Annotated in this window: 46 protein-coding genes (2 of these 46 cut by a window edge); 22 read left to right on the forward strand and 24 right to left on the reverse strand. The window is 41.7% G+C overall.

The annotated features are described in order from the left end of the window. A protein-coding gene (locus V7K44_RS32715; protein ID WP_334938197.1) for a Rieske 2Fe-2S domain-containing protein crosses the window boundary here: on the forward strand, positions 1–409 show its end. It extends 545 nt beyond the left edge of the window; only the last 409 of its 954 coding nucleotides appear in the window; the start codon falls outside the window, past its left edge; its stop codon occupies positions 407–409. Positions 410–485: 76 nt separating this feature from the next. Beyond that, positions 486–1,850, forward strand: a complete 1,365-nt coding sequence (locus tag V7K44_RS32720; RefSeq protein ID WP_334938200.1) for a cytochrome P450 — start codon at positions 486–488, stop codon at positions 1,848–1,850. Here V7K44_RS32720 and V7K44_RS32725 read toward each other — a convergent pair. After that, a complete protein-coding gene (locus V7K44_RS32725; protein ID WP_334938201.1) occupies positions 1,841–2,989 on the reverse strand; it encodes a hypothetical protein in 1,149 nt (382 codons plus the stop codon). The two genes, V7K44_RS32720 and V7K44_RS32725, sit on opposite strands and share 10 nt — an antisense overlap. Positions 2,990–3,142: 153 nt before the next feature. On the opposite strand from V7K44_RS32725, the gene V7K44_RS32730 reads away from it, so the two are divergent. Further along, the gene (locus V7K44_RS32730; protein ID WP_334938203.1) at positions 3,143–3,718 is read left to right on the forward strand and encodes a Uma2 family endonuclease; all 576 of its coding nucleotides are present in this window, start codon (positions 3,143–3,145) and stop codon (positions 3,716–3,718) included. Between the two features lie 203 nt (positions 3,719–3,921). Here V7K44_RS32730 and V7K44_RS32735 read toward each other — a convergent pair whose 3' ends face one another. The 3 genes from V7K44_RS32735 to V7K44_RS32745 all read right to left on the reverse strand — a co-directional run bounded on the left by V7K44_RS32735 (position 3,922) and on the right by V7K44_RS32745 (position 7,016). Beyond that, positions 3,922–5,157: a DUF445 domain-containing protein gene (locus V7K44_RS32735; protein WP_334938205.1), complete on the reverse strand. Its 1,236-nt coding sequence runs from the start codon at positions 5,155–5,157 to the stop codon at positions 3,922–3,924. Positions 5,158–5,284: 127 nt separating this feature from the next. Continuing rightward, positions 5,285–5,989, reverse strand: coding sequence for a bifunctional demethylmenaquinone methyltransferase/2-methoxy-6-polyprenyl-1,4-benzoquinol methylase UbiE (gene ubiE / locus V7K44_RS32740; protein WP_334938207.1), 705 nt, complete (start codon positions 5,987–5,989; stop codon positions 5,285–5,287). Positions 5,990–6,071: 82 nt separating this feature from the next. Further along, complete coding sequence (locus V7K44_RS32745) at positions 6,072–7,016, reverse strand: response regulator (protein WP_334938209.1); 945 nt, start codon at positions 7,014–7,016, stop codon at positions 6,072–6,074. A 309-nt stretch (positions 7,017–7,325) separates the two neighbouring features. Here V7K44_RS32745 and V7K44_RS32750 point away from each other — a divergent pair, with 309 nt between their 5' ends. After that, positions 7,326–8,414, forward strand: a complete 1,089-nt coding sequence (locus V7K44_RS32750; protein WP_334938211.1) for a RuBisCO accumulation factor 1 — start codon at positions 7,326–7,328, stop codon at positions 8,412–8,414. A 17-nt stretch (positions 8,415–8,431) separates the two neighbouring features. On the opposite strand, the gene V7K44_RS32755 is transcribed toward V7K44_RS32750, so the two are convergent. Then, positions 8,432–8,566 (reverse strand): hypothetical protein, encoded by a 135-nt coding sequence (locus tag V7K44_RS32755; protein WP_334938213.1) that lies wholly within the window; start codon positions 8,564–8,566, stop codon positions 8,432–8,434. A 20-nt stretch (positions 8,567–8,586) separates the two neighbouring features. Here V7K44_RS32755 and V7K44_RS32760 point away from each other — a divergent pair, with 20 nt between their 5' ends. Both V7K44_RS32760 and V7K44_RS32765 read left to right on the forward strand, forming a co-directional pair. After that, positions 8,587–9,690, forward strand: a complete 1,104-nt coding sequence (locus V7K44_RS32760; RefSeq protein WP_334938215.1) for an SCP2 sterol-binding domain-containing protein — start codon at positions 8,587–8,589, stop codon at positions 9,688–9,690. Between the two features lie 228 nt (positions 9,691–9,918). Beyond that, entirely contained in the window at positions 9,919–12,339 is a 2,421-nt protein-coding gene (locus V7K44_RS32765) for an ATP-dependent helicase (protein WP_334938217.1), read from the forward strand. A gap of 19 nt (positions 12,340–12,358) precedes the next feature. Here V7K44_RS32765 and V7K44_RS32770 read toward each other — a convergent pair whose 3' ends face one another. From V7K44_RS32770 to V7K44_RS32780, 3 genes are all read right to left on the reverse strand, one after another. After that, positions 12,359–12,493: a hypothetical protein gene (locus tag V7K44_RS32770; RefSeq protein ID WP_334938219.1), complete on the reverse strand. Its 135-nt coding sequence runs from the start codon at positions 12,491–12,493 to the stop codon at positions 12,359–12,361. 49 nt (positions 12,494–12,542) lie between these two features. Further along, positions 12,543–13,568, reverse strand: a complete 1,026-nt coding sequence (locus tag V7K44_RS32775) for an ABC transporter permease (RefSeq protein ID WP_334938221.1) — start codon at positions 13,566–13,568, stop codon at positions 12,543–12,545. Positions 13,569–13,695: 127 nt separating this feature from the next. After that, positions 13,696–15,348, reverse strand: coding sequence for an ABC transporter substrate-binding protein (locus tag V7K44_RS32780; RefSeq protein ID WP_334938223.1), 1,653 nt, complete (start codon positions 15,346–15,348; stop codon positions 13,696–13,698). Between the two features lie 528 nt (positions 15,349–15,876). Here V7K44_RS32780 and V7K44_RS32785 point away from each other — a divergent pair. The 5 genes from V7K44_RS32785 to V7K44_RS32805 all read left to right on the forward strand — a co-directional run bounded on the left by V7K44_RS32785 (position 15,877) and on the right by V7K44_RS32805 (position 20,734). Continuing rightward, on the forward strand, positions 15,877–16,203 hold the full coding sequence (locus V7K44_RS32785) for a hypothetical protein (protein WP_289795423.1): 327 nt from the start codon (positions 15,877–15,879) through the stop codon (positions 16,201–16,203). Between the two features lie 454 nt (positions 16,204–16,657). Then, the gene (gene psbB / locus V7K44_RS32790; protein ID WP_334938224.1) at positions 16,658–18,187 is read left to right on the forward strand and encodes a photosystem II chlorophyll-binding protein CP47; all 1,530 of its coding nucleotides are present in this window, start codon (positions 16,658–16,660) and stop codon (positions 18,185–18,187) included. Positions 18,188–18,300: 113 nt separating this feature from the next. Continuing rightward, positions 18,301–18,408 carry a photosystem II reaction center protein T gene (locus V7K44_RS32795; protein ID WP_084227385.1) on the forward strand — a complete coding sequence of 36 codons (108 nt, stop codon included), beginning with the start codon at positions 18,301–18,303 and terminating at the stop codon, positions 18,406–18,408. Positions 18,409–18,702: 294 nt separating this feature from the next. After that, a complete protein-coding gene (locus tag V7K44_RS32800) occupies positions 18,703–19,866 on the forward strand; it encodes a 30S ribosomal protein S1 (protein ID WP_334938226.1) in 1,164 nt (387 codons plus the stop codon). 133 nt (positions 19,867–19,999) lie between these two features. Further along, positions 20,000–20,734: an HAD family hydrolase gene (locus V7K44_RS32805; RefSeq protein ID WP_334938228.1), complete on the forward strand. Its 735-nt coding sequence runs from the start codon at positions 20,000–20,002 to the stop codon at positions 20,732–20,734. Positions 20,735–20,773: 39 nt separating this feature from the next. Here V7K44_RS32805 and V7K44_RS32810 read toward each other — a convergent pair whose 3' ends face one another. The 5 genes from V7K44_RS32810 to V7K44_RS32830 form a co-directional block, all read right to left on the reverse strand. Continuing rightward, complete coding sequence (locus V7K44_RS32810; protein ID WP_334938230.1) at positions 20,774–20,998, reverse strand: DUF4231 domain-containing protein; 225 nt, start codon at positions 20,996–20,998, stop codon at positions 20,774–20,776. A gap of 216 nt (positions 20,999–21,214) precedes the next feature. Next, entirely contained in the window at positions 21,215–21,961 is a 747-nt protein-coding gene (locus V7K44_RS32815; RefSeq protein ID WP_334938232.1) for a hypothetical protein, read from the reverse strand. A 214-nt stretch (positions 21,962–22,175) separates the two neighbouring features. Then, complete coding sequence (locus V7K44_RS32820; protein WP_334938322.1) at positions 22,176–23,279, reverse strand: AI-2E family transporter; 1,104 nt, start codon at positions 23,277–23,279, stop codon at positions 22,176–22,178. 152 nt (positions 23,280–23,431) lie between these two features. Further along, positions 23,432–23,866 (reverse strand): NUDIX hydrolase, encoded by a 435-nt coding sequence (locus V7K44_RS32825; RefSeq protein ID WP_334938234.1) that lies wholly within the window; start codon positions 23,864–23,866, stop codon positions 23,432–23,434. Between the two features lie 21 nt (positions 23,867–23,887). Next, complete coding sequence (locus V7K44_RS32830) at positions 23,888–24,304, reverse strand: hypothetical protein (RefSeq protein WP_334938236.1); 417 nt, start codon at positions 24,302–24,304, stop codon at positions 23,888–23,890. Positions 24,305–24,672: 368 nt separating this feature from the next. On the opposite strand from V7K44_RS32830, the gene folD reads away from it, so the two are divergent. The 3 genes from folD to V7K44_RS32845 all read left to right on the forward strand — a co-directional run bounded on the left by folD (position 24,673) and on the right by V7K44_RS32845 (position 27,355). Next, entirely contained in the window at positions 24,673–25,569 is an 897-nt protein-coding gene (folD, locus tag V7K44_RS32835) for a bifunctional methylenetetrahydrofolate dehydrogenase/methenyltetrahydrofolate cyclohydrolase FolD (protein WP_334938238.1), read from the forward strand. A 149-nt stretch (positions 25,570–25,718) separates the two neighbouring features. Next, positions 25,719–26,651, forward strand: coding sequence for a geranylgeranyl diphosphate synthase CrtE (gene crtE / locus V7K44_RS32840; protein ID WP_334938240.1), 933 nt, complete (start codon positions 25,719–25,721; stop codon positions 26,649–26,651). Between the two features lie 248 nt (positions 26,652–26,899). Beyond that, on the forward strand, positions 26,900–27,355 hold the full coding sequence (locus V7K44_RS32845) for a divergent PAP2 family protein (RefSeq protein ID WP_094350479.1): 456 nt from the start codon (positions 26,900–26,902) through the stop codon (positions 27,353–27,355). A 270-nt stretch (positions 27,356–27,625) separates the two neighbouring features. Here the strand turns inward: V7K44_RS32845 and V7K44_RS32850 are convergent, their stop codons facing one another. The 4 genes from V7K44_RS32850 to V7K44_RS32865 all read right to left on the reverse strand — a co-directional run bounded on the left by V7K44_RS32850 (position 27,626) and on the right by V7K44_RS32865 (position 30,519). Then, a complete protein-coding gene (locus tag V7K44_RS32850) occupies positions 27,626–28,288 on the reverse strand; it encodes a hypothetical protein (RefSeq protein ID WP_334938242.1) in 663 nt (220 codons plus the stop codon). A 256-nt stretch (positions 28,289–28,544) separates the two neighbouring features. Next, positions 28,545–28,874, reverse strand: coding sequence for an MgPME-cyclase complex family protein (locus tag V7K44_RS32855; protein ID WP_334938244.1), 330 nt, complete (start codon positions 28,872–28,874; stop codon positions 28,545–28,547). 64 nt (positions 28,875–28,938) lie between these two features. Further along, entirely contained in the window at positions 28,939–29,658 is a 720-nt protein-coding gene (locus V7K44_RS32860; protein WP_334938246.1) for a SnoaL-like polyketide cyclase, read from the reverse strand. 135 nt (positions 29,659–29,793) lie between these two features. Continuing rightward, positions 29,794–30,519: a pyridoxine 5'-phosphate synthase gene (locus tag V7K44_RS32865; RefSeq protein ID WP_334938248.1), complete on the reverse strand. Its 726-nt coding sequence runs from the start codon at positions 30,517–30,519 to the stop codon at positions 29,794–29,796. Between the two features lie 191 nt (positions 30,520–30,710). Between V7K44_RS32865 and V7K44_RS32870 the strand changes: the two genes are divergently transcribed. The 4 genes from V7K44_RS32870 to V7K44_RS32885 all read left to right on the forward strand — a co-directional run bounded on the left by V7K44_RS32870 (position 30,711) and on the right by V7K44_RS32885 (position 40,217). Then, on the forward strand, positions 30,711–36,626 hold the full coding sequence (locus V7K44_RS32870; protein WP_334938250.1) for an AAA family ATPase: 5,916 nt from the start codon (positions 30,711–30,713) through the stop codon (positions 36,624–36,626). Positions 36,627–36,724: 98 nt separating this feature from the next. After that, on the forward strand, positions 36,725–38,620 hold the full coding sequence (locus V7K44_RS32875; protein ID WP_334938324.1) for a sensor histidine kinase: 1,896 nt from the start codon (positions 36,725–36,727) through the stop codon (positions 38,618–38,620). 157 nt (positions 38,621–38,777) lie between these two features. Further along, positions 38,778–39,416, forward strand: coding sequence for a Uma2 family endonuclease (locus V7K44_RS32880; protein WP_334938252.1), 639 nt, complete (start codon positions 38,778–38,780; stop codon positions 39,414–39,416). Positions 39,417–39,452: 36 nt separating this feature from the next. Further along, positions 39,453–40,217 carry a Uma2 family endonuclease gene (locus V7K44_RS32885; protein ID WP_334938254.1) on the forward strand — a complete coding sequence of 255 codons (765 nt, stop codon included), beginning with the start codon at positions 39,453–39,455 and terminating at the stop codon, positions 40,215–40,217. An 83-nt stretch (positions 40,218–40,300) separates the two neighbouring features. Here the strand turns inward: V7K44_RS32885 and V7K44_RS32890 are convergent, their stop codons facing one another. From V7K44_RS32890 to V7K44_RS32905, 4 genes are all read right to left on the reverse strand, one after another. Next, a complete protein-coding gene (locus V7K44_RS32890) occupies positions 40,301–42,862 on the reverse strand; it encodes a caspase, EACC1-associated type (RefSeq protein WP_334938256.1) in 2,562 nt (853 codons plus the stop codon). A 30-nt stretch (positions 42,863–42,892) separates the two neighbouring features. Continuing rightward, complete coding sequence (locus V7K44_RS32895; RefSeq protein ID WP_334938258.1) at positions 42,893–43,270, reverse strand: hypothetical protein; 378 nt, start codon at positions 43,268–43,270, stop codon at positions 42,893–42,895. 417 nt (positions 43,271–43,687) lie between these two features. After that, the gene (gene ilvD, locus V7K44_RS32900) at positions 43,688–45,373 is read right to left on the reverse strand and encodes a dihydroxy-acid dehydratase (protein ID WP_334938260.1); all 1,686 of its coding nucleotides are present in this window, start codon (positions 45,371–45,373) and stop codon (positions 43,688–43,690) included. 528 nt (positions 45,374–45,901) lie between these two features. Next, entirely contained in the window at positions 45,902–46,570 is a 669-nt protein-coding gene (locus V7K44_RS32905; protein WP_334938262.1) for a calcium-binding protein, read from the reverse strand. A 737-nt stretch (positions 46,571–47,307) separates the two neighbouring features. Here V7K44_RS32905 and V7K44_RS32910 point away from each other — a divergent pair. After that, a complete protein-coding gene (locus V7K44_RS32910) occupies positions 47,308–47,613 on the forward strand; it encodes a hypothetical protein (RefSeq protein ID WP_334938264.1) in 306 nt (101 codons plus the stop codon). A 223-nt stretch (positions 47,614–47,836) separates the two neighbouring features. Here the strand turns inward: V7K44_RS32910 and V7K44_RS32915 are convergent, their stop codons facing one another. The 3 genes from V7K44_RS32915 to V7K44_RS32925 all read right to left on the reverse strand — a co-directional run bounded on the left by V7K44_RS32915 (position 47,837) and on the right by V7K44_RS32925 (position 54,674). Further along, positions 47,837–48,535, reverse strand: coding sequence for a calcium-binding protein (locus V7K44_RS32915; protein ID WP_334938266.1), 699 nt, complete (start codon positions 48,533–48,535; stop codon positions 47,837–47,839). Positions 48,536–49,470: 935 nt separating this feature from the next. After that, positions 49,471–50,952, reverse strand: coding sequence for a calcium-binding protein (locus tag V7K44_RS32920; RefSeq protein WP_334938268.1), 1,482 nt, complete (start codon positions 50,950–50,952; stop codon positions 49,471–49,473). A 599-nt stretch (positions 50,953–51,551) separates the two neighbouring features. Continuing rightward, a complete protein-coding gene (locus V7K44_RS32925) occupies positions 51,552–54,674 on the reverse strand; it encodes an MFS transporter (RefSeq protein WP_334938270.1) in 3,123 nt (1,040 codons plus the stop codon). 537 nt (positions 54,675–55,211) lie between these two features. On the opposite strand from V7K44_RS32925, the gene V7K44_RS32930 reads away from it, so the two are divergent. The 3 genes from V7K44_RS32930 to V7K44_RS32940 all read left to right on the forward strand — a co-directional run. After that, a complete protein-coding gene (locus V7K44_RS32930; protein WP_334938272.1) occupies positions 55,212–56,492 on the forward strand; it encodes a histidine kinase in 1,281 nt (426 codons plus the stop codon). Between the two features lie 132 nt (positions 56,493–56,624). Beyond that, a complete protein-coding gene (locus V7K44_RS32935; protein WP_334938274.1) occupies positions 56,625–57,086 on the forward strand; it encodes a BON domain-containing protein in 462 nt (153 codons plus the stop codon). A 185-nt stretch (positions 57,087–57,271) separates the two neighbouring features. Further along, a protein-coding gene (locus V7K44_RS32940) for a CAAD domain-containing protein (RefSeq protein ID WP_334938276.1) crosses the window boundary here: on the forward strand, positions 57,272–57,671 show its 5' portion. 35 nt of this gene lie beyond the right edge of the window; only the first 400 of its 435 coding nucleotides appear in the window; it begins with the start codon at positions 57,272–57,274; its stop codon lies beyond the right edge, outside the window.

A 57,671-nucleotide genomic window follows, 5' to 3' on the forward strand; every position in this document is an offset into this window, starting at 1 on the left:
CTCTGCCATAGTCAAACAAGAACTGAAGAGAGCCAACAACACACTAGGAGAAATTCTCAAAAATCCTATTTTGGGAATCTTCCCTAAAACACTTTCTAACACACTCGAATACGCTTTTCCTTCAACTACAGCTTTGTTGGCTAAAACCCCTATTGGTGATATTGCTCAAATTCATATTCTCTACCCGGAGACAGAAAAAATTACCAAGACGTTTATTTTGATGTATGCCAAAGTCGTCAATCCTTTGATGAAATTTCTGTTTAAAAACTCAGTTTTACAAGCAGCAGCCACAGTCATTGAACAAGATACAGGTGCAGTTGAGAGTTTGTATCCTCGGCAAAAACCGAAAATAAGATTGCCAAATGAAGAGATTATGTTCTATGCAGAAAAACTCTACCGTGATTGGTAATTTGTATTTACAAAGCTTAACTGCGCTTTACAATTAAGTAAATACTGTAGCTAATTTCTGCTAGAGGTACTTAAATATGCAGCAGCTAAAATCCGCCGAAGAAATTCCTGGTAGCTATGGCTTACCCATTTTGGGGGAGACTTTGGAAATATTTCGGGATTCAGAGTTGTATTTATGGCGACGATTCCAGCAGCATGGTTCAGTTTTTAAGACGAGCGTTATGGGGCGTAAACGTGCTTATTTAATTGGTCCTAGTGCTAATCGGTTGGTACTGGTGGAACAGGCGGAACACATGTCGTCGCGGATAGGGTGGTATTTCCTAGAATCAACATTTGGCAACAATATTTTATTACAAGATGGGGAAGAACATTGGTTAACTCGTCGCTTGATGTATCCAGCATTTCACGGAAAAGCGATCGCTACATACTTCGATACCATTCAAAATATTGTGCAAGACTTCCTCAAAGATTGGGGAGAGCGAGGAACGATTTCCTTAAATTCTAGTTTCCGTCAGCTTACCCTAATGGTTGCGACTCGCCTGTTCTTGGGAAGTCAGAACAAGAGTGAAGTTGAGCAAACCAGTCAGTGGTTTACACAACTGCTAGATAGCAGTATGGCGATATTGAAATGGAATGTCCCTTTTACTTTATATGGTCGCGGTCAAAATGCTAGGGGTAAATTAGTGGCTTTCTTACGTGAAGCGATCGCCCAACGTATCGAGCAGGGTAACTTAGAAGAATCAAAAGATGTTTTGGGATTACTCTTAGCCGCTGTTGATGAAGACGGCAATAAATTGAGCGAAGCACAGATAATCAATGAGGCACTATTATTACTATTTGCTGGACACGAAACGACAGCCTCTTTGCTGACTTGGGTAATCTTTGAATTAGGTAATCATCCAGAGTGGCGAGAGCGACTGCGCCAAGAACAATTAGCAGTTGTGGGAAATAATCCCCTTAACCTGTCCCATCTCAAACAACTTCCACAGTTAACCAACGTCCTAAAAGAAGCAGAACGGCTCTATCCGCCAGTGTATGCCTATAATCGTGGCGTCCTCAAGGATATTGAGTATGGAGGTTATCGCATTCCTGCTGGTTGGTTTGTCACTATCTCGCCGATGCTGACTCACCGTTTACCAGAACTGTACACCGATCCCGATCGCTTCGACCCCGATCGCTTTGCACCACCTCGTGAAGAAGATAAGAAACATCCCTTGGCACTACTGGGTTTTGGTCATGGTTCGCACAGTTGTTTAGGCATGGAATTTGCCCAGATGGAAATGAAAATCGTGCTTTCTACACTGCTTCGCCATTACGACTGGACAGTAAAACCGGATTATTGTGCGATCGCTCCAGTTCGTCAACCTTCTAAACTTAAAGATACTCTACAAGCATATATTGAGCCTTTAGGGACAAAGCATCCCTTGAATAGTCAAATATAAATCTTTGATGAAACAATGGTATGTTGGCTATAAAGTTTTGCAATTGCTGGTGTTAGTCTGTTGCCTGCCAGACTATTTTGTAGTTCTTTCGCTAAAGCAATGACTTCGTTACTTGGTTGAGTCATCTCATTTTGCAGAACTTCACCCTCTACTATGACATCAGAGTTTGCTTTTACAATCTCTGCATCATCTGGTTGTTGAACTATTTGGGTAGGAATATCTATTGAAAGTGTAAACACTTTCTGCTGGATATAGACAGTTGTAACAATATTTTCAACTTCATTAAGATGAATTTCAACTGCTTCGAGTCTTCTTTCTGTTGTATATTTTTCGTGTACTTTATTAGGAGATATCCAAGTTAGCTTTTTGACAGGATGCTGACCACATATATAACTAATTAAATAACAACTCTCGTAATTTTTATCAATTTTATTTAGCTTTATCTTTAGCTGTAAAGCTTGTAGAGCGTTTTTCCAGTTAAAAGATAAATCATCATTATAATCTTGCAAAATATCAATAATTTGTGGAATGTCAACTGGATATCCACTTGATTTATTTGCTTTTATATGTGCTTCAGATATCATGTTTGTGTCATGATTGGCTGTGCATTTTGCTTCGCAAATTAAAGAAGCAATAATTACTCCTTCACTATTACGCCGAAAAGCAAGACAATCATCACCTGTACGTCCAGGTTGTGGCTTTGCAGTTTCTCCAGTTTGCTTTAGAAATTCTAAATGCTGAAACGCTACTGGGTGGAATCGAAAGAGAAAAGCGGGAACTTCCCAATTATCTTGCCCAAAAGGAGCAAAATTTTCAGCAATAATTCCTGCAAATATCTCTCCAAAATAACCTTTGAGTGTCTGAATATGAAGACGCTCAGGATAGCCTTCGCTTGGATCGCTTTCTGAAAAATCTCCAAATGGAGCGAGAGAATTTCCTGCTAATTTACGAAGACGATATCGAGCATCTTCATGGGCTTTTTGAACAATTAATATTAATTCATTGAGAATTATATCTCGTTGGCTTTTATCTTCTTTGAGCAGACGATGTGTATACCGCTTATCTTCAGATTCGCTAACTGAGTTAGATAACCACTTTGATATTCCGTTAAACCTAGTTATTTTTTGTTTTTCTTTCATTTAATATACTCTCTAATATTAATCAGATTTACAATATAAGCTTTTAACTCAGATAATTTTAAAGGATATGTAAAATTTAATACTAAAAGATTAATAACAACCTAGTATGTCAACCAAGTGCTACGCTACAGTTAGCAAGATTGAGAGGCAACTATGACTGCCCTGATTCTGAACCTTAGTCCCACCATTGAGTTAACAGATGAGCAGTTCTTCCAACTGTGCCAAAATAATCGAGATTTGCGACTTGAGCGCACGGCAGAGGGAAAATTAATTATCATGCCACCAACTGGATGGGAAAGCGGAAATCGAAATAGTAGACTGACACAGCGCTTAGGTAATTGGGCTGACGCTGATGGCACAGGTTTGGCTTTTGATTCCTCAACGGGTTTTAAACTTCCCAATGGTGCAAATCGCTCTCCAGATGCATCCTGGGTAAGCCGCAAGCGATTAGAAGCTCTGAATCCAGACCCCGACAAATTCCTATCACTCGCTCCAGATTTTGCGGTAGAATTACGCTCTGCTTCAGACAGCTTAAAAACTGTGCAACAAAAAATGCAGGAGTACATTGATAACGGTGTGCGTTTAGGATGGTTGATTGATCCGCAAAACCAACAGGTGGAAATTTATCGCCCAGGAGAGGATGTTGAGATTCTGCGATCGCCTACTAGCTTATCAGGAGAAGATGTATTACCAGGATTTGTGCTGAATTTAGCACAGATATTGAGTTAGGCGATCGCTTTTTACTCACATCCCTTTTCAAAAGGCGTAGGCGTAGCCCGCACTTCTCTACGAGACGCTCCGCGTAGCTTGCTTCCCCGGAGGGGTACGACAAGCTCAGTGACCATCGTAGACATCGCTCAATTCCCCTCATTTCATAATCTGGCCAAATTGCAACTATAATTTGACAAAAATTTACAGTTACAAAGAAAAAATTAATATTGACTTAATATTAAAAATACCGTCTGCAATAACCCGATAACAAAACCTAAAACACCACCTAAAGTCACAATTGCCTGCAATTCATTTTTGACAATTCCTTCAATGGCAGCTTCCAAATCAGCAGGTGAAGTTGATTTTACCCGGTCAACGATCACTTCATCTATCGATAAAATTGGAATCGCCTGTGCCACAATTGCTTCTAAATCTTTTTCCAAATACTTCTCTAAAATTAGAGCCAACTCTTGACTCATTACTTCTAAAGAAGTACTGACAACTGGTGAAGCACTAACACGATTCAGCAGCACGACAGCAATATTTTCCCAATCAACAGAATCAGTTAATCCTTGTAAAAAATCGCTGCCACTATTTTGCAGGTAATGACGGACACTTTCGCGGGTGGTTTTTCGGAGTTGACGAACCGTACCCATTGGCAAGTTTTGTAATGATAAATTTTGCAGTAATTTCCGAATGCGATCGCGGATCTGCAAATCTTGAGTCAATTCCTGCAAGCGATTATTAGCAGCCTCCTTTTCATCCAAACAAAAAGTTCGTAGGCGTGTAAGAGTATTACGTAAGCCAAACAAATTTGCTACTACCCAATAAGTCCCACTGGTTTTTTCGCGGAAGCCTTCATCGATAATTTGAATGGTGCGATCGGTCAAAAAATCAACTATCGTTTGGCGGAGCAGATCCGGCGGTAAAACTATTTGCAACAACCAATCAGCAAGCCGCGTAGCTTGTTCTTCACTCAGTTGAAATTCCAACAATATCTGGTCAAAAATTTGATTGATCTGCGCTTCCAAAAAATCTTCACGCCGCGCTAAAACCTTGAGCAATCGTGGCAAAGATTCCCCTAGTAAATCCCGCAAAATTCCAGCTACAATTTTGGCACTTTTCTCGTTTTTATCTGTTTTGATTTGTTCAATTGCCAACCGCAACAACCAGAGAATTGCTGATTGCACGCGTTCTGTTTGCAATAAACGCCGTGCCAGATTTTGCAATTCTTGTGGTGTCAATAGTGACCCCATGATTGTATTAGAAATATTCTTAGCCAGACGTTCCTGATTGCGGGGGATCAATCCAGGGGTAAAGGGTACTTTTCGTCCAGCGATATAAATTGCTCGGTAAGGACGGAACAACATTTTGATAGCTATATCATTTGTGAAATAGCCAATAATTCCACCCAGTACCGGGGGAGACACATAAAGCCAAAGATGAGACCAGTCCAAGGGAAGAATTTAAAAAGTTAGGAGGTTAGAGCTTAGAGTTAGGAGTTAGGAGTTAGGAGTTAGGAGTTAGGAGTTAGGAATGATAAATTTTAAATGAGAATTTATCACTACTCATAAGTCATAACTTTTAACTAATAACTCCTAACTTACTAAGCACTAGCACTCCCATCATACCGTTCGCAATGGGGTAGTGTGTGGCAACTGCAAAACCAACTTGATGAGCTAACTCTATTTGCTCTTTGCCAATGGGAAAGCGATCTAAGCTGGGACTGATGTAAGCATATTCTTCTTTTAAGCCTAAATAACTGGCAACTGGCACTACAAAACTGTCCAGATACAACTGTTGAAAAGCGCGTAGCTGAGGATTACTCGGTCGATGAAAGTCTAAAATTGCGGCTTTAGCTCCCGGCTTCAAAACCCGGTATAGCTCTTGGAGACTGCGGGGAATATCTTTAACATTTCTTAAACCATAGCCCATTGTTGCGGCATCAAATTGGTTATCGTCAAAGGGTAAATTGAGGACATCAGCTTCTACCCAGTTGATTGCAGGTTGGGGGTACTGCTTTTGGGAGCGTTCTTTAGCATTTTCTAGCAGGTTTTGGGAAAAATCCACTCCATACACCTGTCCTGTTGCCCCGATACGCCGTGCCAAACGTAAAGCTAAATCACCACTACCGCAACATAAATCTAATGTAGTATCTCCTGGTTTAGCTGCACTCCATTTTACTGCCATTTCTTTCCAGATTCGATGCTGTCCCAGACTCAACCAATCGTTTAATTGGTCATAAACTGGAGCAATACGGTTAAAAATGGACTGAATTTCGTTAGTCATTGGTCAATAAGTCATTGGTCATTAGTCATTCGTCATTTGCCAAAGATAAAGGACAAATGACTAATGACAACTACACAATACCTTAATGAGAGTGACTACTAGTCAGAGCGATCGCCACCAGTTGTGCTGATAAATTAATTAGCACCAATTCATCTTCTCGCAAGGTGCAAGGTTGTTTCCACTGGAGCGACAATACACCCAAAAGTTGATTGCGGTAGCTAATTGGGATCACTAAATGTGCCTGCACACCAGTATTTTGGTAGTGAATCGCATCAACTAATTTAGTGTCTTTAAGTACATTTAAGGAAAGTTGCAATTGTCCCGTGGCGATCGCTTCCCTGGTTAGTGGGTCTTGAGATAACCAATTTTCTATTGTACCTATATCGCTGTAAGTTCCTTGAGTTGCAACCAGAGTATTTCCATCTGTAAGTTGTAAAATACAGCCGTCTGCCCCAAAAGTTTCACTCACAGCCCTAGCAATGGGAGCAAGAGTTTCTTCTAAACTAGAAGCGGCTTGAGTTACCTGTACTAAAACACTCAGCAGCGCCATTTGAGCATGAGCACGGCGTAATTCTTCTGTACGTTGCTTAAGCAAGTCGTAGGTTTCTGCTGCTCTTTGCACCACTGCCTTCAGTTCCCCTGGGTCCCAAGGCTTGGTGATATATTTGTAGACTTGCCCAGCATTAATTGCTTCTACCAAGTCTTCTATATCAGTAAATCCAGTGAGAATTATTCTTACTGTATCGGGAAACTGAGGTACAGTCTTACTGAGAAACTCAGTCCCTTTCATTTCTGGCATCCGTTGATCGGAGATAATCACGGCTACCTCCCCTTCTGTTGCCAAAACTTGTAGAGCGTTCACCCCACTATCAGCTTTCAGAACATTAAAGTCGCGTCGAAATGTGCGATAAAGTAAATCTAGATTATCTGGCTCATCGTCAACTACTAAGATTTTCAGCTTTTTTGGTCGTTCGAGAGTCATAACTTGAGATTGGACTTTATCAATTTCGAGATTGGGTTTATCCATAAGATTTTCCTTTAAATATTCACTCTCTTGTTATATTCCATACCAAGTTTAGTTGAGAATAGCCGAAGAGCGCCAAGGGTTTATACGGAGTTATTTTGCATATTTTAGAACGCTAATAATGAGCGCTACACAGGAAATTTGCCTGCCCAAATATCTGAATTAAAAAATGTTGCGCTATAAAAACTAACTAAATAAGCAAAACTATGGCAGTTTTGATCGTGGATGAGGTGTAGGTCTGGGTATAGATTAGAATAATACTTGCTCATGAGGTGTTAATTAACCTCTCAAGTTGAAGCTTGCACTCCGATTATGACTGATTTACCACCCAACACTCAGAATCCCGAAGATAATCCTACAAACGATGTAGCACAAGAGTTACTGCGAAGACTGAGGCAAAAACAAGGCAACTGGGTGGAATGGGGAACCGCGATCGCCTCGTTGCTAAAAATCGGTTTCAACCCTCAAGAAATTTTTGAGGCGACTGGATTTGAGCCGATTCAACAAAATCAGGTGGTTGTTGGTTCTCAAGTTTACAATTCTTTGGAAAAGTTTGGAGTATCGGCAGAAACGCGATCGCACTATACTACACGTGGCAGCGATGTTTTATACGAGCTGCGTTTACTTACTCAAGAAGAACGTGCCGCCGCTGCCGAACTAATCTTCGTCCACAATGTTGATGCTGATGAGGCACGGGATATAGCCAAAGCCCTGAAAGAGTTCTCTTATTACCGCACTTTACCAGAAGGGTTTTCTGCCCATCCTGGGGATGCTGTTGCCCACCAAGTTTGGAAACTGGCACGCCAAAATGCAGATTTACAACAGCGATCGCGCCTAATCGCCAAAGGTTTGCGTTTTGCTCATACGCTAGGTGCAAGGCAAAAAATCGAACAGTTACTGACTGATTTTACTACTGTTCCGCAGCGTCCAGCGCCAATTTTACCGTTTTACCGCCTGGAATTTGAAGAACAGTTACCCCGAATCTTGCCCGTGGTAGGAGAGTTGCCATTATCACGCCAAGACTTGCAAGCTGTGCCCATACTGACAGAAATTGAACCATTTCGGTTGGTCAAGTTTTCTGGAGAACAAGCTTGGGTACCCTTACCAGGTTGGCAAGTACTATTGGCGGCAGAAGATCCAGTAGTGATTTTAGCGAATAGCGATCGCTTCCCCATTCAAACCCAAAGCCAAACAGGGCCAGTCGTAGTTGTCATAGATCGTGCCCAACGAGAATGGGATGCCTCCAGCTATTTTGTCGTTGAAAATGGTGGTGAATTAGATTTTCAATGGTTTGAAACTGAGCCAGAAATTCCTCTATTAGGACAAATTATTATCATCGTGCGTCCTAAGAAAATTCTGGATGAAGAATTAACTAAAGATTCATGGCAGATTGACGAATAAATTCAATTTTAGACGAGCTAACTGCGTAACACTCCCAAACCTTCTGGCGTGGGAGTGTTGGAGATTAAACTAGCTGGAGCAAAAATATCAACACAATTGGATTGCTGCTCAACGCCAGGATATTCTGGTAGCTTTTCCACCGACGAAGACATTAGTTAGTTTTGTGTGTCGCATGAATCGGGAGAATGTTCGTAGTTCAGAGCGATCGCTAGCTAACGTAGAGTTTCACACTACAGGCGATGAAGTCAACCAAATTGCTCATGAGATTGTTGCTACCCTTGAACAAAAAGGAATTCGAGCTTTAAATCCAGCAATGGGTTTTCCAATGGAAATGGATCGCTTTCCAGGGAAAATTTGGGTTGTTTCCCACAAACCTGTAGCTGTAGCCGCAGGTTTAGGTCACATGGGGATTCACCGCAACGTTATTCATCCCAAATTTGGCAACTTTATTTTACTAGGGACGATTTTGATCGAAGCTGAGGTAACTAAATATAACAGACCAATTGACTATAACCCCTGCCTGGAGTGCAAATTATGTGTAGTAGCTTGTCCAGTGGGAGCTATTGGTAGTGATGGACATTTCAACTTCTCAGCTTGTTACACTCACAATTATCGAGAGTTTTTGGGAGGATTCACCGATTGGGTAGAAGATATTGCCGAAAGTAAAAGTGCCCATGAATACCGTCAAAAAATGAATGATTCGGAATCAGCGTCGATGTGGCAAAGTCTTGCTTTCAAAGCAAACTATAAAGCAGCTTATTGTGTAGCTGCTTGTCCAGCAGGGGAAGATGTAATTGGTCAATTTTTGAGAAATAAGAAAGGCTTTGTTAAAGAAGTAGTCCGACCCTTACAAGATAAAGAAGAAACTATTTATGTTGTTCCAGGTTCCGATGCCCAAGACTACGTAGCGAGAAGATTTCCACACAAAAAAGTTAAGCAAGTTAGCAACAGCCTTCGCCCTAATTCTATTCAAGGGTTTCTTTCCGGGTTGCCTCTGTTATTTCAAAGGAATCAATCAGTAGGACTGGATGCTATTTATCACTTCACATTCACTGGAAAGGAAGAATGTCAGGCGACAGTCATAATTAAAGATAAGACAATTCAGGTGGAAAATAGTCATATTGGAACAGCCAATATTCACATTTCTGCCGACAGTCACACCTGGCTTCAGTTTCTAGCTAAGGAACAGAATATTGTTTGGGCGCTAATCAGGAGGAAGATCCGCGTTCGAGGATCGTTACGTTTACTTCAGACTTTTGGAAAATGTTTTCCCTGAGGAATTACTGTAATCGAATATTTACAAAGTTTTTTTCAGGGTTTGTAGTAAGCACTTTAGTAGTTAAAAAATAATCACGGAACTTCTAACTACGAAATTACTTACTAATCCAATAAAACTAGACAGACTACTATCAGCAATTTAGTAATTTGAGATTAATAATCACCTAAAATTATTTATGTATGTGATTTTTGAATTAAATCCAAAATCTCAAATCTCAAATTTTATATGTCCGACTCTAAATTTACTATTCCTGTTGTTCAAGAATTATTTGACTCAGAATTGTCTGAGCGATCGCCTGTTCCTTCTCTGCGGGAGAAAATTCTCGCAATTCGCAACAGTCTACGCCCTGGACAACAGCAAATGGCTGACTGGCAATCTGGCCCTTTGGCTATTTCTGCCGTTCCTGGTGCAGGAAAATCTACGGGTATGGCGGCGGCGGCGGCGATCGCCATCGCACGTCAGTACGAACGTTCATCTTCCCGCCGTCAGTTGGTAGTCGTTACTTTTACTCGTTCTGCTGCTGCTAATATTAAAGCGAAGATTCGCAAATTCTTACGAGATGATTTATCTTTACCTCAGACGGGCTTTTTTGTCTATACCCTACATGGTCTAGCGTTGAACATTGCCAACCGCCATTCTGATTTGTCGGGTTTGCAGTTAGAAAATGTCATATTAATTACACCAACCCAAAGTCACCGTTTTATCAGAACTGCTGTAGAACAATGGATTGCAAATAATCCAGATGTATATTTGCGGTTATTGGAAGGTCATCAATTTGATGGAGAAGAGACAGAAAGGTTGCGTCGTCAATCGGTGCTGCGAACAGAAGTATTACCAGAGTTAGCTAATACAGTAATTCATGAAGCAAAAAGTTCTGGGATATCGCCAGAATTGTTACGGGGGTGGAGTAAGCAAACCACAGACGAATATGCAATTTTGAGCGTAGCGGCAGGATTATACGAGCAATATCAAAACTTGATGCGATCGCGTGACTTTATAGATTATGACGATATGATTTTAGCCGCACTGCGCGTTTTAGAAAACGACAGTGCCCGTCACATTGAGCAAAACCAAATATTCGCCGTCTTTGAAGACGAAGCCCAAGATTCTAGCCCTCTTCAGACGCAGCTATTAGAAATTTTGGCAAGTAATGGGGAATATGAGGGGATGAATACAGACGCGATGAATCGCGTCTCTACGCACTCAGCACTCAATTTAGTCCGAGTTGGCGACCCTAACCAGGCGATTAACTCTACCTTTACTCCAGCCGATCCGATTTATTTCCGACAATTTTGCGAAGAGTGCGATCGCATCGAACGATTGGCAACGATGGATCGAGCTGGTCGCAGTACTAGAATTATCATTAAAGCCGCTAACTTTGCTCTCAAATGGATCAATAATCAATGGTTAGCAACAACCAAAACTAACAACAAACAACAAATTCCTGACAACCGACAAGTACCATTTCGCTTACAGACAATTCGCCCTGTGGAAGTTGGCGATCCGCAAGCTAATGCCAACCCCGCACCCGTAGGACAAGGATTAGAGCTTTATACACCGCGCGATATTCATCACACTGTTGAATTGTTATCTCAAAGGGTGATTGAGTTATTTGGTGAAGATCCAACAAAAAATAGTGCAGCGATTTTAGTCCGAGAAAATCGCCAAGGACGATGGTTAGCAGAAGCTCTGACACCTGTGTGCAAAGAGCATAAAATTACACTTTACGATGTGGGAGAACGCGATCGCCGTTCCCATGTCCCTCAAGAAATTTTGGCATTATTGCAATTTTGCGATCGTCCCCACTCCCCCGATTACCTCAAAGCCGCCCTAGAAGCATTAGTCCAGCGCCAATTAATTCCTACCCAAGACCTCAACGCCCTAGCTAGTCTACCAGAAGAGTTTTTGTATCCTGGCCCCCTAGCAGCACCTCAGCCAGAAACAGTACAAAAAGCTGCCCGCTTGTGTCGCAATTTACTTCGCGCTCGTTTGGAATTGCCTCTTTACCAGCTAATTTCCTTTCTTGCCTTGACCTTAAATTATGACCAGGCAGAATTAGCAACAGCTGATAAACTTGCAGAACGGGTAAACCAGCAGATAGCTGGCAATAGTTCGATGGGGGGAATGCTTTCAGCTTTAAGTGAAATAGTTAGTTCCGAACGGTTTGAACCAGTGGAAACCGAGGATTCGGAAGAACGTTATACCCGTCGTGGTCAACTGACGATTATCACCATGCACAAAGCTAAAGGGCTAGATTGGGACTATGTGTTTCTTCCTTTTCTCCACGAAAACTTGATTCCTGGCAGATTTTGGGTTCCTCCCCAAAGCCAATTTTTAGGCGACTTTACCTTATCAGAAGTAGCCCGCGCCCAAATTCGCGCGACTCTTCACGAAGAATCTATCATACCGGATGTTAGTCAGGCATGGGAGGTGGCAAAGAATTTGAAAACATCTGAAGAGTATCGTTTACTCTATGTTGCCATGACACGAGCAAAGCTTCTGCTGTGGATGTCTGCGGCGCAGAAAGCCCCCTTTACTTGGAGTAAACCGGACAATTTACAAGAACAAGCGCCTTGCCCGGTGTTTCCAGCATTAAAACGCCAATTTCCTGAATGTGTGGTGAATTTAGCGGCAATGAGTAAATAAGGAAACTCCAAGAAATAAATTATCCAATATTGTGGGGTGGGCAGGATGCCATTGGTGTCAAGTTAAGAAAAGCTGATGCCAAAATTAATGAGACTCGTTGGTGGCAAGCTCTGTTAGAACGTTTACCTAATGGTGGCTTACTGATAGTAGACATGGGATTTTATGGTTTTGAGTGGTTCGATTCTCTCAAAATGTCCAACAGCTTAATACCGAATTCGCGGATCTACATAAGCATTTAAAATATCAATTAAAATGCTGGCACTCACAACGATCGCACCAAAAAAGACTAGCACTCCCTGGACTGTGGGATAATCGCGATCTGCGATCGCTTGATACAATCGATTAGCTAACCCAGGCCAAGAAAATGTTACTTCTGTCAAAATCGCTCCACCCAACAGAGACGCGAAGGTTAATCCTAAGACTGTAATTACTGGGATTAGGGCATTCTTTAAGGCGTGAGAGGCTAAAATCTTATTTTCAGCAATACCTCTAGCTCTAGCGGCTTCTACATAATCTGCTTGCAAGGTTTGCTTTAAATTCACTCGCACAATTCGCTCAAAAATTCCACTGAGCAAAATTCCTAGTGTGAGACTCGGTAGGGCAAGATGGTGTAAAGATGTGAAAAACTGGGTGAAATTTCCACCGAGTAAGCTATCAATTGTGTACAATCCAGTGACAGTAGCAGGAGCCGGCAGATTGGGCGGAAAGCGATTGGAATTAGGAAACCAACCCAATTGCACTGAGAAAATCAACTGTAAAAGCATTCCCGCCCAGAACATGGGGAGTGCGTAGGTGATGATCCCAAATAAGCGCCCACCGACATCAAAATATGTCCCAGGACGAGAAGCCGAAAGAGTCCCAACCGCGATTCCGACGATGAGTGCAACCGCCATACTACATACTGCTAACTCCACCGTGGCCGGGAAATATTGCCCAATTATGTCCCAAACATTTTGTCCGCGACTCATTAAAGAGGTTCCCAAGTCAAAGCGCAGTATGCTTCCCAAATAATTTAGGTACTGTAGCCACAGGGGAAAGTTTAAACCAAGTTGTTTTCGCAATTCTTCTTTAGCTGCTTCTGGCGCACGTCCACCAAGAATTGCATCTGCTGGATCTCCTGGTGTGGCTCTTAGTAAGAGAAACACAATGGTAATGATAGTTAATAGCTGAAGTGGTGCGAGAAGCAAACGGGAGACTATGTAATATTGTAAAGCTTTAGAACGAGACATAAGCAATTCAAAATTTCAAATTCACTTTTGGGAAATGTCTTAACTATTAACTAGATATATATTGAACAAGAACTTTTTATTAATAGTCATTGGTCATAATTGTTGACCAATGACCAATGACTAATGACTACTTTTTAAGTGTCTGGTAAACCAAAATTTGGGTAGGGTTAAGTTTTACACTACTAACACCTTTTTGGGCAAATACATAGTCTTTGTTTTGCCATAAGGGAACGTAAGGTACATCAGTCGTTACTTGCGTTTGAATTTCTGTAAAAATTTTCTGACGGGCTTCGGGGTTTTGTTCTTTGCGTTGCTGATCGATCAGTTTATTGATGGCTTCGTTATAGTAGAACGAACCCTGAGTTTGACTGCCTCCATCTTCGCATCCTTTAGCCACAGAACCTTTGTCACAAGCCAAAAATGGCTGGACGTAATTATCTGGATCTAAAAAATCTGGATACCAATCTAGTAAAGCTGCTGGATACAAACCCTTAGCAATGTCTTTGAAGAAGGCTGGCCCTTCGGCGGGGGTGACTTCAAATTGCAGTATTCCATCCATTTTGACATCGACAAGAGATTTGAGTGTCTGTGCTGCCAAACTACGAGTAGGTGAACTAGAAGGATACCAAACTTGCACTTTTGCAGGATTTTCTTTGGAGAAGCCAGCAGTAGTTAATAATTTTTTAGCTTGATCGAAGTTAGCATCGCCATATTTATCTTTGAATAATGGCACAGAAACTTTAAACGTCGTGGGAATCATGCTATAAAGCGGATCTGCTTGACCAAGTAAGACTCGCTCATTTAAAAGTGGACGGTCAATTATGGATGCGATGGCTTGTCTTACCTCTAATTTATCTAAAGGCTTTTGATTCCGGTTTAATACCAGATAACTTACTACACTACCTTCAGCTGCGATCGCTTGCCAATCCCCTTTTTTACCACCTTCTTCTAAACTGCGATTTTGATCTGGTTGCAGCGACAGATAAGCTACATCCACCGCGCCTGTACGGAAAGCATTAAACAAATTCACTGGACTAGTTTGAATTTGGAGATTAACACCCTTGTTACCTGGTTTTTCTCCCCAATATTTATCAAACACATCAAATCGGATAGAATCAGTACCATACTGTCCTAATTTGTAAGGGCCAGTTCCCACAAAAATATTTGGCTTGAATTTACCAGCACCGAGTTCGTAAGCTTTTGGTGAAACTGCACAAATTCCAGGAAATGCCAACAGTGAGGGAAAAGCTGCAAAGGGCTTTTTCAACTTGATGGTTAACTCATACTCATTTGTAGATTTTATAGAATCTACTATATCAGCTAGTAAGAATGAGGGTTTTCCTTTATTTTGAATAAAGCGGTTGATGGTAAAGGCCATTGCTTGAGCGTTAAAGGGAGTCCCATCATGAAAAACGACTCCCTGACGTAAGGAGATGGTATAAGTTAAGCCGTCTGGACTGACTTTGGGTAATGCTGTAGCTAATTGGGGTTTAATTTCAGTGCTTCCTGGTTCGTAATTATAGAGGCGATCGCTCATATTAAACACCAAACCTAAAGATGCTAACTCATAAGCATCAGCCGGATCGAGGGTTCTTGGCTTGGCTGTTGTACCGATAGTAATCCGACCATCACCTGTAGGGGTATTTACAGAACCAGATGGCGGCGTAGTTGGCTGTGGACGAGGAGCGCAACTAACAACCAAAAATAAACATAAACAGAACAAAGATAGGAATTGTGTAATCCGATCCCACTGTTTCACGAACAAGGAAAACCAGGTCATAGCAATAATATATTTGATATCAGCGGTCAGCAATTTTACTACATTTGTGACTCTTATGCTGAATCTTCACAATTTATAGTGGCTCTTGTTTCGATGGAACACTCCGTAGACATCTAAATCAAAAATTTGTGGCAGATACTCAACTTCATAATTAAGTTTATTGCTACCGTGTGATGCCTACGCACTTACACTATTTGGTTACAAAAAATCATTGATAAAATACAGAATTTTAAGATTAAGATTTGTTAAATATTAAAAAGTTTTTATTTAATTAAAATTTTCAACATTGGTTAAATTTGTCTTAAATTCATAGTTACTAGGAAAATAAGTCTTGTTAAAGTTTGACCTTAGCTCAAGTAGTGTAAGTTGAGATTTTACCTGTTGCTGCTTGGGAACAGACACCGATAGAGCGGTTTATCATCAAGATTGGCTGTATTGTCAAAAAGAAGAGTGTTTGAACATCAGCGACTAAAGCGATCGCGATATTGTTAACAGCAGATTGAAAGTCGAAATAGTGAGACTAAGACCGTGAAGTATTTCTTTCTATCTGAGGGATGGGCAGTTGCAAGAGTTTGGGCATCTGATGGACTCTGGCAAATAACTGCATGGCGACGCCAACCAGATATTCAGCGAATGAATATTTGTTTAGTCGAAGAAAATGAATTGCTCTGGCTTTATCGAGTTGAAGAAGCCGTTTTAACCGTGGAAGTGAAGCCAACAACACCAGTAATTGGTAGTCAGACCATCGGTCAAGTAGTACTCAAGCGTCTGATGAGCGCCGAACAGGTAATCGAACGCCTGGGTACAGCCGAGGCGAAGTGTCAACTGCAAAATATCCACTTGGTGGTTCAGTAGATAGTGGGCATGGGGAGCAGAGGGGATAAAACTTATTACAACTTCTCTTCTGCCCTGCTCCCCTGCTCCCCTGCCTCCCCTTCTCCCCAATCCTCGTAAAGAAAAGATAAGCAAATTTAATCCCCGACGAGTATTGGTAGCGAAAAAACTTGGAGATGCTACGCGATCGCATCAATTTACACGCTTGCAAACAATTCCATCAATAGTTACACTTTTTAAAACATTCTCATTTTTGCTTGGCGATGGCTACCCTACATAGGTAAACCTCCCGAAGCGAGTAAGCATTGCCAAAGCACCCACGGTGTATGACTTATTAAGACTAAGCTGTGGTAGTACTCTGGCTCTGGCAATAACAAAAAACAAGAGAGAGTTTTATGAGTGGCGATTTTCGTCTCTCATAACCTCAGTAAGAAAATTGCTTTGTAAACTAACTCATCGAGGAGGAGCGTAGTCGATGGGACTACCCTGGTACCGAGTACATACAGTCGTTCTGAATGATCCAGGGCGACTGATTTCTGTACACCTAATGCACACAGCCTTAGTAGCAGGCTGGGCTGGTTCGATGGCACTCTACGAACTAGCTGTTTTTGACCCTAGCGATGCAGTTCTCAACCCGATGTGGCGTCAAGGGATGTTCGTCTTGCCGTTCATGTCACGTTTGGGCGTTACTCAATCTTGGGGTGGTTGGAACGTTACTGGTGGTCCATCAAGCGATCCTGGCTTCTGGTCATTTGAAGGCGTTGCTGCTGCTCATATTGTTCTTTCCGGTCTGCTATTTCTAGCCGCCGTATGGCACTGGGTTTACTGGGATTTGGAACTTTTTAGAGATCCCCGCACTGGTGAACCCGCCCTAGATTTGCCAAAAATGTTTGGCATTCACCTGTTCTTATCTGGTCTACTTTGTTTTGGATTTGGTGCTTTTCATGTCACCGGACTATTTGGGCCGGGGATATGGGTTTCTGACGCCTATGGTATAACTGGCGCAGCACAGGCAGTAGCACCAGAATGGGGGCCAGATGGCTTTAACCCCTATAACCCTGGTGGCATTGCGGCTCACCACATTGCCGCTGGTGTTGTTGGTATTATTGCAGGCTTATTCCACCTGACAGTTAGACCCCCCGAACGGCTCTACAAAGCCTTGCGGATGGGGAACATTGAAACAGTACTTTCTAGCAGTATTGCAGCAGTCTTCTTCGCTGCTTTCGTGGTTGCTGGTACTATGTGGTACGGTAACGCCGCCACACCCATCGAATTGTTTGGTCCTACCCGCTATCAATGGGATCAGAACTACTTCCGTCAAGAAATTCAGCGCCGCGTCCAAACAAATGTTGCCCAAGGTGCAAGCCTTGAGCAAGCTTGGTCGCAGATTCCTGAAAAATTGGCTTTCTACGATTACGTCGGTAATAGCCCCGCTAAAGGCGGTCTATTCCGTACAGGGCCAATGGTGAAGGGTGATGGCATTGCCCAATCTTGGCAAGGTCACGCCGTATTCAAAGATTCTGAAGGACGCGAATTGAACGTGCGTCGTCTCCCCAACTTCTTTGAAACCTTCCCAGTGATTTTGACTGATGCAGATGGAATTGTCCGCGCTGACATTCCCTTCCGTCGGGCAGAATCTAAATATAGCTTCGAGCAGTCTGGTGTCACCGTTAGTTTTTACGGTGGCAATCTGAATGGTCAGACCTTTACAGAGCCAGCTGATGTGAAGAAGTATGCCCGTAAGGCTCAAGGCGGTGAAATCTTTGAATTTGACCGGGAAACCTTGAACTCTGATGGTGTATTCCGCACCAGTCCTAGAGGTTGGTTTACCTTTGGACACGCCGTATTTGCTCTGCTGTTCTTCTTTGGTCATCTCTGGCATGGCGCTCGGACAATCTACCGAGACGTATTTGCTGGTGTTGACGCCGATCTTGAAGAGCAAGTTGAGTGGGGTCTGTTCCAGAAAGTGGGTGACAAGTCAACTCGCCGGAAGGAAGCCCTTTAATTTCAGTGCTGAGTTTTGAGTGCTGAATTCTGAGTTAAGGCTCTGACTCAGCACTCAGGTGACTCAGCATTAAAAACTTTAACTACTGGCTGGATAAAGAGGAAATCGTAATAATGGAAAGCGTTGCGTACATCTTGATTTTTACTCTGTGTATAGGTACTCTCTTCTTTGCGATCGCATTTCGCGAACCCCCTCGCTTTGAGAAACCAAAAGATAAGTAGATCCTATCCACAGACTTTTAAGCGGATTTAATCTTAATATCCGTTGCTACTAAGTATGGTGGCAACGGATATTATTGTGTTCGTCCTTTGTTGGTTTTCACTACTAAGTAAATGACAAATCATTTTTATATTGTGATATAATTTCCAATCTTGGGAGTAGATATGTGTTAATGCTAGCTTTTCTGCGCTAGGATGAAAAAGGATGTTTTATGTAAACTGCCATAGTAGTGCTTACATAACGCATCGCGCCTGTCGCACCACCTTTACGGAGACTAGAACCAGGAACAAATCAGCATGGTCAATCAGAATTTAACCGCTACAGAAATTGGATTCACTCACGAAGATTTCGCTGCTCTACTTGACAAATACGATTATCATTTTAGCCCTGGCGATGTTGTCCCAGGAACAGTTTTCAGTATAGAGCCGCGCGGCGCTCTGATTGACATTGGTGCTAAAACCGCAGCATATATTCCCATACAAGAAATGTCTATTAACCGGGTCGATAGCCCGGAAGAAGTATTACAGTCAAACGAAACGCGGGAATTTTTCATCCTTACCGATGAAAACGAAGATGGTCAATTAACCCTTTCTATTCGCCGTATTGAATATATGCGGGCTTGGGAACGCGTGCGGCAGTTGCAAGCAGAAGATGCTACTGTCCGTTCTGGCGTATTTGCAACCAATCGCGGTGGAGCATTAGTACGAATTGAAGGATTACGTGGCTTTATCCCAGGTTCTCACATCAGTACCCGCAAGCCTAAAGAAGAATTGGTCGGCGAGGATCTGCCGTTGAAATTCCTAGAAGTAGACGAAGAACGTAATCGTCTCGTTCTATCTCACCGTCGAGCGCTGGTTGAGCGCAAGATGAACCGCCTAGAAGTCGGCGAAGTAGTAATTGGTACTGTTCGTGGTATCAAACCCTACGGTGCTTTCATCGACATTGGCGGCGTCAGTGGTCTACTGCATATTTCTGAGATTTCTCACGAACATATTGATACGCCTCATAGCGTGTTCAATGTCAATGATGAAGTGAAAGTTATGATCATTGACTTGGATGCAGAAAGGGGTCGCATTTCCCTATCTACCAAGCAGCTAGAACCCGAACCCGGCGACATGATTAAAAACCGGGATTTGGTCTACGATAAAGCAGAAGAAATGGCTGCTAAGTATCGCGAACAGCTATTAGCCAAGCAGCAAGGTGCTACTGCTGCGGCTGCACCTGCGGAAGTGATTGCAGACGAAGATATTCCACCAGCAACGGAACTTGAAGAAGATATTCCACCAGCAACGGAACTTGAAGAAGATATTCCACCAGCAGCAGAACTTGAAGAAGATATTCCAGTAGTTGCGGAAATTGAAGCAGAGATTCCAGCAGCGACGGAAACTGAAGAAGAAATTCCAGCAGCAACGGAAACTGAAGAGGAAGTTCCAGCGGTTCCAGCAGCTATTGAAGAGTAATAAAAATTTTTTATAGTTTTACTTGTCTTTAAGTAAGAGTATTAAATCATTTTATAAAGAGGGTTTTTCCCTCTTTTTTTATGTGGAGAATCGCTGAAAGTAAAGAGTTGGGAGTAGTTAGAAGTTAAATATTATGGCAACCATTAAATGTAAAAATATCACTTTTGATAATATCCAGGCAATTTTGTTTGACAAAAACGGTACTCTAGAAGATTCAGAAACGTATTTGCGATCGCTAGCACAAAAAGCAGCAAGATTAATAGATGCTCAAATCCCTGGAACTGGGGAACCCCTATTAATGGCATTTGGCATCAATGGCAATTTTCTAGATCCCGCAGGTTTAATATCAGTAGCAAGCCGCCGTGAAACAGAAGTTGCGGCTGCGGCATATATTGCCGAAACAGGAAGAGGATGGTTTGAGTGCTTAAAAATAGCCCGTCAAGCTTTGGATGAAGCGGAAAAATATATTGGGAAAACTCCTTCACCATTGTTTGTGGGTAGCCTAGAAATTTTGAAATACCTGCGAGATGGTGGGCTAAAACTTGGCATCCTCTCAGCTGCGACAACTGAAGAAGTACGTAATTTTGTAGCCAATCACGAATTAAGTGATTATATCCAGTTGGAAATGGGCGTAGATGAAGGGCCGAGTAAACCAGATCCAGTGCTATTTTTACAAGCTTGCCAAGCTTTGGGAGTTGAACCGAGCGCTACCTTGATGGTGGGTGATGCAGTTGGTGATATGCAAATGGCGCGTAATGCTAAAGCCGCAGGTTGTATTGGTATTACTTGGGTAGGTAAGCCAGATAATGTCCGAGGTGCGGATGTGGTGATTAATAAACTTGATGAAATCCAGATTTTAGAGGATTAATTTATACCGATTTTATAAGAAGGAGTCAGGAGTCAGAATTCAGATTGGATAAATACGATAAGGACCCGTCAACTGTGAAAATTGCCAACCTTGGGTTTTCATAGATTCAACTGTTCGGCGATAGTGTCGCCAGCGTTCTCCATAGTGAAAAAACTCTTCAATGGCAGCACTAATAGCAACTATTTGGCTCAAACCAAAAGTTGACCACATAATGATATCCCTATTGTTAGGTTTGAAATTAGTGTTAATATTTAGACTTACCAATGGCGAGAAAATTGCACCACCAATAATAGTTGTTATCCGTAAAAATAATGGCGATCGCGTGAGAAATTCGCCTTATTTTCCATCAAAAGTACTTGTTCTAACCAGCGCGATCGCAAAAAATGTTTTTGCACATCACCTAAGTTAATACCTGCAAATAACTTGTTAAAATCTTCTTTTAAAAATTCGTGATAACTATTTTTTTAGCCATTTTTACTCCTAATTAGAAAGTAACCCCTTAATTACTTTGCCTAAATTCTCAACTCCTTTCTCTATGTCGATTAAGTCGATGTATTGTAATGTACCAGATTTAGCTAGGTTTTTGGCTCGTTCATCAGTAGCCTTTCCCCGCAAGGCATCTGCAAGTATATCTGCGGTTCTACCACTACCAGCAATCACAAGAACGACCCTTCCATTATCAACGCTAGAAAGCGCATCCTTAAAGGTAATTTCACCACCATTCAAGAGTAGTGTTATCGAAGGTGCATCATTGGCCAGCATAGTCGCAATACAAGATATCCAAGGAGACTCGTCGCCCCAATCGTTACCAGGAACTAGCACGAAATGAGTATGGTTTGCCTCTAACGGTGTTAAATCAGCAGCAGTTTCCGAATGATTAGGTAAAGCTACTTTGCCTTCAGGTATTACACCAACTAAAGCAAACTTAGCACCTATTTGGGTACGAGCCGCACCGATCATTTGCATAATTCCTGCATCCGTACCCCCATCCACGACATAAGCCCCCAAAGTTTCGGCGATGGGGGCTAAAACTTCCACAAACAACCGTTGAATACGGAAAAAGTCAGCTTCACTGATGTTACTTGCACCCCCCACTACTACTAGAACAGGACGCGAACCGCACAGCCCTATTGTCTCAAGAGCATAAGGCAATTCTTCTGGCTTCTCAACTTGAGTAGCTAATGCTGTTTTCCCATTATTAAAGGTAAGTTTTAAACAACTTTTCATTTTTTCCAAATACTGACTGCTTATGGTCTCTGGCATAGAGCTTCGCAGTCATGTTCTGCAAGCGTTGTATTCCGTTATTATCTTGACGAAGCTTTCTATAAAACTATTGATCGCAAAATAATAGCTTCTTGTTTGTTGACATTTTAAATTAAGATTTTGCAGTTTATTTATCGACTATCGTACCAGTTTTTCAGTTAATCTGAATGATGAAACTTTAGCCATAAGTTCCTGCTCTCTCACTTTTTACCGCCACGGGTTCTGACTCTATATCCTCTATTTTATTAAACTCTCCAGCCCGCCAGCTATCTGTTATATCCTTGATAAAGCTGGCAATCGGGATCGCAACTAATAAACCCAGTACTCCTCCCAACTTTGCACCCAGCAATAAAGAAATCACCACCCACACAGGATTTAAGCCAGTCAAATTGCTGAGAATTCGAGGTGCAATAATATTAGAATTAACTTGGTCGATCGCAACAGCTACACCTAAGACTTCCACCCCTAACCAAAAATTTTGCAGCGCTACCAACAAACTGACTATGGCGATACCGACTCCTGTACCAAAGGGGAAGAGTGAAAATAAGCCAATACCAATGCCAAAAAGTAGAGCTAGGGGAACTTGCAGCGCTAAAAATACTAGTGTAATTGTCACCCCTAACACAGCTCCCAATGTTGCTTGACCGATAAAGTAATTGTGGAAATCCTCTCGCAGCAATTCCCGTACTCTTGACCCAATATTAGGGGGAAACCACTGAAAAATTCCGTCCCAAAGACGTTCACCATTCAATATTAGGTAGATAGTCAATACTACCGCTAGCAGCACATTGAGGACAATACCAATGGTATCGACGGCAAAACCAAGAATTCTACCAGTGAAGGACTGAAGTTGGTTAGATAATCGTTCCAGAACTTGGGTAAATAAACCACTTAAATTAATTGGAAGTTGCTGTTGACTTAACGCCCAATCCTGAAAAGCTTGCAGCTGCTGAGTGCCAGAATCAATCCAACTGGGCAAAATATTAGCCAGTTCAACTAGCTGTTGAATAATCAAGGGCACCAAGGTGATGCCTAAAGCTACTAAAACCACCAGAGTCAAAAGCAACACTCCTCCGATCGCTAAGTTGGGTTTCACCCCTTGTTCCTGGAGAAACTGGATTGGATAATTCAAGACAAAAGCTAGTAGGATGGCGGCGGCGATAATGCTAACTAAGGGTTGAAAATACTGTATAACCTGGAGCAATAGCCAGCCGTTGAGAATGGCAATGGGAAATGCTAATCCTATAGTTAACCATCGCGGCAGTTTGTTTGCTGATTGCATTAGTGATGATCCCATAAGAGTTCGTTCTAACTTTATTTTGGCTTCTTGGGATGTGAAGAATAAGGAATGGGGGAGAGCAGGGAGTAGGGGAAGAAGAATTAATAATCAATGCCCAATGAGAAATGACAAATGACAAATGACTTATCCCCAAATTATGTTGGATTTTTCTCAAGAAAATCCAACATAATTTTCTGATGCATTGCCCCTAAAGGTCGCACTTCGCCAGCATTTTGTGAATAACAGTTACCTTGGCGAATATCTTCTGGCGTAAATAAGGCCATATCCCAGCCCTCATTCAGAACCAGTTGATTTAATTCCACCAAGAGTGGTGCATGAAAGACATGACGGACAACTTTTTCGTTGGGATAAGAGCCAAATTCAAGAAAGGGTGGTAGATTATAGCCGATTTCTTCTAAAATTTCTCGTTTTACCGCTACATCTGGCGTTTCACCAGGTTCGATGTGTCCGCCAAACAGCGCCCAATAACCAGGGTAAAGAATACCGGGGATGTTGTCACGCAGTTGCATGAGAAACTTGTTTTTTTGGTAGAGAATTGCGATCGCTACGTGCACCTGTTGATTATTCATGTCTTTATTTTTAATTGCTGACTATTCTTCTTCTAAATAAACTTCCCCCAATTCTTTGCCAGCTAAGGGAATACTTCGGTAGCGAACTTTACCCTTAATTACAACTTCTGAACCTTCACCCAGATTTTTTTGATTGGTGACAACCCAAATTTTGCCCGTTGAGTCCTTTATTTTATAAGCCCACTGTTTGATCAGGGGAGCTTGCTTTTCTACCTGACCTTGGATGTAAACTATAGCCTGATTGTCTTGTTTTGGTTTAATCTCTCCAATTGGAGTGACATTTGTACCAATTTTTAAGCCAGCCCCACGCAAACCAGGCGATGTCAAGTTACCACAACTACAAAGTCCTGCGATCAGGAAAAAAGTCAACCCCAAACGGTAAGGAACAATACTGTGCCCGTACAAGAACGAAAGAGATAAATTTCTTATTTGTCGCATAAAAGCCACCGATTTATTTATTTTGGGCATTTGGCACAAGAGGCAGAGGTGCAAAGGCGAAAGACTTACTGCAACTGACTTCTCCCCTGTCCCTCCGGTTACTGAGCGCAGTCGTACCCCTCCGGGGAAGCAAGCTACGCGCAGCGTCTCGTAGAGAAGTATGCTCCCCTGCTCCCCCACTCCCACTCTCCCAATTCTTTATTCTTCAGATGATGCCGTTGATCTGAGAAAATAAACATTATGGATTTACTGTGAGAGAAACGCTACGACATCAAACAGCAACACAATAATAGTTGAAAGTCAAGAGTCAAGAGTCAATATTTTCATTTTGGACTTTGGATAACAAGCGAACATAGCTGGGAATTTTCATGGAAACAAAAACTGCCAAAATCCTTGATGGGAAAGCAATAGCAGCAAAAATTCAGCAAGAACTTTCTGTTGCGATTACACAATTACAACCAAAAATTGGACGACCACCTGGTTTAGCAGTGTTGATGGTTGGTGATAACCCAGCATCAGCGGCTTATGTACGCAATAAAGAAAAAGCCTGCGCTAAAGTTGGGATCGCTTCTTTTGGTCAGCATTTTTCTGCCGAAACTACCCTTGAGGAGTTAGAAGAGGTAATTGCTGCACTCAACCAGGATAAAAAAGTGGATGGTATTCTTGTGCAATTGCCCTTACCTAACCACCTGGATGCTGTAACTCTGCTACATCAAATCGATCCCGATAAAGATGCTGATGGACTGCACCCAGTTAACTTGGGTCGACTAGTACGGGGAGAAAGCGGTTTACGCAGCTGTACCCCGGCTGGTGTGATGCGGCTTTTACAAGAATATGAGATTCCTTTGCAGGGAAAACAAGCAGTAGTGGTGGGGCGCAGTATTTTGGTGGGTAAACCGATGGCGCTGATGCTATTAGAAGCTGATGCCACTGTCACGATCGCTCACTCGCGATCGCATGACCTCAAAAGCATCACCCAAAATGCTGATATTCTAATTGCAGCAGTAGGTCGTCCCGGATTGATCTCTGCTGATATGGTGAAACCGGGCGCTGTTGTGGTAGATGTGGGGATGAATCGCGTCACCGATGCTAATGGCAAAAGTCGTCTCATTGGCGATGTCCATTTTGAATCAACCGCTGATATCGCAGGATTTATCACCCCAGTTCCTGGTGGTGTTGGCCCGATGACTGTTGCCATATTGTTGGAAAATACATTCGCTAGCTATTCCAGAGCGGCAAAAGAAGAAAGAGTAGTGAAGAGTTAAAAGTTATTGTTAATAACTCTTAACTTCTAAATCTCGTACAGACGCGATTAATCGCGTCTTTGCTCCTAACTCTTCATTTTTTTCAGTCCCACAGCACCTTAAAATTGTGACGTATAAGGCAAAAATCGCAAAATGTCAGGAATTAAAGAATGGTAGCAACTGATAACGTCCAAAAGACACCACCAGAGGAAGCCACATTTAACTTAGCAGCCTATCTAAAAGAGCGACAAAAGCTTTGTGATAATGCTTTAGATCGGGCTATCCCGATCGTTTATCCAGAAAAGATTTATGAGGCGATGCGCTACTCGTTATTAGCTGGAGGTAAGCGTATACGTCCCATTCTTTGCCTTGCCACCTGTGAAATGATGGGTGGAACCATTGACATGGCCATGCCAACAGCTTGTGCTGTGGAGATGCTCCACACAATGTCGTTGATACATGACGACCTGCCAGCGATGGATAATGACGATTACCGTCGTGGAAAGCTGACGAATCATAAAGTCTATGGGGAAGATGTAGCGATTTTGGCTGGCGATGGCTTGTTGGCTCTTGCTTTTGAGTCTGTTGCCATTCAAACCCCCCAAAGTGTTAAGAGAGAGGTGGTCTTGCAGGTTATTGCCCGTCTTGGCAAAGCCTTGGGGGCAGGTGGTTTGGTCGGCGGTCAAGTTGTCGATTTAGAGTCGGAAGGTAAATCAGATATTTCCTTAGAAACCCTAAATTTCATTCATAAACACAAAACAGCCGCCCTGTTGGAAGCTTGCGTAGTTTGTGGCGGGCTGATTGCTAATGCATCACCTGAAGATGTGCAGCGACTAACCCGTTATGCTCAAAATATTGGGCTAGCATTCCAAATCATCGATGATATTTTGGATATCACTTCTACCCAAGAGCAATTAGGTAAAACAGCTGGCAAAGACCAAAGAGCTAAGAAAGTGACCTATCCTAGCCTTTGGGGACTTGAGGAATCGCGCTCAAAAGCTCAAGAGCTAGTTAAAGAAGCTTGTGTGGAATTAGAACCATTTGGAGACAGAGCCAAACCACTGCAAGCGATCGCTCATTTTATTACCAGCCGTAATAACTAGTAACGCTTTAGTGTTTTATTGATTGGGAATGGGTAGTTTATTTACACCATACTGTACTACTGCCCAGCGGAATTCAAAATTCACTCATTCAAAATTAAAAAAGCTTACTTGATAAGCTTTTAGGTAATTTTGAATAGTTGGTCTGTTTCCACCGTGATGTACTAGATTGATTTGGGATTTTGGGTTGAATCTAAATGTTTCCTCAACCAACAACTGCTGCTAATATTTACTAACCTAACCAAAATACCATGCAGGACATAGGCAACATTTTAGACAACCGGGTGCTGCTGGTTGCTCTGGTAGCTTGTTTAATTGCTCAAGCATTAAAGCTCGTAGTTGAGATCGTCAAACATCGCAAATTGAATGTGCGTGTTTTGGTGACAACCGGAGGTATGCCCAGTGCCCATTCGGCTCTGGTTACAGCCCTAGCCGCTGGTGTAGGGCAAACGCTGGGTTGGGCATCTCCTGATTTTGCCGTTGCGATCGTTTTTGCCATCATTGTCATGTATGATGCAGCCGGAGTTCGACAAGCGGCTGGTAAGCAAGCTCGTATTCTCAATCAAATGATTGATGAATTATTCCATGAAAAACCAGACTTTAGCCAAGACCGTCTGAAAGAATTACTCGGACATACACCAGTTCAGGTAATCGCTGGATCGGCTTTGGGTATAACCATTTATTGGTTAGCTAGGTCTGCTTATTAAATTAGGGCAATAAATTTTTATTTGAGGGGATATTGATAATTAGTAACTGGTAATTTGTCAATCAATTTTGGATTTTAGATTTACCCCGTGAATAAATTCAGGGGATTAAGGATGAAAGGATTTGTTCCAAATAACTTGCTTCACGCAAAGCGAGCATAAATATATTCGCTGAAAACCCTTTGGAATTTTGAATTTAAAATCACAAATTAGGTCAATTGACAAATTACCACTCTGGTAGATCGCATCAGTATGCCAGTGAACTTAAGATCGCTAAAACCGCACAGTCGAGCGTAGCAGAATCACTTTACGACTATCTACTAGGCTGGCAACGAAACCACCATTGTTTAGCTTTTGCAATGTATTATATGCTTCACTTTGGTTAGTGGTATAAACTGCCAGCAAGTAAGGGCGTTGTCCATAAGAAACAAAACCGACGTTACCTCCCACCACTTGCTGCACACTATTTACTAATTCTGGACGGTTGTAATAATCTACCAGTACTGCATAACCTTCTCCTAATGCTTGAGGATTATAGCTGACTGTCTGCTGAGGTGGTTTTGGCTGTGACTGTTGTGGCTGCGGCTGCACATCTGCCGTTGTTGTTGGTCGAGTGGTAATTATGGCAGATAAGCCAACAATATTGCTGACATATCTTGCCCAACGATTGGCATCGTCAATTTTGTTAAAGCCCCCGACTCGCGTCACGGTTTCGTTGAGATATTTGCAGGTGATAGTTTTAAGTTCGGGTGGTAAGGCACTACGTAACTGCTTTTGATTATTTGCTGTGGGACTCACTACTAATAAAAGATACTCACCTGCATTTGGTGGTTGACAAGAGGGAATGGTTTTTTGAGCAAGTACAGAACTCATGCCACCAATCAACCCTACAATCGCTAATCCTAAAACACTTGGTAAATTATGAAATCTATGCACAAAAGTTAGATTATGTAAATTAAGGTGTCCTAGAAGATTTTATAAGAAAAAAGCTGAAAACCTAGCTACTTCAGTATGGTGATGAAATATGTGTCAAAAAATATATTTTGTTACTTAAAAATAAAATTAGGGTGTGGGGAAGAGGCAGAGGGGCAGGAGGGCAGAGGAGACAAGGGGGAATTATTGAACAAGTCTCTCCCTTGTCTGCCCCGTCTTTCTTGTCTTTTCTCCATGCCCAATGTCCAATGCCCTATGCTTAAGATACGGTAACTAACGATGCTAAAGCATCTGGTATTGCTTCAGAAGGAGCCTGGAATTCGCCAGTGATGACGTACTCTAAACGCAGTTTTAACCAAGTGATAAATTGAGGATTTGTAGAAATAATTGCGACTGCTGGTTGAGGACACTTTGCCTTCAACTCTTTAAACTGCGGTGTTTCCAAGAAAGCTGGTTGTTCAACCAACCAAAAATCTATTTGTTTTTCTTGTTCGTGGTAGTTACGGTTGCGTTCTTTGAGAACTTCGTGTATCGGTTCTTCTTCGAGAAGAAAGCGGTGACTTGCCAAAACGTAATGGTATGTTTGCATTTGCATCCTTTGGTTGCTATGTGAATAATTTCAGGGCACAGTGACTCTGTACCCTGACAAACTACTAACTTTTCTGGGATTTCTTGAACCAAGAACTGAACGGACAAGCACTTTTCTGGTTTTCAGATTTTGTCTGTTTGCCACCAGATGTTAGCTTTTCCAAGAACAGATTATTGTCAAAGTAGTGTTCTAAGGAAATAACCTTCAAGTCATCGGTAACTTTTGCAATGCTCATGCCGATAATTTCTATTGTCTCTCCAGTAGATGCATGGCCTTTATATTCTCCGTTAAAATGTCCCCAATGCCGCCATTTAAATGTGACATTTGGGGGTCCTGAGAAAACTTCCAGAACTTCCCAAGGAAATCCTTGAGGGAATGTTGTGTGGAAGACTTTTGCGGATGATTCAAAGGTTTCTTCTGAAGCTTTGTAATGCTCTGAATCAGGCATAAATAGATTGTAAGTACCTTGGGCTGATACATCTGCTGCGGTATACTCTACTCCACCATTGGTACTGACGCGAAACTGTTCATTCACAACAGATAACCACTCTTGCGGGTTAGCTTTGAAGGATACCTCCATCTCGAAGGTTCTCACCAAATTTTGCACGATCGCTTCCAGTGTTCCTTCAAGATGATTGTAGATACTTTCTTTAGCAAGATTTTCATTTGAACGGGAATAATCAGGTGGTGTCTGATAGCGCCACTCGACATCAGTGCTTTCTGCTATCACCTTATCCCGATCCTGTACCCAAAGTGGCAAGTTGTTAGATTGTGTTGCGCTCATAGAAGTTTTTGCTGAAGATTTGATCCCAATTTCTAGATTTCGCAGTGACAACCCCTCTTTTAAGATACGGGAGCAGGGGAGCAGGGGAGCAGGAGAGAAGTTGCAGTAAATTTTTCCCCTCTGCCCCTCTGCCCCTTATGCCCCATTCCCTCTTATAGCTTGTTTCATCTCGCGGACTGCCCTTTCCATACCTACTAATGCTGCCCGACTGATGATGGTATGACCAATGTTCAGTTCTTCCATGCCTGGAAGCGCAGCTACCGGATAGACGTTCCAGTAGGTGAGTCCATGACCAGCGTTAACTCGCAATCCGACTTGAATCGCTTGTTCACACCCTTTAGCTAATACGGCTAATTCTCGGTGGCGATTTGTTTCATCTTTAGCCTCAGCATATTGTCCGGTGTGCAATTCAATAAGCTGCGCCTGTATCTTGACAGATGCTTCAATTTGTGCTGGTTCGGCATCGATAAATAAACTAACTGGAATGCTAGCGCTTTGCAATTTATCGACGATTTCACCTATTCTAGCAATTTGCCCGACAATATTTAGTCCGCCTTCTGTTGTTACTTCTTCGCGCTTTTCGGGCACTAAAGTCACGTAATCTGGTTTGATATCGAGAGCGATCGCTAGCATTTCATCTGTTGCGGCCATTTCTAAATTAAGATGCGATCGCACTGTTTGCCGCAACAGCAGTACATCCCGATCTTGGATATGCCGCCGATCTTCGCGCAGATGCACCGTAATTCCATCTGCACCCGCTAATTCTGCCAGTACCGCCGCCGCTACTGGATCTGGTTCCACCGTCCGACGCGCTTGCCGAATAGTGGCGATGTGGTCAATGTTAACACCAAGTGTAGGCACCCCAAGTTTCTCCCAAATCCACAGTCCTTAGAACTTGATTTTACCGGAAATAGCGGTAGTTTTGCTGAAGGAGCTACAGATAGATTACACACGTAAAATGCGATTGTTTAAAAGAAATCTGAGTTAGCAAAAGCTTATTCTTGGGCAAACTACTTTAAATAAGTAGCTGATTTCACAAGAGTTGATGAAGTATGAATACAGCAGTTGAGCCGATGGACAAGCTTTTGAACTATCAAATTAGCGAGCAACTTTATGCAGGCTCCAGAACCTTAGTTTACCGGGCTATTCGAGAGGCGGATCGACTTCCGGTTGTGATTAAACTGCTCCAGCAAGAGTATCCTACCTTCAATGAACTGCTGCTGTTCCGTAATCAGTACACGATTGCTAAAAATCTTGACCTACCCGGTATTGTTCATCCCTACAGTCTGGAACCTTACCGCAACAGCTATGCTTTAGTGATGGAGGATTTTGGCGGTATTTCCCTTAAAGATTGGCTCAACCAAAAAATAGGGAGCAACCAATATACTCTGACAGAGTTCTTGGATATTGCGATCGCTCTGAGTAATACTCTTGACGGACTTTATCGCCATCGAATTATCCACAAAGATATCAAGCCAGCCAACATCCTCATCAACCCGGAAACTAAGCAAGTCAAGTTGATTGACTTTAGTATTGCCTCTCTTTTACCCAGAGAAACCCAGGAAATTTATAGTCCTAATGTCTTAGAAGGTACTCTCGCCTACCTTTCCCCCGAACAAACCGGGCGGATGAATCGCGGAATCGACTATCGCAGTGATTACTATTCCCTCGGCGTTACCTTCTATGAATTACTGACTGGACACCTACCCTTTGAGTCTAACGATCCGATGGAGTTGGTTCACTGTCATATTGCCAAGCAACCAGAACAATTAAGGGGCAGGGAAGAAGAGATTCCCGAAGTTCTTTGTGAGATTGTGATGAAGTTGATGGCGAAAAACGCTGAAGACCGCTATCAGAGCGCATTAGGGCTGAAATTTGATTTAGAAAAATGTTTGTCTCAATTGCAGGAAATTGGCAGGGTTAAATCCTTTCAATTAGGTCAGCGGGATATTTGCGATCGCTTTATCATCCCAGAAAAACTCTACGGTCGCCAAACTGAAGTTGAAAACTTACTGGATGCCTTTGAGAGAGTCAGTCAGGGAAGCACTGAAATTATCTTGGTAGCAGGTTTCTCTGGCATTGGCAAAACTGCTGTGGTAAACGAAGTCCACAAGCCAATTGTGCGACAACGGGGTTATTTCATTAAAGGTAAATTTGACCAGTTCGGGCGCAACATTCCTTTCTCTGCTTTTGTGCAAGCTTTTCGAGATTTAATCGGGCAACTGCTGAGTGAAACTGATACCCAATTTGAGCAATGGAAGTCCAAAATTATCTCTGCTTTGGGTGAGAACGGACAAGTGATGATTGAGGTGATTCCAGAACTGGAAAGTATGATTGGTAAACAGCCACCAGCGCCGGAACTCTCTGGAAGTGCGGCACAAAATCGCTTCAATTCGCTGTTTTTGAAATTCACTCAAGTCTTCACTGCATTAGAACATCCATTAGCGATCTTTATTGATGATTTGCAATGGGCAGATTCTGCTTCTCTAAAGTTAATACACTTGTTAATGAGCGAAGCTGACATCGGCTATCTACTATTAATTGGTGCTTATCGAGATAACGAAGTCAACCCAGTACATCCGCTGATGCTGACTTTAGAAGAGATTCAGAAGTTAGGTGCTACAGTCAATACAATTACCTTAGCTCCCCTCGATCAAATATCTGTCAATCATTTAGTTGCAGATACATTGAGTTGTTCTCTAGCGTTAGCTGCACCGTTAACAGAGTTGGTATTGAGCAAAACTAAAGGTAATCCTTTCTTCAGTACTCAGTTTCTTAAAGCACTACACCAAGATCAACTAATTACATTTGCACCCCTTCAGGGAAATCAAGGGGGGTGGGAATGTGATATTGCTCAAGTACGAGCGATCGCTCTTACTGATGATGTTGTAGAGTTCATGGCAATTCAACTGCAAAAATTGTCAACCGAAACTCAAGAAGTTTTGAAATTAGCAGCTTGTGTGGGAAACCAATTCGATCTAGGGACATTAGCGATCGTCCATGAAAAATCCCAGGTGGAAACAGCCGCAGATTTTTGGAAAGCTGTACAGGATGGGCTGATTATCCCGATCAATGAGGTTTACAAATTCTATCAAGAGGACTCAGAATGGGCTACACCCCGTTTTGATAACAGAATTCAGAATTCAGAATTTAAGCAATACAATTCTCCTGAATCCTGTTCCTACAAGTTTCTCCATGACCGTGTTCAGCAAGCTGCCTATTCTTTGATTCCTGAATCTCAAAGAAAAGCTACTCATTTTAAAATTGGGCAATTACTCTTAAATAATACATTGCCTGAACTAATTGAAGCCAGTATTTTTGATATTGTTAATCAGTTAAATGAGGGGATTTATATAATTCATGAACAATCGCAAAAATCTGGACTGGCTCAACTTAATCTCATTGCTGGCAAGAAAGCCAAAGCTTCAACTGCTTATAGAGCAGCCGTTAAATATTTCACATTAGGCAGAAACTTGCTCATAGAAGAAGACTGGCAAAGTAACTATCAGCTTACATTTGATTTATATCGGCAATCCGCGGAGTGTGAATATTTAACTGGCGATTTTGACCAAGCAGAGATATTATTCGATTTAGCATTAAATAATAGCCATAATAAGTTTGAGAAAGCAGAGATTTATGGGATTCAGATGTACCTGAAAATGACTCAGGGTGAAAATATCGAAGCTGGCTTTGCAGCTGGGTTGAAAGCTTTAAGCATCATGGGTATGCATTTACCAGTTACTTCTGAAGAACAGCAAGCTGCCATCGAAACTGAACTTCAAGAATTAAAAGCTAAACTTCAAAGGATTTGTACAGCAGATTTATTCAATTTGCCCCAGATGATAGATCCAGATAAAAAGGTCTGTATGGGTCTTTTAGCTGACGTTTGGGCAGCCGCTTATATGGGAGGAGATCAACACCTCAGTTGCTTGGCTCCTTTATTAATGATCGATTTATCGTTGAAATATGGCAATGCTGAAAGTTCTGGTTTTGCTTACTGTTTATATGGGATGAGTCTGGCAAATCAAGGAAATTATCAAACTGCTTATGAGTTCGGTACATTAGCGCTAAAACTCGATCGTCACTTCAATAGCACCCAATTTATTTTTAAAACCAATAATATCTTTGCACACACGATTAATCCCTATAATCAGCATTTAAAAACGAATTTGCCGCTTTCTCAGCAATCATTCCAAATATGTCAAGAAACTGGAAATTTGGTGTTTGGTGTTTGGGCGGTTTCGTTTTTGATTTGGGCGATGTTAATTAAAGGCGATCGCCTCTCAGATGTTTACGCGGAAACTGAAAAATATCTGAGCTATGTCCAACAGGTTAATGATGCCAATATGCTGTATGCCTTTACTTTACAGCGGCAGTTCTTATTAAACTTGCAAGCTATATCTAAAACCACCGATTTATTAGAACATCGCAATGACGAAGATATTCCCTATATCGAAGTGTGGAGACAGAAGAACAACTTTGAACATGGAATTAATTGGTACTGCTTTCTTAAAATCCAATTATCGTACCTTTATGGGCGCTACGCAGATGCTGTGGAAGCAGCAGAAGAAGCTGAGAAAACTCTTGGTTGTAACTCTGGTTTCTTCCCAATTATTCAGTATCATTTCTATTATCCACTCAGTTTGATAGCTCTCTATCCCAATCTGACATTAGAAAAGAAAAAGCAGTATTGGGACATTATTCGAGAGCATCAACAAATTCATAAAACTTGGGCTAATAGTTGTCCAGACAACTTTCTACATCGATATCTATTGTTATCTGCGGAAATAGCAAGAATTTCTGGCAAGTATATGGATGCAATCGAATCATACGATTGCGCCATTGCTAAAGCTAAAGAAAACGAATACATTAACGAAGAAGCTCTCGCCAACGAACTTGCAGCCAAGTTCTATTTAGAATGGGGTAAAGAGCGCATTGCTCAAGAGTATTTAATTAATGCTTACTATTGCTACACACACTGGGATGCTAAAGCCAAAGTCAATGACTTAGAACAGCGTTATCCACAACTGCTAGCCCCGATTTTACAACAGAAGCGTTCACTATTCACACCTAATGAGACATTCGCAAATATTGAGAGCATTAGTACCTTCCATCCCAGCATTAATAAATCAGTAACTTCTAGCAGTAACACATCAATAATGCTAGATTTGGCAACAGTTTTAAAAGCCTCTCAGACTCTTTCGAGTGAAATTGAACTAGATAAATTACTTACAAAGCTGCTGCAAGTGGTAATGGAAAATGCTGGAGCAGATAAGTGTGCGTTACTACTGCTTAAAGAAAATAAATTGGTAGTTGAGGCGACTGCTCAAGCTGGGCAAAAATCAACGGTGTTACAGTCAATTTTTGTGGAAGATAGTGCAGAGGTTCCCCATAGCCTAATTTACGCCATAAAACGTAACCTGCAATCTACCGTTATCTTTGATACAGCATTGCATCCGGCGCTAATAGCCGATCCCTATATTATTCGTCAGCAACCGAAAAGCTTGCTATGTACACCGATTCTCTATCAAGGGAAACTCTTAGGGATTTTATATTTAGAAAACAATTTGATGACTGGAGCATTTACTAGCGATCGCGTCGAAATTCTCAATTTATTATGTACTCAAGCTGCAATCTCCCTAGAAAATGCCCGACTTTATCAGCAAGCACAAAATACTCTAGAAAACCTGGCACAGACTGAACAATTTTTGCGATTAATTATTGACAATATCCCACAATCTGTTTTCTGGAAAGACTGCAATAGTGTTTATTTAGGCTGTAACCATAACTTTACTCAAACTTGGGGTCTAGGAGTGCCAGAAAATGTTATTGGTAAAACAGATTACGAGCTTCCCTGGACTAGTGAGCAATCAGATTTTTTTGTCACGCGCGATCGCCGCATCATTGAGTCTGGGGAAGCGGAACTTAACATTATCGAAACTGTGCAGCAAGTAGATGAAAAACAAAAGTGGTCTAATACCAATAAAATTCCTCTAAAAGATAGAAAAGGAAAAGTTTTTGGCATCCTTAGCACATCTGAAGACATCACCGAACGCCAGCAAGCACAACAATTGCTGCAACAGCAAAAGCAACAATTACAACAAGCACTACAAGAACTCCAAACGATGCAATTGCAATTAGTCCAAGGTGAAAAAATGTCTGCCCTTGGTAATTTGGTAGCAGGTGTTGCCCATGAAATCAACAATCCTATCGGCTTCATTGCTGGCAACTTAGAACCAGCCAAAGATTATGTCAAAGATTTGTTGGGACTAATTAATCTTTATCAAGAAAAATTTCCCAATCCCGGCTTAGATATTCAAGATGAAATTGATGCCATCGACCTGAATTATTTACGCGAAGATTTACCGAAATTGCTGGACTCGATGAAATTGGGTGTTAGCCGTATCCGCAGTATTAGTACCAGTTTGCGAACCTTCTCCAGAGCAGATAAGGATTATAAAGTTCCTTTTGATATTCATGAAGGCATTGACAGTACTATTCTGATTCTCAGACACCGTTTAAAAGCTAACGAAAACCGTCCAGCAATTGACGTAGTGAAGAATTATGGCAAACTCCCCCTAGTGGAATGCTTTGCAGGACAACTAAATCAAGTGTTTATGAACTTGTTAGCAAATGCCATTGATGCACTTGAACAATACAATACAGAACGCAGTTTGGAAGCGATTCTTGCCAACCCCAATTGCATCACCATTCAAACTCGTGTAGCAGACTCAGGTCAGGATATTTTGATTAAGATTGCTGATAATGGCGTGGGAATGTCACCGGAGATTAAACAAAAAGTATTTGACCATTTGTTCACCACCAAACCTGTAGGAAAAGGTACTGGATTAGGATTAGCGATCGCTCGTCAAATTGTGGTAGAAGCACATGGAGGTTCGCTCTCTTGTTCTTCCGAACTTGGAAAGGGGACAGAGTTTGTCATTCAAATCTCTACTCAACAACAATAATTAGTTCTGAGTGCTGAGTTATGAGTGCTGAGTAATTTCTAATTTACTCAGCACTTTTCATTTTTACTTTTTAAATTTTAACTTGGAGTAAAGCTATGATGATTCTTAAATTGCAGAAAGTATGGTTGAAAATTAATCCCCGATGGACTGCCAAAATCAACAAAAACTACTATTCTTTGAAAAAGCGATCGCGAAACTTACTATTGTTATCAATTGTAGTGATTCTGTCCATTAGCATTAGCGCCACAGCTATCACTAGTTACAAGATTGTTAAGGGGTTATTGCTCGATAGTCTCAAAGAACAAGCACTGTTAAAAACACGGCAAGGTCAGGATGATATCGATAACTGGCTAGCCATTCGGAAGACAGAAATTAAGACTTTGGCAAATTCTGTTGTGGTGCGATCGCTAGATTGGTCTGTGATGGAACCTTACTTGCAATCTGAGGTGAAGCGGCTGCAACCGTTTTTGCTCATCGCGTTTGCTATACCGGATGGTTCATTAATTAATACTCAAGGAGGTGCTCCAAATGTTAAAGACCGAGAATTTTTTCAGCGGAGTATGGCGGGTGACACGGTAGCTGCCGATCCAATTATTGGACGTACAAGCAATCAGTTACAAATTCAGATTAGTTCGCCGATTCCTGCCGAAAGAGGTACAAAGCCAGCAGGTGTTTTAATGGGAGGAATTCCAATTAATCGGGTAGTTGAGGTCATCAGCAATTTACATCAAGGCAAGGATAGCTATGCCTTTGCGCTTAATTCTCAAGGAGTTCCCATCGCCCATCCCAACACGGAACTAATTGGCACACCCGAAAAAGCTGCCAAGAGTTTTCTGAACTCGCGCAATCCCAGATTAGTTGAAATTAGTCAAAAAATGGTAGCTAAACGCACAAATATTGAATTGGTTCAACTGGATGGTAAGTGGAGTTATGTTGCTTACACTCCCCTGAGAGAGGCAAATTGGTCAGTAGCGTTAATTGTGCCAAAAGAAAATATTGAATCGCCATTACAGGCGTTGAACCTGTTGGCTGCCGTTTTGGGAGGATTGCTGGTGGTTGGGTTAATCGGTGCATGGCGACAGGTGCAGCTATATGAACAGATTCGCGATCGCGCCTTTGTTTCTAGCCAGCAAGCGCAACAACTCAGCAAAACCCTGAAAGAATTGCAAAATACCCAAGCTCAACTCATCCACACCGAAAAAATGTCTAGCCTGGGACAATTGGTTGCTGGGGTGGCACATGAAATCAATAATCCTGCCAATTTTATTCATGCCAATCTCAATCATGCTAGCGTTTACAGCCAAGATATCCTCGATTTGCTCAAGCTTTATCAACAAACCTACCCAAATCCTACACCCGAAATTAGCGATCGCGCCCAAGACCTTGATATTGAGTTTCTGGCAGAAGATTTACCCAAATTAATGGCATCGATGCAAGTGGGAACCAAACGTATTCGTCAAATTGTGCTGTCGCTGCGTAATTTCTCGCGCCTTGATGAAGCAGACATGAAATTTGTAGACATTAATGAAGGATTAGACAACACTCTGATGATTCTGAATCATCGCCTGACAGCCACGCCTAATCAACCAGAAATTCACATCCTTAAGAAATATGGTGATTTACCTCTAGTAGAATGCTATGCAGGGCAACTAAATCAGGTGTTTATGAATGTTCTAGTGAATGCAATTGATGCTGTAGAAGAGTCATTCTTACTAAAGAATGAAGGACAAATTCGCATTCAGACTGAACTCACTGATGAAAAACAAGTGATTATTCAGATTTCCGATAATGGTATTGGGATGTCAGAAGAGGTAAAACAACGAGTATTTGACTATATGTTCACTACTAAACCTGTGGGTAAAGGAATCGGATTAGGAATGGCGATCGCTTATCAAATTGTTGTAGATAAACATCGAGGAACTATTGAAATTGATTCTATACCAGGATGTGGTACAGAGTTTACCATCTGTATTCCTTCAACAAGTAAAAAATAAAAATTAGTTACAATATTGTAATAGCCTAAAAATTATATCAAGGATTTATTTTGACTAATTTTTCACTTATAATCCGAGATAATATACTTTAAAAAAGTTAATTTGTAAATTAAATCTACTATATACAATTATTATGACATCAACTCTCTGAGGTAATATGCTTTTAAAACTGCAACAAATTATTGTAAAACCTGGTCAACAAATGTTGCTTCAAGATATTAGTTGGAAACAATTAGAAAATATTTTAGAAGAAATGGGAGAAAGGCGTGCTGCACGTATTTCTTATAGTCATGGTTGGTTAGAAATTATGGTTCCCCTACCAGAACACGAAAAAGATAAAGAACTTATTGGTGATTTAGTTAAAATCTTGTTAGAAATACTCCAAATTGATTTTGAGCCTTTCGGTTCTACAACTCTTAAAAATGAGCGAATGCGGCAAGCAGTAGAACCAGATACCAGTTTTTATATTAAAAATCAAGCTGCTGTAATTGGGAAAAATTGCATAGATTTAAATATAGACCCACCACCAGATTTAGCAATCGAAATTGATATTACTTCTCGCACTAGATTTGATAATTATGAAATTTTGGGAGTTCCTGAACTTTGGCGACATACACAACAAGGTTTAGAAATTTCGATTCTACAAGAGGGAAAATATATTAAATCTCAATCTAGTCCTAATTTTCCTAATATCCCAATTGTTGAATTAGTCAATGAATATGTTCAGCAGTGTTTAACAATTGGTAGAAGTCAAGCTATGCGTAATTTTCGGGGTTGGGTGAAGAATAATTTATGATAGAAATCTAAGGCTTTCTGAGAAAGGCGATCGCTCATGACTACCGAAAACAACCCAAGAGCAATTCTAGACTGGGAACACCCTACACCGCCTACAGATTTAATTTTTGATGACGGAGAACCCTTGGAATCAAATCGCCACCGTATTGCCATGAATGTGTTGATTCGGTCATTGCAGCAAGCTTGGGCTGACCGGAATGATTTTTTTACTGGTGGCAATATGTTTATTTATTACAGCAGCGCCCAAGTACCTAACCAGGATTTCCGTGGCCCCGATTTCTTTGCTGTTCTGAATGTGGATGGGACTAATTCTCGTCAAGGTTGGGTAGTATGGGAAGAAAACGGTCGTTATCCTGATGTGATTGTAGAATTAATGTCACCATCTACAGCCAAAATAGATAAGACTGTTAAGAAAGACCTTTACGAACAAACTTTTCATACTTCAGATTATTTTGTCTATGATCCCTTTGACCCGAATTCTTTGCAAGGGTGGCATTTAGATAATAATCAGCAATATCAATCTTTGACACCAAATGAGCGTGGTTGGTTGTGGTGTCAAAAGTTAGGTTTATGGTTGGGAACGTATGAAGGAACAATAGACAGAGAAACGGCGGTATGGTTGCGGTTTTACGATGTAGCTGGCAATTTGGTTTTGTTACCAGAGGAGGCTGCTGCGGAACAAGCACAAGCCGCAGTTGCACAAGCAGAAGTTGCTGCTATACGAGAAGAAGCGGCTGCTGCACAGGCGGCTCGTTTAGCGGCTAGATTGAGAGAATTGGGGGAAAATCCAGATATGTTGTGAGAAATTTTGGCTTTTTTGATGAATTTATCGAGTTGTTATAAATAAAAAACTGAGTGCGATCGCTATTAAATAAAGCTGCAAAACTAAGGTTGAATCGGCACAAATTCATATTTATCAGTGCCAGGTTTTTGTTGAACTTTGACTAGAAAGATGGGATTGTCTTTGCGATCGCCTGATTCTGAAAACTGAATCTTTCCTGTCGCACCATCAACTGAGAATTTTGGATTGTGCAACACATTCTGCAATTCATTGCGCTTGTTAGTTTGCCGCAAACCTTTGACGATCGTCAAAGTAGCATCATAAGTCGTCGCCGTTCGCCAATTCACTGTTCCACCCCAAAGTTTCAGAGCATTCTGCTCAAAGGGATTACCAGGAAATGCTTGAGGACGCCAAGGGACAGCCAGTATCATACCATCAACATCGGCTTTCCCCTCCTCTAGAATTTGTTGCGTGTACAGTCCAGGATTGCTAAATAGTGCTAACTGACCTTTATTAGCTTGCGCCACCGCTAGACCTTTCTTTCTTTCATCTATGGGGAAAGTTAATAACAAACCGTCTGCACCAGTTTTTATAGCTTGAGAAATGACTACAGAGGGATCAAGATTGGAAGCAGAAACATTACACTTTGTGGGATTAATTTTGCCACCAGCTTTCTTTATTACTTCTTTAAACTCATCCTTGAGCGATGTATTATCAGTACTTGTATAAGATACACAAACAAGAATATTGGTTTTACGAGCATACTTAATAGCGTAATTAGATAGCTGTTCTGCCACTAAGCGACTACTGATACTAGTGCGAAATACATTTTCGTATCGACTCTCATTCAATTTTTGATCGGAACTAGTGGGAGATATCATGACTAAATCATTTCCGCTCTGGAAATACAGATTGGCAGCATTCTTGAAAGCAAGAGTAGCGTTGGGTCCCACAACAGCTAAAATGTTGTTATCTTCTTTAACAAACTGTCTAGCAATATTTGAAGCTATATCTGGCTCATTACCATCATTAGCGATCGCTACCTCCAATAACTTGCTATTGATACCGCCGCTACTATTCACCTCGTCTTGAACCTGAGCTACACCACGTAGCATTTCTTTTGACAAATCTGGATTATTATCAATGGGTACGCTCACAGCAATTTTGAGCCTATCTCCTTGCTGACGAGCTTTAGCATTATTCAAATAAATCAATGCTTCTGGATCTGTACGATCTTTACGATTAGCTTGACGGGATGACTCGAATTTCTTAATAGCAGTTGAACAATCACTGTTGTAAAATGCTTTCACTCCAGCTTCTTTATCTGGGTTCGTATCTTGTTTTAATAAAATTTCTTCACCCAAGCTAATTCTGTCATTCAAACTATACGTCTCTTTATTAGCACAAAAATTTACTGGAGTCTGAACTATCGATTGAGGCGGATTTGAGGTTCGGGGCAGTAAAAAAAAGTAGACTAAATTACCACCAATAAATACTCCAATTACTCCGATGATGCTGGCTCCCACATATTGTAGAAAATTGCTATTTTGGAGAAGTGAAGGTGGAAAAACTACTGGAGGTGCGATAAGTGGCTGTTCTACAATTATCGGAGCTTCGATTAGGGCTATATCTTCATCCCTGAGTCCCAATGCTTGCTGAAGACGTTTCAAATTAGTGCGAGTTTTATCACTGGGAGGAAACCCAAGTTTAATCTCATTGCGGAACGCCTGTTCATATCGCTGCAATTTTTTCTTGTAGACTTCCACAGGTGCTAAAACCTTAGTTTCAATTGCAGCAGCCTCCTCAGATGTTAGTTCCAGTTCCTCTTGTAGTCCTTCCAATGCAGCGCGACCTGTAAAAGAAATCTCACCGTTACCACTCTCTACCCAATACTCAACTTCTCGACGATATTTGAGCTTAGGATCATCTATAGGTGCTTTAGCAATATTGATTTTATAGCCTTCTTTGATGGCATATATCTCCGGTTTCATTGCAGGAGTAGCTTCTTGTACTGCTTTGGTGGCATATTCATGCAATTCATCAACAGAGATCCAACCATCTTCATCCCGATCTGCTGCACCAGTCTGCAACCCCTCAACTATGTAGCGAGTGTAAGTTGAGGTATCTGCCCCTTGCTGTTCAAAAGAATATTGGGTTGAAGTCGAAGATGTGAGAACAGCCCGTCCTTCTCCACCTAATTGGTTCTTGATATCCACAAAACCATTATCTTTAGCTGCCATGCCCTCGGCAAAGGCCCCACTAAAGCAACAATCAAGAATCACTACTTGGTGTTTAGAGCGGCTATTGGTCATGAACTTATGCACAGAACTAGCTGCTACTGCCGTTGTCTCAATAAGTTTCCCCTGTAAATTTTTACGGGTGTTGCGAGTAGCAAAGTAAAGCTTACCGCTCTCATCTTTAATTCCATGACCAGAGAAAAATAACAGCACGAGGTCATCTTTTTGACGACCATCAAACAAAGTTTCAATAGCTTCCTCCATTGCTTGTCGTTGAAGATTTATCAGCGGTGTTACGCGATCAAAACCGCCAATCTCTGGGTTCTGCAAAACTTGCTGCATTGCGTCAACATCTTTTATTGTCGCTGGCAATGGAGTAAGACCAGGCTCATACTCACTGACTCCTATTAGAAGTGCTACTTTCACCATCTTGTTATTCTTCTTTACTGCTGGAATTTCTTAGTTACCTGCGATAAACTTTTGAGCTTGTTCAATAGCGGCGTTTAACTCTTCCTGACTGCTAGCTTTCACCTTAAGTTTCTTACCATTAGCCTCAACTTCCAATTCAATGGTTTTGTTACCCAAGCGATCGCCTAAAAATCCCAGTAATTTCTTAAAATTGGCAAGGCTCACCTCTGCCTGCAACACCCCTACCAGAAAACCGCCAACAGACTTGGCTCCTTCGGGTATTTCTGTAACTGCTACGAGTTCAGCACTTTCAACATCTAAGTCTTTGATTTCTCGCAGCAGATTCCGTGCTTCTCGTTCTTGCTCCTCTGCATCTAAGTCTGGATTACTAAGAGCGATCGTCAGTTTGACGTTAGATTCAGAACTCATTTTGTACCCTTTTAGGTTTTTTAGCAGTTGATGGTCAATAGTATTTCTGTAGTATATCGATTGACATTACATCTTCTATGTAAATTTCCTGAAACTTTTTCAAGATTTTTCCAAAAACTCATGAAATTCAGGTAAAAATCTGGTATAAACACAGAACATCCCTCTTCGATAGCTTCAAAACTTAGAGGCAATCAACAGTATTTCATTTGACAAGTTGTTTCGATACAGCAATTTGTTTTACTACGCTTGCGATCGCAAAGTAAGTTACGAGTTTGTCCTTGCAACTTCTTTAGAAGCGATCGCTAAATCAAACTATTACAGGACGACGTAAATCCAGCGACCATCTCAAATAACCAGACAAGGGGCTTAAGCCCCTTGTTAAAGGTAGGCAAACTTGCGCCACAGTTGTCAGGTTAATTAAAATAAGTCCAAATCTGTCACAGCACCAATACTGCTAGAAGACACCAATTTGGCATATTTCGCTAACACGCCTTTAGTGTAACGCGGAGCCGGAGGTTGCCAGTTAGCACGACGACGAGCCAATTCTTCTTCAGATACATTCAACTGCAATAAACGAGCGGGTGCATCAATAGTAATACTATCGCCTTCTTCTACAAGGGCGATCGCCCCACCAACTGCGGCTTCTGGTGCAACATGACCAACTACCATGCCGTAAGTACCGCCAGAAAAACGTCCGTCGGTAATTAATGCCACCGCATCACCCAATCCAGCCCCGATAATTGCTGAGGTGGGAGCCAACATTTCTCGCATTCCAGGGCCACCTTTAGGCCCTTCGTAGCGGATTATGAGAATATCACCAGCTTGAATCTTACCAGCCAAAATAGCATCTAAAGAGGCTTCTTCTGATTCAAATACCCGTGCAGGCCCAGTAATTACTGGTTTTTTCACCCCAGTAATTTTGGCGACAGCCCCTTCCGTTGCCAAATTACCTCTGAGGATGGCTAAATGTCCTTGAGGATACATCGGGTTATTCCAAGTCCGAATCACATCTTGATTGGCTGATGGTTCTTCTGGTATGTCTGCTAATATCTCTGCAATGGTTTGACCGCTGATAGTGAGGCTATCACTGTGTAATAAATCATGCACAAGTAACATCTTCATTACTTGCGGAATGCCGCCAGCTTTGTGCAAATCTGTAGCAACATATTTACCACTTGGTTTTAGATCGCACAAAACGGGAACGCGGGCGCGGATGGTTTCAAAGTCGTCTATAGTTAAATCTACCTCAGCGGCACGGGCGATCGCTAAAAAGTGCAACACTGCATTGGTCGAACCACCGACTGCCATAATCACAGAGATGGCATTCTCTATTGATTTACGGGTGATAATTTGACGAGGCAAGATTTGTTTACGAATGGCTTCGACTAAAATGAATGCTGATTTTTCCGTGCTGTCGGCTTTTTCGGCATCTTCTGCCGCCATTGTCGAAGAATAGGGTAAACTCATCCCCATCGCTTCAAATGCTGAAGACATGGTGTTAGCTGTGAACATTCCCCCACAGGAACCAGCACCCGGACAAGCTCGACCTTCAACCTCTAATAATTCCTTTTCGTCAATTTTTCCAGCACTGTATTGACCAACAGCTTCAAAAGAACTGACAACAGTTAAATCGCGTCCGTTGTAATGACCGGGTTTAATTGTGCCACCGTAAACGAATATTGCAGGGATATTCATTCGGGCCATTGCAATCATTGCCCCTGGCATATTTTTATCACAACCGCCAATAGCTAGCACACCATCCATACTTTGTCCAGTACAGGCAGTTTCAATGGAATCGGCAATCACTTCCCGCGACACTAGGGAATATTTCATCCCTTCAGTTCCCATCGAAATCCCATCGCTAATGGTAATTGTGCCAAACATTTGTGGCATAGCTCCGGCGGTTTTAATCCCAACCTCTGCCCTTTGTGCCAGTTGATTTATCCCCATATTACAGGGAGTGATCGTGCTGTAGCCATTGGCAATGCCCACAATGGCTTTATTGAAATCTTCATCTTTAAAACCAACTGCACGCAGCATAGCTCGATTAGGCGATCGCTGCACTCCTTGCGTCACAATTTGGCTTCTCAAATTCTCCGACATCTTTTTTCCTTCCGTGCCATTATCGCAACAGTTGCGATTGTATTACCTGATGATTTTCTCATGCCTGGGCGGTGCGATCGAATATGAGTAATTATCTATGTTTCACCGTGTCTTTTGGTCAGCCCTAATTAGAATAAATCTTCATCTAAGCGTTTGTATCAAATAGGGATGATTCTTGTGTGTTAGGCATCTAGAGTGCCGGAAATACTAGAGATAGCAATACGAATTTAAATATGAAAAAAAGTCATTGCCCCAAGCTGAGGCTCTGACTTTCCACGTTTATAGCTTAGTATATTGATGTTGATTCCGGTGCAAAGCTGAAGATACTCTAACTTTGCACTAGAGTTATTCTTCAAAATTATATCTGCCTTGAAAATAGTGACTAGGGGCTGAGGACTGGGAAAGAGATGTTTTCAAATCTCTAGTGCTTTTTGCCTTCTCCCTTGGCGCTAGCCTCTCCTTTTGGGAGAAGGGAAGACGCTAAAAGCGATCTGCCTCCTGCCTTATTTTCAAGGCAGGAATATTACATTAAAGAATGAAGTCACTTGACACTACTTGTGGTGCTCCTATAAGCCGAATTTGAAACTCAGCCGACCGATCCCCATCAGTGCTACCTTCGAGAATACCTCCTGAATAACGGATTTGGCCGGGTGCGGAGAATTGGGCACTTCCAATGAAAGTGAAAGCTTGGTTGCCCCCAATAGTGGAGTTGGCATCGATAGTAGATATATCAATTCGATCGCCTGGCAAATTACCATTTCCACGAAAGTCAGTTATTAAGTCACGTGACGAAAGTGGAGTATCAGAAATTGAGTTGTACTTGAAAATATCATTACCCGATCCTCCAGTGAGAATATCATTCCCACTACCGCCAGTCAGGATATCATCCCCATCACCGCCGATGAGATTATCACTCCCAGTACCGCCAAAGAGAATATCTTTGCCAGTACCGCCATTGAGCCTATCGTTGCCACCACCACCGTTAAGAGTATCGTTACCAGCACCACCAAAGAGGCTATCATTGCCACCACCACCGTTAAGGAGACTGTTGCCACTACCACCTATAAGGGTACTGTTGCCACCACTAACATTAACGATATCGCTCTGACCATTATTGCTACTACTGCTACTGCTATGACTACTAGAGCTGGCACTAACACTGCCGCTACCGTAGGAAATTGATATTGAAGTTGTCATTGATGAATTTCTCCTAAACTTAGAGGGGAAAAAAATTACGTCTTTACTTCCCCATTATAAAACGGCATTGCTGATTAAGAGTATGAATTTGATTTCCTTGAAATGCATAAAGTAAACAATTTCAAACATGGAATTTGGGAATTCCATACTTTCATTCAGCAATGCCGACAAAACGAGGTAAAAATATCAAGAGTGGCAATATCTTCTTGAATAAACCTAATTGGAACAGGTCTTTACTATTAAGTCTGAATATTTGAGAATATTTGAGAATATTTGAGAAGTACTAGATGTATTTGATGATGTTTACATCAAAATTGTACGAAAAATCATCTGATGTCCTTGTAGCTTATGTTTTCAGTTGTTTCAGTTGGAAAATACTAAGGAATAAGTAGATTTTTACCTACGTAATTATATAGACTTGCAGACATTGCCACTGTGTTTATAATAACAATAATATAGTATTACCCTGAAGCAGACTTTTTTAGAAATAGAAAAAAGAATAATTAACTTTTTTTTATTCTCTGTCCAGAATAAAATGAAAACCTTTGTACAGATAGAGTTGGCTTTGCATATTGGTATTTGTTTAATGGTTTCTGTAGTTATGTATAACAAATAATTGCCAAATAAGTTAAAAGCTTTGTTAGACGCATGAGACGAAGAAAAGCCTAAAGATTTGTGTAGCTTGAATTCGTTTCCAGTCTTAAGACTGGAAATATATTTTGAGAGAACTGCTGCCTATGGTAAAGCCACTGGAGGCAGAGCCTTACAGGATCGAGGCTGTATTTGAACTGAGTGCCATTGCCTTGTTAGATCAGTGCGTAGGCGTAGCCCGCACTTCTCTACGAGACGCTCCGCGAACCGCTGCGCTCAGTGACCGTCGTAGACATCGCGCACCCCTAGCGTTACAATTTGGCTATTCTGGCATTATCACAACTTTTGCGATTGTATTAACAGATTTTCTCATGCATACGCAGCACGATCAAACCTTGGCAAACATTGGTAATTTTTTATTTTTTAGATGTACTTCTGTTAGGTGCAGTTGATATGAACAACTTTGTTAGTATTTAACTGTGCTTGACTACAGCAATATCATTCTTGAAAGGTTAAAGCCTACTGGATTTTCTCACAATTGGAGTATGTTTTGCTTTGCACCTAAATTATTCTTCAATATTAGACTTTTTGCATAAATCACAAATAAGAACCCCACTCCTAAGCGCTTGCTCTTAGAAGTAGGGTGTTGAGCGCTTTTGCAAGAGATGTATTAGATTAGAGGATGATGTCGCTTGCTATTAGTGGTGGTGCTCCTGTCAGTCCAATCTCAAACTCAGGCGACAGATCCCCATCAATGTTAGCTTGAAGAGTACCTCCTGAATAACGAACCTGACGGGCTGCTGAGAATGCGCCAGCACCAATGAAAATAAAGGCTTGGTTGCCCGCTACACTGGAGTTAGCATCAATCGTAGATAGATCGATTTGATCGCCTGTAAAGATACCGTTTCCAACGAAGTCAGCGATAATATCTCGTGATAAACCAGTCGGACTATCTGAAACTAAGTTGAAATCAAAAATATCGTTGCCAGCACCGCCAAGAAGAGAATCAGTGCCAGCACCGCCAGTGAGGATGTCGCCACCAGCACCGCCATTTAGGGTATCGTTGCCAGCATTACCGTTAAGGATATCACTGCCAGCACCGCCATTTAGGATATCGTCGCCAGCATTACCGTTAAGGGTATCGCTGCCGACATTACCGTTGAGGATATCGCTGCCAGCACCCCCATTTAGACTATCGTCGCCGGCATTGCCGTTAAGGATATCGCTACCAGCACCCCCATTTAAGATATCGTTGCCGGCATTGCCGTTAAGGATATCGCTGCCAGCACCCCCATTTAGGGCAGGGCGAAAGATTAGTGGGGAACCGTTGATGGTATTGTTGTCATTAAAAATGGTACCGTTGATAATTGCCATTAGTAAGTTTCTCCTGAACTTAGAGGGTAAAAAATAACCTCGTCACTTTCCCATCAGAAAACGGTGTTGCTGATTAAGAGTATGAATTTGGTTTCCCCCAAAGGTGTAAAGGAAACAGTTTCAAAGATTGAATTTTTAAATTTCACACTGTCATTCAGCAACGCCGAGAAAACAAGGCAAAGAAATAACGAGTGGGAATAGATAACTGAACTACAACTGATTTGAACAGGTCTTTGCTGTTAAGTTTGAAGATTTGACAAGCACTAGATGTATTGATGATGTTGGCATCAAAATTATGCCAAGAGTAATGTGATGTCCTTAATCTTTACTAGTTGCAGTAGTAGGATGGTATGAAACAAGCTGATTTCCTCCTACAGAAGCGCATAGCTTTTAGAACGTTTTGATTTTAGCCACAATCACAAGACTATACTATTACTTTCAAGCCTAGTTTTTCCTATCTATAAGAAAGAGTAATTAGCCCTTTTTTATTCCTCTCGCTAAAGCAAAATCTGAAACCTTTGTTCAGATAGGGTTGGTTTTGGTTTTTGAGATTTATTAGGTGATTTATTAGGTGATTTATCTAGTTATGTATAAGGAAGTAAGTGTCTATAATTTAAAAGCCTTGTTAACCAGTGCGTAGGCGTAGCCCGCACTTCTCTACGAGACGCTCTGCGAAGGGCTGCGCTCAGTGACCATCGTAGACATCGCGACATCCCTTGCGTTACAATATGCCTTCTCAAATTCTCTGATATCTTTTTCATTGGGTGGCAGTTGGCAACTGTTGCGATTGTATTACCTGATTTTCTGATGTAGACGCGGCGCAATTATAATAACTATAAACTATCAGAAAGGCAAGCTAAACTTATCTTTATTTGCGACTATTCAATTATCAAAATTCTGCATTCTGCCTTATTTTAAAGGCAGATAATATTAAATTAAAGGATAATGTCGCTTTCCACTAGTTGTGGCGCTCTTGTAAGCCGAATTTCAAACTCAGCCGACAGATCGCCATCAGTACTACCTTGGAGAATACCTCCTGAATAACGGATTTGACCGATTGCAGAGAATGCACGACTCCCGATGAAAGTGAAGGCTTGATTGCCCTCTTTGGTGGAGTTGGCGTCGATGGTAGATAGATCGATTTGATCCCCTGCAAGGATGCCGTTTCCCACAAAATCAGCGATCGCATCCTGTAACAAACCAGGTTGACTCTCGGAAACGAAGTTGAAATCGAAAACATCGTTACCCAATCCTCCAGTGAGAACATCAGTTCCACCAACACCAGTGAGGATACCACCGTTACCAAAATCACCGCTAATCGTATCATTGCCAGATCCGCCAACAAGGTTGTCGTTGCCTAATCCACCAACAAGGCTATCGTCACCAGATCCGCCGTTAATCTTATCGTCGCCAGATCCGCCGTTAATCTTATCGTTGCCAGATCCGCTGTCAATCTTATCGTTGCCAGATCCAGTATTAATGATATCGTCGTCAGATCCGCCGTCAATCGTATTGTTACCATCACCGGCGTTAATCGTATCGTTGCCAAATCCGCCAACAATTGTATCGTCGCCAAATCCGGTGTTAATGCGATCGTTGCCAGATACACCGTTAATTATATTGTTCCCGGCTCCGGCGTTAATTGTATCGTTGCCAGAACCGCCGTTAATCGTATCGTTGTTAGATCCGGCGTCAATCTTATCGTCGCCAGATCCGCCGTCAATCCTATTGTTTCCAGAACCGCCGTTAATCGTGTCGTTGCCAGATCCGCCTTCAATCCTATCGTTGCCAGATCCGGTGTTAATTATATCGTTGTCCGCTTTGCCGTCAATCGTATTGTTGCCAGAACCGGCGTTAATCGTATCGTTGCCAAATCCACCGTCAATTGTATCGTCGCCAGATCCAGTATTAATCGTATCGTTGCCAGAAACACCGTTAATTATATTGTTCCCCACTCCGGCGTTAATCGTATCGTTGCCAGAACCAGCGTTAATCGTATCGTTGCCAGAACCAGCGTCAATCTTATCGTCGCCAGCTCCGCCGTCAATCCGATCGTTGCCAGATACGCCGTTAATTGTATCGTTGCCAGATCCGGCTTGAATGCGATCGTTGCCATTACCACCTTGAATCTTATCGTCACCGTCAAATCCGCCGTCAATCGTATTGTTGCCAGATCCGCCGTCAATTATATCGTTGCCTCTTCCCCCGTCAATAGTATCGCTGCCAGATCCGCCCAGAAGGCTATCATTACCGTTTCCGCCGTTAATTCTATCGTCGCCAGAACCACCATTAATTGTATCGTTGCCAGATCCGCCCCTAATCGTATCGTTACCATCAAATCCATTGATGATATAAGGGAGAATAGAAGAAGGAATACCAAGAGTGTCAGGCTGATTAGTACCGTTAATGGTTGGCATAGTGAATTTATCCTGAATTTAGAGGGTAAAAAATTACTTCGTCACTTCCCCAGTGGAGAAATAACGAGTGAGAAGATATAACAAATTAGACCTGATTAGAACAGGTCTTTGCTGTTAAGTCTAAAGATTTGAGAAACACTGGATCTATTGATGATATTGGCATCAAAATAGATTGTGCCAAGAGTCATGTTATGTCCTTGTATCTGATGACTTCCCAGTTTCTAGCAGTAATCTACTAACAAATAAGCAGATCATCTCCTATGCAATTGCATAGGTTTTAGGACATTTTTACGGGATTCAGAATAATAAGAGTATGATACTACCTCAAGCTTACTTTTTTCTATCTTTAAGAAATAATAATTAACTCTTTTTTATTATTCTTGCTATAACGAAATATGAAATATTTTTTCAGATAGAGTTTTTTGATATATCATTCAGGGGAAAAAGGCTTTTCCGATTTTTGCACAGATGCGGTAATCATAAGTAATTAACGGGACTTGATATCACTATACTTTTTTGATTTATTAAAAAAGTGGCATTCATTTATAAAGACTGAATGCCACTTTGTATTTCTCAAAATTTCTGATGACGGAGATATTTTACCCAGGTAGAGTTATCCCAGTCACAGCGATCGCACCTGCGATCGCACTGGCACAAAGAGAAGTAATCGCTGTGCCAAATATCCACCACGCAGCGTTTGCAACGGTTTTCTTGGTTTCTTCGGCTTGCTTTTTAGCTTGCTCTTGAATCGCTTTCAGGCGTTTTTGAGTTTCTTTCTGGATGCGTTCGGCTCGTTGTAATACGCCATCCCGCGCCGATTCTATTTGGTTAATAATGCCGTTAGCATCGGCTTCGGAAATATCTTCACGAGAACTCAATACAGCAACTAAGGTGTCACGATCGAATTCACTGAGGCGATCGCGCAAGGCTTCAAATCCGGCTTGGGGATCGTCGAACACTTTTGCAAAGTCTTGCTTAATGCCTTCATAGTTGAGTTCGGAACGATTCAGGGAGTTGAGATAGTTGCGGACTTTCGCAAAAACTCCATCTAGCACTGATTGCACTCTCTGCTGAATCTGCTGGAATTGTTCGACAATTGAGCTGCGAACAGAATCAATTTGATCGACAATTCGGTTAGCTTCCTCTTCTGAGATATCCTCACGTTGGGATAATAACGCCACAATTGTCGAACGGTCAAATTTTGAGGCGCGATCGCTTAAACTCCCAATTCCAGCGCGGGGAGAAGACAGCAGCAATTGTAAATCGCGTTTGATTCCTTCGGGGTTGAGTTCTTCTTTGTTGGTATTACGCAGATATTCTTCGAGATTAGCTTCAAAATCTAAAGCTTGTTGAGTGGTGCGCTTGGCTAAACGTCGTGGCGCTCTCAGAATATCACCAATGGCATCTTGAGCGCGATCGATGATCTGATTAACTTGCTCTTGGCTCAAGTCACCGCGTTGACTCACGAGTTTAACTAAGGTTTCTCGATCGACATTAGATAAGCGATCGCGCAGTGCTAAGGCTCCAGCTTGAGGATCGTCGAGTAATTTCTCCAAATCGGCTTTGATACCTTCTGGATTAAGTTCTTCCAAGTTGGTATTGCGGAGATATTCAGCGATCGCTTTTGTAGTTTTTTCGTACTGTTCTTTCGCCTGTTGCGGTACTTGCAAAATACTATCTCGGACTGCTTCAAGTTGATCGAGAGTTTCGTTTACCTGTTCCTCACTCAAATCTTGACGCTGACTAAGCAATTGTACTAGTGTATCGCGGTCAAATTGCGATAGGCGCGATTGTAAAAGACTAATTCCGGCTTGGGGATCGTCTAGTAAAACTCTAAACTCACGTTTGATCGCTTCGGGATTGAGTTCGTCTTTATTAGTATTCCGCAGATATTCTTCAACTCTTTGGCGCAGTTCATCGGCTTTAGCCTTTGCTTGTTCTTGCAATTCCCTAGCACCATTCAAGAGATTGTCGCGGTTGCGTTCGAGTTGACTAACAATATTATTAGCTTCCTCTTCGCTGATATCTTGACGCTGTTGGAGCAATTGTACAAAAGTATCGCGGTCAAATTGCCCGAAGCGGCTACTTAAATCTTCAAAACCAGCTTGTGGATCGTCTAGCAACTTGTCAAAGTCTCGTTCAATACCTTCGGGATTGAGTTCGTCTTTACCCGTCGAACGCAGATAATCTTCAATACGGTTGCGGAAATCTTGCCCTTTTTCGCGAGTTTGAGCCTGTTTGACAGTTTCTAAAACTTCCAGGCGATCGCTTTCCATTTGTTCGGAAATTTCTTTCACCCTAGCTTCGCTAATATCACCGCGCTGCTTCAACAAGTTGCTGAAATATTCTTGATTAATTTCTTCCAACTCTCGTCTCACAGTTGTCGGATCTGCATTTACGTCATAGATGACTTCTTTAAATTCATCTACTAAGGTAATTCGGTTAAAGTGCCAAGGGAACGAATGCAATATGTAGTCTTTTACATCTGCCTTAATTGCATTTTCCAGTGATATGGGTAATTTTGCAGATACTTGCTCAGTTGCCTGTTCTCTAAACTTTTGAAATTGTTCTGTAACTTGCTCGACATCGACATCTTGAACTTTTTCTTTCAGTTTTTGCAACTGAGTTGTAATTTTGTTCACATCGATATTAGAAAGGTTTACCCGTTCCAGAACTGCTGGCGCAGCTGCACTTAAGCCATACCTAATAGCTTGCTTGATTACACCATTGCCATTACCGCCTCCGATTGTAACCAGTTCTTGAAGCCGTTCACCTAATTGCTCAGAATTAAGTTCTTCAGGAGTAGCGGACTTGAGTAAATTAATTACTTGTTCTGTGGGATTTTTGCGATTTAAAGCTTGTTGCCATGCACCTTCAAATTGGTCAGTAATATTATTGATATCTTCTTTAGATAAATCGCCACGGCTGCTAATTAAGTCAAAAAATGTTTGGCGATTAACGTTTTGCAATAGGTCGCTATTAGCAACAGATTGTAAATCTGTATCCTTAAAAAGTTGGTCAAATTGACTCCGAATTTCTTTGATATCCAGCTTTGGCAATTGCAGAGAACCTAAAGAACTTTGGAGGGTATTTTTAATACTTTCAGAATCAAAACCTGAAGTTAATTCCCGCCGGACTGCGGCTGTAATATCTTCAGCAGTAGAAATTAACTGTTTTTTTGCAGTATTCGCACCGATGCCAGCAGTTGCCGTGCCCATCAGAGTTTGAAAACCAGAAGTAACAGTATTAGATATAGAACCAATTAAAGAACCTACTGCTGATGAACCCAACCAAATTACTAGTGAAAAATAGGTAGACCAAATGACTACACCAATAATTGCTCCTAAAAATGCGCTTTCAATTAGGCTAAGTTTTACTGCTAAAAAACAAGCAATAAATAACGCGATGCTAACGGTTATTAATGCCCAAGCACCAACTTTTGCTTGACCTTTACGAATTGTCTTACCCAAACCTTCAGACTCATCATCAGAATCGGAGCCAATTTCCCAAGATGAAATTCCGACAGCGACTGAAAAGTTTGTCAACAACAATTGAAAGGCAAATGCCATCAAAACCCCAGCTAGCAGTGCCACCAACAATTTAGGCCCAGAAAAAACAACTGACGCTTCTTCTGGAGTTAGTACTTCCTGAGCTAAAGTTATGGGCGCTAATCCAAAAGATAGCCAATTCCATTCAAAAAGAGTTAAAACACCTTGAAACATAGGACTTTCCCACTTCTACTCAATTAAATATCCATTTATAAAATGGCTTATTTATCAGCTTAATTATTATTTATTTAAGCTGGCACTTTCTTAAGTAATAGGTTGGTTGTCCAAAAGTCGTATTTAAAATAAATAAATATTTATCTTGTCTCTTAATAAAAACTTATGATTTAGTTAATATTTTTTCTCAAAGAAAATTTATTAGGCGAAGGTAAATCTCAGAAAACTGTATATAACGATATACCAAGTTATGAGCGGGTGAGTTATGGTAGCAAATGTTAGAAATTAACATTTCTTGGTATCAATTTTCTCAATAGAATTGATACCAGAGATAATTGTTATAAAAACTTTAGAAAATAAAATATATTTTCTACTTAAGATTTAGTTACTAACTTTAGATAAAGCCACCTATATCTAATGATAGAGATAAAATTTCTTCCAAGCGATTGATGAAAACGAAATAGAAATATGTATTAATAAGGATTACTACGAGCTATGAATTAGTAAATAATTTATTTTTGCTGAGGAGAAAGAATAATGGTAGTAGGTGTACATAAACGTGCTGTAGGTGTATTTTCTCATCGCCGAGATGTTGAACATGCTCTACATGAATTAAAAAAAGTTGGTTTTGATATGAACAGAGTTTCTGTCATTACCCAAGATGGGGACAGAGACGATATTGCTGGTGCAGATGTGAGCGATCGCGTTGGCGATCAATCTGACGAAGGTGCTAAAGTCGGAGCAGCTACAGGCGGTGCTTTGGGCGGATTGGCTGGCTTATTAGTCGGTCTTGGCACTTTAGCAATTCCTGGAATCGGGCCAATTATGTTGGCTGGAGCCGCAGCAACTACCTTAGCTACAACTCTCGCTGGCGCTGGTATTGGTGCAGTAGCTGGTAGTTTGCTTGGTGCATTAATTGGTTTAGGAATTCCTGAAGAACGGGCTAAAGTTTACGACGAACGTGTTAAACGAGGACACTATTTAGTCATTCTTGATGGTACAGAGGCAGAAATCCACAGAGCAGAAGCAATTTTAAATCATCAGGGTGTGGAAGAGTTTGGCATTTACGACCACCCAGATGCGACAAATGCAACCACTGGTTATGTAACTCCAACTCCGGCTGCGGGTTATAGTGGTGTTGCGAAACGCGCGATCGGGGTATTTTCTCATCGTCGAGATGCTGAAGTCGCAATTACAGAATTACGAGATGCAGGTTTTTCGTTGAATCAAGTCTCCATCATTGCCAAAGATACAGACGGTCATGGGATCGGTGGTGTAGGTGTAGACAAAAATGTTGGTACTGGTAATAAAGCAGACGATGGTGCAAAAACTGGAGCAGCTACAGGTGGTCTTTTAGGCGGCTTGACTGGCTTATTAGTTGGACTTGGAACTCTAGCAATTCCTGGAATCGGGCCCGTAATTGCAGGTGGTGCAGTTGCAACCACTTTGGCAACAACATTAACTGGTGGTGCGATCGGTGCAGCAGCAGGGAGTATTGTCGGCGCACTTGTTGGCTTGGGAATTCCCGAAGACAGGGCGCGAGTATATAGCGATCGCTTCCAAAAAGGTGACTACTTAGTAATTCTCGATGGTACAGACGCTGAAATCCACCAAGCTGAAGCGATTCTCAAACGTCGAGGTATTGAAGAATTTGCAATCTATGATGCCACTGAAATTAGTGAATATCGTCCAGGTTCCGACCGAGTAACGCATAATGACGCAGCAGTAGTCGATCCCATTCGCCCCAATTACTCAACAGAGACTAATAGAAACGATCCTGCTGTAGTTATTGTCGATCGTCGTGATGAAGTACTTTAACCTAAAGTAGTTTTCACTCGCACAAAATTGCAGGAGCAATAATTTTAAAACTTTGCTCCTGACTAAAAAACTTGCTCCTCACTTTTGCCGTAAATATCAATAGATTTCACTTTCTGATTCAGAATTAAACCAATGAAAAAGCTAACCCCCTTCGTAATTAGTTGCCTTTTAGTGTTTGGTGTTGCTGCTTGTGATAACGCTTCTAAAACAAGTGAATCTGCACCCAACAATCCTAATGAGGCTCCCCAAACACCAACTGCAAAAACAACAGAAGCTTCTCAACAAGACGCACAAAGTGAAGTTCGTAGAAAGCAAGCTAATTCTGATATCCGCGCCCGCGAACAGCGCAATAATACTACGGGTGGCGATACACAGCGAGCCAAAGGTGACTTAGCAAGTGAAGTTCGCTCTAAGTTGGAGGTTAATATACCAAAGAGCCAACTAACAGTTAATGCCGCAGATGGTGGGATTGTGACTGTCTCAGGAACTGTCACCAATCAGCAGGAGTTGGCTAAAATTGAAAAATTAGCTAAGGAAATTAAAGGTGTCACCAGTGTAGTTGTGAAAGCAACAGTTGCCACAACAAAGAACTAAGGCATAATAACAAATCCAAGTGAGTAGGTAGGCGTAAAGATATTTAAATGCTCCTGCTCGGTCTGAGTGGTCAGTTAAAATTATTACTGACCACTAATAATTGATAACTGACGACCTTGAATAACTATATTTATTGATGCTCAGTTCAGTTATACAAAGTCTTGTAGTTACCAAACATAAAAACTATGGAAACCGAACAACAGCAACGTGAATCCATCAATGCTTCCTTATCACAAGGTACGCTAGCACTTGAAGGTACTGATACGGCAAACTTGCCAAAGTTACCGCCAGCCCGTGAACCTGAATCTCAATGGCAGCAAATTAGCAGACAAATTTCTCAATTTTTAGAGCAACTGCCCCAATACTTAAGTGACTTTTTTAAGGACTACAAGCAGCCTCTAATAACTGTTGCTTTAATTTTGGCGGCAATTGTTACAGCTAGGCTAGTACTAGCGGCACTAGCTGCAATCAATGATATTCCCCTACTCTCACCACTTTTTGAGTTAGTTGGAATTAGTTACACCAGTTGGTTTGTTTTCCGCTATCTACTGAAGGCTTCAACTCGGCAAGAATTAGCCGATGAAA

Origin of the sequence: Nostoc sp., assembly GCF_036917235.1 — a bacterium.
GTDB lineage: Bacteria > Cyanobacteriota > Cyanobacteriia > Cyanobacteriales > Nostocaceae > Nostoc.

Excerpts from the sequence above, each read along its gene's own strand:
- V7K44_RS32720 (WP_334938200.1), top strand. The coding sequence starts at position 486 with ATGCAGCAGCTAAAATCCGCCGAAGAAATTCCTGGTAGCTATGGCTTA.
- V7K44_RS32725 (WP_334938201.1), bottom strand. The coding sequence starts at position 2,989 with ATGAAAGAAAAACAAAAAATAACTAGGTTTAACGGAATATCAAAGTGG.
- V7K44_RS32730 (WP_334938203.1), top strand. The coding sequence starts at position 3,143 with ATGACTGCCCTGATTCTGAACCTTAGTCCCACCATTGAGTTAACAGAT.
- ubiE (WP_334938207.1), bottom strand. The coding sequence starts at position 5,989 with ATGACTAACGAAATTCAGTCCATTTTTAACCGTATTGCTCCAGTTTAT.
- V7K44_RS32745 (WP_334938209.1), bottom strand. The coding sequence starts at position 7,016 with ATGGATAAACCCAATCTCGAAATTGATAAAGTCCAATCTCAAGTTATG.
- V7K44_RS32750 (WP_334938211.1), top strand. The coding sequence starts at position 7,326 with ATGACTGATTTACCACCCAACACTCAGAATCCCGAAGATAATCCTACA.
- V7K44_RS32755 (WP_334938213.1), bottom strand. The coding sequence starts at position 8,566 with ATGTCTTCGTCGGTGGAAAAGCTACCAGAATATCCTGGCGTTGAGCAG.
- V7K44_RS32760 (WP_334938215.1), top strand. The coding sequence starts at position 8,587 with ATGAATCGGGAGAATGTTCGTAGTTCAGAGCGATCGCTAGCTAACGTA.
- V7K44_RS32765 (WP_334938217.1), top strand. The coding sequence starts at position 9,919 with ATGTCCGACTCTAAATTTACTATTCCTGTTGTTCAAGAATTATTTGAC.
- V7K44_RS32770 (WP_334938219.1), bottom strand. The coding sequence starts at position 12,493 with ATGTCTACTATCAGTAAGCCACCATTAGGTAAACGTTCTAACAGAGCT.
- V7K44_RS32775 (WP_334938221.1), bottom strand. The coding sequence starts at position 13,568 with ATGTCTCGTTCTAAAGCTTTACAATATTACATAGTCTCCCGTTTGCTT.
- V7K44_RS32780 (WP_334938223.1), bottom strand. The coding sequence starts at position 15,348 with ATGACCTGGTTTTCCTTGTTCGTGAAACAGTGGGATCGGATTACACAA.
- psbB (WP_334938224.1), top strand. The coding sequence starts at position 16,658 with ATGGGACTACCCTGGTACCGAGTACATACAGTCGTTCTGAATGATCCA.
- V7K44_RS32795 (WP_084227385.1), top strand. The coding sequence starts at position 18,301 with ATGGAAAGCGTTGCGTACATCTTGATTTTTACTCTGTGTATAGGTACT.
- V7K44_RS32800 (WP_334938226.1), top strand. The coding sequence starts at position 18,703 with ATGGTCAATCAGAATTTAACCGCTACAGAAATTGGATTCACTCACGAA.
- V7K44_RS32805 (WP_334938228.1), top strand. The coding sequence starts at position 20,000 with ATGGCAACCATTAAATGTAAAAATATCACTTTTGATAATATCCAGGCA.
- V7K44_RS32815 (WP_334938232.1), bottom strand. The coding sequence starts at position 21,961 with ATGAAAAGTTGTTTAAAACTTACCTTTAATAATGGGAAAACAGCATTA.
- V7K44_RS32820 (WP_334938322.1), bottom strand. The coding sequence starts at position 23,279 with ATGCAATCAGCAAACAAACTGCCGCGATGGTTAACTATAGGATTAGCA.
- V7K44_RS32825 (WP_334938234.1), bottom strand. The coding sequence starts at position 23,866 with ATGAATAATCAACAGGTGCACGTAGCGATCGCAATTCTCTACCAAAAA.
- V7K44_RS32830 (WP_334938236.1), bottom strand. The coding sequence starts at position 24,304 with ATGCGACAAATAAGAAATTTATCTCTTTCGTTCTTGTACGGGCACAGT.
- folD (WP_334938238.1), top strand. The coding sequence starts at position 24,673 with ATGGAAACAAAAACTGCCAAAATCCTTGATGGGAAAGCAATAGCAGCA.
- crtE (WP_334938240.1), top strand. The coding sequence starts at position 25,719 with ATGGTAGCAACTGATAACGTCCAAAAGACACCACCAGAGGAAGCCACA.
- V7K44_RS32845 (WP_094350479.1), top strand. The coding sequence starts at position 26,900 with ATGCAGGACATAGGCAACATTTTAGACAACCGGGTGCTGCTGGTTGCT.
- V7K44_RS32855 (WP_334938244.1), bottom strand. The coding sequence starts at position 28,874 with ATGCAAACATACCATTACGTTTTGGCAAGTCACCGCTTTCTTCTCGAA.
- V7K44_RS32860 (WP_334938246.1), bottom strand. The coding sequence starts at position 29,658 with ATGAGCGCAACACAATCTAACAACTTGCCACTTTGGGTACAGGATCGG.
- V7K44_RS32870 (WP_334938250.1), top strand. The coding sequence starts at position 30,711 with ATGAATACAGCAGTTGAGCCGATGGACAAGCTTTTGAACTATCAAATT.
- V7K44_RS32875 (WP_334938324.1), top strand. The coding sequence starts at position 36,725 with ATGATTCTTAAATTGCAGAAAGTATGGTTGAAAATTAATCCCCGATGG.
- V7K44_RS32880 (WP_334938252.1), top strand. The coding sequence starts at position 38,778 with ATGCTTTTAAAACTGCAACAAATTATTGTAAAACCTGGTCAACAAATG.
- V7K44_RS32885 (WP_334938254.1), top strand. The coding sequence starts at position 39,453 with ATGACTACCGAAAACAACCCAAGAGCAATTCTAGACTGGGAACACCCT.
- V7K44_RS32890 (WP_334938256.1), bottom strand. The coding sequence starts at position 42,862 with ATGGTGAAAGTAGCACTTCTAATAGGAGTCAGTGAGTATGAGCCTGGT.
- V7K44_RS32895 (WP_334938258.1), bottom strand. The coding sequence starts at position 43,270 with ATGAGTTCTGAATCTAACGTCAAACTGACGATCGCTCTTAGTAATCCA.
- ilvD (WP_334938260.1), bottom strand. The coding sequence starts at position 45,373 with ATGTCGGAGAATTTGAGAAGCCAAATTGTGACGCAAGGAGTGCAGCGA.
- V7K44_RS32905 (WP_334938262.1), bottom strand. The coding sequence starts at position 46,570 with ATGACAACTTCAATATCAATTTCCTACGGTAGCGGCAGTGTTAGTGCC.
- V7K44_RS32910 (WP_334938264.1), top strand. The coding sequence starts at position 47,308 with ATGGTAAAGCCACTGGAGGCAGAGCCTTACAGGATCGAGGCTGTATTT.
- V7K44_RS32915 (WP_334938266.1), bottom strand. The coding sequence starts at position 48,535 with ATGGCAATTATCAACGGTACCATTTTTAATGACAACAATACCATCAAC.
- V7K44_RS32920 (WP_334938268.1), bottom strand. The coding sequence starts at position 50,952 with ATGCCAACCATTAACGGTACTAATCAGCCTGACACTCTTGGTATTCCT.
- V7K44_RS32925 (WP_334938270.1), bottom strand. The coding sequence starts at position 54,674 with ATGTTTCAAGGTGTTTTAACTCTTTTTGAATGGAATTGGCTATCTTTT.
- V7K44_RS32930 (WP_334938272.1), top strand. The coding sequence starts at position 55,212 with ATGGTAGTAGGTGTACATAAACGTGCTGTAGGTGTATTTTCTCATCGC.
- V7K44_RS32935 (WP_334938274.1), top strand. The coding sequence starts at position 56,625 with ATGAAAAAGCTAACCCCCTTCGTAATTAGTTGCCTTTTAGTGTTTGGT.